This is a genomic window from Mucilaginibacter sp. P4_D1 (assembly GCF_056401935.1).
Genome location: NZ_JBFUIJ010000002.1, coordinates 57,672 through 115,342, shown reverse-complemented (window position 1 = coordinate 115,342; position 57,671 = coordinate 57,672). Strand labels below are relative to the sequence as shown.

The window sequence follows — 57,671 nt, the reverse complement described above, 5'->3', positions numbered from 1 at the left end:
GGTATCAAAATTGATGGTATGAAATGGTACCCTTAATTTTAGTGCCAGGTTATTGCAAAACTCCTGGTCGCGCAGGGCTTCATCGCCACGTAACTGGAAATTACAATGGGCTATGCCGAAATTTATGCCGGCGGCCTTTAACAGGTGGCTCATTAAAACAGAATCGGTGCCACCGCTTACAGCAGCCAAAACCTTAGTGCCGGGCGCAAACAGGGCATTTTGTTCAATAAAATTAACAAACCGGGCAACTGGTAGCATTCATCAAAATTATTAATTTAATAACCCCAACAAAAAACTAATTTTGCCCCAGTGAGAAAATACGTTTTAAGCTTTTTGTTATTGATGATGGCGGCTACCGTTATGGGCCAAAAAAAATCAATTGTAAACCTGATACAATCAGAAAGCAGCACAGGCACAAAAATAAATGGCCGCGATGTTATTAAGGTTTATAAAGGGGTTTTTAAGCAGGATTACTCTATCTTAAAATCAGATAGCGCCTATTTTTATCCGCAGGATAATGCCTTTGATGCCTTTAGTAATGTTAATATAAACCAGGGCGATACGCTCAATATTTTCTCAGACAAGTTAAATTATAATGGCAACACCAAAACGGCCATCCTAACCAACAATGTTAAAATGGTTGATAAGGACGCCACCCTTACTACCAACTATTTAACCTACAATACCGCTACGCGTATTGGCACGTATACCAACGGCGGCAAACTGATTAATAAGGATAACGTACTTACCAGTAAAAACGGGTATTACTTTGCGCTCTCGCGCGATTCGTACTTCAGGTATGATGTGGTTTTAACTACGGTTGATGCCGTTATTAAAACCGATACCATGAAATATAATACGGGCACCCGTACAGCTTTTTTTTACGGGCCAACCAATATTTACGGTAAAAAAGATAAAGATACTTTGTACACCGAAAACGGCTTGTATAATACCGTTACCGAACAGGCTTTTTTCGGTAAAAAAAATCATTATAAACAGGGTACCAAATCATTAAAGGGCGATAGTTTGTTTTATGATAAGCTAAAAGGCTATGGCCGCGCGGTTAAAAACATCACCTTTACCGATAGGGAACAAAAAATAACCATGAAGGGCGATTTGGCTACCTATTTTAAGGCCGATGAACGTACCATCGTTACCCAAAATGCCTACATGGTTTTGGTTACCGAACAAAAGGATACCACCAAAACAGATTCGGTACCGCCGCCGGCGCCTGTTGCCAAAAACAAAGGCAAGGTGATGAAGGCCCCGCCAAACACCATGAAGATAACCAACATGGAAAACCTGGCAGGCAGCATTAAACCCAATGGCCTGGTTTCAAAAAAAGATTCGGCCCGGTTAGATTCCGCCGTACGTAAAATGGCGATCCCCAATAAAACAGTTACGCCAGACCAGATAAAAAACATTGGCAACCTGGTAAACACGGCATCGCAAATAAAGCCTAACCTCACAAAAAAAGATTCGGTTAAAATAGATTCTGCGATAAAGAAGGCCTCGGCACAGGTCAAAAATATAAACCCGGGCGATGCCAAAAAACAGCTGAGCAACCTGGCGCAGGTAGCCGCTGCCATTAAACCCGGCAGTAAAGCCGTAAAGGGCTTACCGTTGCCTAAGGACACCGCAAAAGCTGGTAAGGTGAAGGTAGATTCGGTTTTCATGACTGCCGATACGCTGGAAACAAAAATATTTACCTATAAAGACCTGAAGCTATACCAGGAAAAACAACGCCTGGCTTATTCCTACATTCGGGATACATCGGCTGCTGCCCGTAAACAAATCATTGAAAATAAAAAAAATGATAAGAAACTGGTTGCCCGCCGGTTATCAATCCCGCGCGATACTACCTATCGCCATAGTGATTTTTTCGGTCATCCTAAAATAAAGGTCGATTCGGCACAGATAAAAAAAGACAAGCTATCGGCTATCCGCAAAGCAAAGCAGGACAGCGTACACAGGGAGGAATTGAAGAGAGACCCCGTATTTGCCCAGCGCGAAATTAATTTGAAGGATACCGCCCGTGTGAGGATGGTTATTGCCCACCACCACGCCAAATTGTTTAAATCGGATTTACAGGGCAAGGCCGATTCGATTTTTTACAGCAATGCAGATTCAACCATCCGTTGTTATGTACAGCCTATGTTTTGGACGCAAGGTTCGCAACTATCGGGCGATACCATTTACGTGCAGATGCGGAACAAGAAGATGGATAATATGGAACTGTTCCCTTCGGCATTTGTGGTAAACCTGGAGAAAGACGATTCGTTACATTTTAACCAGATGGGCGGCAAAAAAATGCGCGGTTTCTTCAAAAATGATAAGTTGGACAGGCTATATACCGTGGGCAATGCCGAAAGCATTTACTTTAAACGGGATAGCGCCACCAACGTGGTGGAGGGGATTGAGCGATCATTAAGCAGCCGGATGGTGATTTCATTTAAAAACAGCAAGCTTACCAATATTCGCCTGCTTATCAAACCCGAGAATAAGTACCTGCCACTGAAAAAGGTGGTTGATGATGATAAGATACTTAAAGGTTTTATCTGGAAACCGAAGGACAGGCCTATATCTAAAGAATCAATCATTCCATCTCGCCGTAAAACAGCAGCGAAAGCGGCCGGAAGCAAGGCAAATACAAAAGGCAAGCCGGCTAATGTAAAAGGAGCGGTGCCAACCAAAAGCGCACCTGCAGATAGCTTAAAAAAGCAATTGACAACCGGGAAGGATAGCTTACTAAAGACGGATACCTCCAGGGTAAAAGGTATTAAAGCAGGTAAGGATTCGGTTAAAATTCCAGCGGTAGCTAAACCTGCCGTGCCGCTGAAGACGGGTAAGGATTCGGTTAAAAGCCCTGTTAAAAAACCGGTGGCGAATTAATAATTGCATTTAATTATTAAGCAGCGCCGCCGTTAAGATATCGTAAAAAAAGATTAATATTTTAATCAAGACAGCTCGCACTCATCCCAATGAGTTTTTCGTTACAAAAGCATCAGTCTGTCTAAATTCAGTTGAAACCTGGAACTATTTGGTTCCACGTTAAGTTCGGTAAGTAGCTTAAATTTTGTGACAGTAATGCCCGTGAGAGTTTATTGGGTGACAAAAATCAAGTTGTTTTTTTACGCGCTAACGGCGAAATCTCTCAATAAACCAACCCTCACACTTTCTCCCTCTTATATAAAAAATCAAAGCTTCAAAAATAATTTGCCAGCCCTTGCTATTACCAAAGATAATATATACTATTGTGTTATATTGACACAATAGTATTTGTTGCTGTTAATAAACAAGTTATAACCAATTATTACGCACTTTCTTTTTTAACCCTTAATCATGAAAATAAGCTACAGATCTGGTGTTGCTATTGTAATTATGTGGGCGGCCGGGAGTTTAAACTCGTCGGTACAGGCTCAAACCAAAAAACAACCGCTGCAATTGCGGGCAAACAATGTAAAGCAGATAGTAGCTGCAATGACGTTGGAAGAAAAATCAAAACTGGTAGTAGGTATGGGCTTTAAAATGCCCGGAGTGCCGCCGCCAGTAAAGGGCAAAAAGCCTGAAGCCATAGATATTGGCGGGTTTAAACTGCCTCCGTCAGATCCTGACGCTTATAATATTCCCGAAAAAGTTCCGGGAGCTGCAGGCCGTACCCATGCCATTCCGCGTTTGGGAATTCCATCCATAACTGTTTCTGACGGCCCCGCCGGCTTACGTATCGAGCCTATTAGGAATGGTGATAAATCAAAAACTTATTATGCAACAGCTTTCCCGGTGGCAACCTTATTGGCCAGTACCTGGGATACCCAGCTGGTAAACAAAGTAGGCGTTGCCTTTGGTAACGAGGTGCGCGAATATGGTGTAGATATTTTATTAGCACCCGGCATGAACATTCACCGTAACCCGCTGGGTGGCCGTAATTTTGAATATTATTCTGAAGATCCGCTGGTGGCAGGCAACATGACCGCTGCAATTGTAAATGGTATCCAATCTAACGGCGTAGGTACATCTATTAAACATTACGCGGCCAACAACCAGGAAACCAACCGTAATTCTATAAACACCATTGTAAGCGAAAGGGCCATGCGCGAAATTTATCTTAAAGGTTTCGGCATTGCGGTGAAAAAATCACAACCGTGGACAGTAATGTCATCCTACAATAAATTAAATGGAACCTTCACTTCAGAACGGCGTGATCTGTTAACAACCGTTTTAAAAGACGAATGGGGGCTGAAAGGTTTTGTAATGACCGATTGGTTTGGAGGTAAAGATGCCGTAGCGCAAATGAAAGCCGGTAATGATTTGATAATGCCGGGCAGCCCTGATAAATCAGAAGCTATTGTGGCCGCAGTAAAAAACGGCTCGTTAACTATCAAACAACTAAACGCCAACGTAGAGCGGATTTTAAATGTGATTATTAAATCTCCGTCATTCACCAAATACAAATATTCAGATGCCCCTGACCTGGTGGCCCATGCTAAAGTGGCACGCGAAGCAGCTGCCCAGGGTATGGTTTTGCTTAAGAATGATGACCACGCTTTACCATTTTATCCGGCAAAAAGGATAGCTGTATTTGGCAACACCAGTTATGATATTATAGCAGGCGGCACAGGTAGCGGCGATGTTAACAAGGCCTATACCATTTCGCTGATGCAGGGTTTAACAAACGCCGGGTTTAAAGTACAGGAAAAGCTATCAGGCAGCTACGCTGCTTACCTGGCCGATATGAAGCTGAAACAGCCAAAACCTAAAAACTTCTTTGATCACCCTGCCCCAATTCCCGAAATGGATGTAAATGGCATTGTGGCCGACGAAGCTGCAGGTGCCGATGAAGCACTCATCACCATTGGCAGAAATGCAGGCGAAGGGGCCGATAGGAAACTGGAAGGCGATTACTACTTAAATGATGCCGAAAAAGGCCTGATCAGGGGAGTGGCCGATGCTTTCCATGCAAAAGGCAAAAAGGTTGTTGTTGTGTTAAATATTGGCGGCGTTATTGATGTTGCCAGCTGGCGCGATGGGGTTGATGGTGTTTTATTGGCCTGGCAGCCAGGGCTTGAGGCAGGTAATGCTATTGCCGATGTGTTGAGCGGTATGGTTAACCCATCGGGCAAATTGGCTACCACTTTCCCAATGGAATATAAGGATGTACCATCAGCCGGTAATTTCCCGGGTACACCGGCAGTTAAGCCAGAAACCGTTACCTACGAAGAAGGAATTTATGTTGGCTACCGTTATTATGATGCTGCCGGGATAAAACCAGCCTATGAATTTGGTTACGGCCTGTCATATACTAAATTTAAATTTAGCGACTTAAAGCTAAGCGCTCCTAACTTTATGCGCAGCATTACCGCTACAGTAACAGTTAAAAATACAGGAGATATTGCAGGCAAGGAAGTAGTGCAATTATACCTGGGCGCGCCTAAAAAAGATCTTGATAAACCAGAGCAGGAGTTAAAGGCATTTGCCAAAACCCGCCTGCTTGCAGCCGGCGAATCGCAAACATTAAGCTTTACTATCAAAGCAGCCGACCTGGCATCTTTTTATACCAGCCGCGAAGCCTGGATAGCCGACGCCGGTAAATATGAGGTCAGAATTGGCTCATCATCAAGGCAGATAGAAGAAAAAGCCTCGTTTAAGCTGGCCAAAGATATCACTGTTGAAAAAGTGGTTAAGGCTTTGGTGCCCGATGTTGCTATCAATGAATTGAAGCTGAAGTGAAGAGAGTCAAGAAGTTAGAGTCAAGAATCAAGATAAAGCAAACACATATATTAACTAAACTATCAAGCCTTTGCGACTACGGTTTCAAAGGCTTTTACAGGTAACGGAGGGATAGTAATAACTTAATAAAGCTTTGCTATCTTGCATTTACACACCAATTATTAACGTACACCAATTACAATCTTCATGGCAAATCAATTCAAATTTATCGCGTTGCTCTCGCTGCTGCCGGCAACCGCCGCTATGGCCCAAACTAAATGGACGGAGAAAAAATCGGGCGATATTGTTTTTGTAAGCAATACGGGCGGGCAACAGCTGGGTTATGCCACTACATCGGGCGTAAAGATATTGACGGTTGATGGCCTGGCCTTTAAAGACCTGAATAAAAACGGCAAGCTGGATAAGTATGAAGATTGGCGCCTGCCTGTTGATGTGCGGGCCAAAGACCTGGCATCGCAAATGAGTGTGGAGCAAATTGCCGGGTTAATGTTATACAGCAGGCACCAGCCTATACCGGCCGCGCCCGCAGGGCCATTTAAAGGCACTTATGGCGGTAAAGTATTTGCCGAAAGCGGTGCCAGCCCCTATGATCTATCCGATCAGCAGAAACAGTTTTTAGAAAAAGATAATGTACGCCATGTGCTTATTACATCGGTACAAACCCCCGAGATTGCAGCAAAATGGAATAATAACGCCCAGGCTTTTGTTGAGGGTTTGGGGCTTGGTATACCCAACAATAACAGTTCCGACCCTCGTCATGGTACAGTTGCCACTGCCGAGTACAACGCCGGTGCGGGTGGGGCTATTTCTATGTGGCCCGGCTCGTTGGGTTTCGCCGCAACATTTGATCCAAGGGTGGTTGAAAACTTTGGCCATATAGCAGCTCTGGAATACAGGGCCCTGGGTATTGCCACCGCGCTATCGCCACAGGTCGACATCGCTACCGAGCCACGCTGGGCCCGTGTAAGCGGTACTTTTGGCGAAGACCCGCAATTGTCTGCCGATATGGCCCGGGGTTACATCGATGGCTTCCAGACATCCACAGGCGATAAAGAAATTAACGGCGGCTGGGGCTATAGCAGCGTAAACGCCATGGTAAAACACTGGCCGGGCGGCGGCGCCGGCGAAGGAGGCCGCGACGCGCACTATGGTTATGGCAAATATGCAGTTTACCCTGGCAACAATTTTAAGCAGCATTTAATCCCTTTTACCGAAGGCGCTTTTAAGCTGAATGGCAAAACGGGGATGGCTGCTTCGGTTATGCCCTACTATACCATATCTTTTAACCAGGATACCAAAAACAAAGAAAACGTTGCCAACAACTATAACTCGTATATTATTAACGACCTGTTGCGCAAGAAATACAAATTTGACGGGGTGGTTTGTACCGATTGGCTGGTTACCGGCGACGAAACCGCTGTAGATGTTTTCCTGTCGGGAAAGTCATGGGGGGTAGAGGGCTTGTCGGTGGCACAGCGCCATTACAAAATACTGATGGCTGGTGTTGACCAGTTTGGCGGTAACAACGAGGTTGCCCCCGTGATTGCGGCTTACCAAATGGGCGTGAAAGACCATGGAGAAACTTTTATGCGCGCAAGGTTTGAGCAATCGGCCGTACGCTTGCTGCGTAATATTTTCAGAACAGGCTTGTTTGAAAACCCGTATTTGGATCCCGAAGCCACCAAAGCTGTGGTAGGCAACCCCGAATTTATGAATGCGGGTTATGCTGCTCAGCTTAAATCAATAGTAATGCTTAAAAATAAAGGGAATGTATTGCCCTTGCAATCGGGCAAAACTGTTTACGTACCTAAAAAATTCACGCCGGCCGGGCGTAATTTCCTGGGAATGGAGACTCCCGAGAAATTAGAATACCCGGTTAATATGGAAACCGTGAAAAAATATTTCAAGGTAACCGAAAACCCCGAGGAGGCCGATTATGCCCTGGTATTCATCATCAGCCCTAATAGCGGTGGTGGCTACGATAGCCAGGATGCCAAAAACGGCGGCACGGGTTATGTGCCAATCAGCCTGCAGTATGGCGGGTACAAAGCGGTTGATGCCCGCGCCACAAGTATAGCCGGCGGCGATCCGTTAGAAAAATTCACCAACCGGACCTATAAAGATAAATCAGCAACAGCCATTAACGTTACCGACCTGGCAATGGTAAATGATACCTATGCAAAAATGAAAGGTAAGCCTGTTATTGTATCGGTAAATATGGCCAACCCAATGGTGTTTTCTGAATTTGAAAAAAACGCGAATGCGATAGTGGTAGATTTCGGCGTACAGGGCCAGGCCACATTAGATATCCTCACCGGCAAAACCGAACCATCGGCATTATTGCCGCTGCAAATGCCTGTAGATATGAAAACCGTGGAGCAACAGTTTGAAGATGTTCCCCATGATATGAAATGCTATACCGACGACCAGGGCCACGTATATGACTTTGGTTATGGTTTAAACTGGAAAGGTGTTATTAGTGACGCCCGTACTGCAAAATATAAAGTGAATGTAAAGCCGTGATTGGGGGTATAATTGCGTGAAGCCATCGGGATGATCCTGAAAAACAGGGGTGACTTGTTGGCTTTAGAGCCTCACAACAACCATGTCATTGCGAGCGTAGCGCGGCCATCGCGGACTGTGCAGGTTCACCCTGTATAATTCGCGATGGCTTCGTTCCTCGCAATGACATAAAGCATTAAAAAATAATATTGACGGTCAGTGATTTGCAAATATGTCATTATAAGGGATGAAGCAACAATGATTTTTTTAATCCCGGAATATCATCCATAAATAAAATCTATATGAAAAACTACTTTGCATTGTTTTTATTGATATTGGCAAGTAGCGCCATGTGCTATGCACAAAGCAATAGCCTCAACACGGTAAAAACCAACACCGGGATGGTGTCCGGCAGTGCTAATAGCGATGGCACCGTTCACATATTCAAAGGCATCCCCTTTGCCGCCCCACCGGTTGGCAATTTGCGCTGGAAAGAACCTCAGCCCGTAACACCGTGGGCCGGTGTTAAACAATGCACCACGTTTTCGGCCAGCCCTATGCAGGCCAGGCCCGATGAGTTTGGTGTTTATACCCGCGAGTTTTTGATTCCCTACCAGCCTATCAGCGAGGATTGCCTGTACCTGAACGTATGGACTAACGCCAAATCATCTGCTGATAAAAAACCGGTGGTGGTATATATTTATGGAGGTGGTTTTGGATCGGGTGGAGCGGCTTGCCCTATTTACGATGGCGAAGCGACAGCCAGAAAAGGAGTTATTTTTGTTGTGATTAATTATAGGGTCGGGATTTTTGGTTTTTTCGCCCATCCCGAACTTAGTAAAGAATCGGGCCACAATGCCTCTGGTAATTATGGTTTGATGGATCAATTGGCTGCGCTTAAGTGGATAAAACAAAACATCAAAAATTTTGGCGGCGATCCCGGCAATGTCACCATAGCCGGTCAGTCGGCGGGAGCCATGAGTGTGAACTGTTTGGTAGCTTCTCCTTTAGCAAAGGGGCTGTTTCAAAAGGCTATCGCCGAAAGTGGGGCCATGTTTATTAGTGGCCAGTTCGGATCGCCAACATTACAGGAGGCCGAAGAAAGCGGATTAAAATTAGCGCAGCAATTAAAAGCAAACACCCTTGCCGATATGCGGAATATTCCCGCCGCCGATTTGCTTAATAAATTGCAGGCACGCCCCATTATTGATGGCTATGTATTGCCTGGAACCATTGCAGGTACTTTTGCCGCGAATAAAGAAAACCACGTGACCTTACTTACCGGCTGGAATGAAGATGATGCCTTTGTGGGCAAATTAAAAACCGCCGGAGAATATAACAAGCAGATAACGGAACAATACGGCGGCAAAGCGGCGGCTTTTTTACAGCATTACCCCGGTGCGACAGATGCTGAAGCTGCCAGGTCGCAGATAAATATCAGCCGCGATCAAATTTTTGGTGTTCAAAATTATACATGGGCAAATGTGCAAAGCGATAAAAAGCAGGCAAAAGTATATGTTTACCGTTTTGCCCGCCGCCTGCCTGCCACGCCTGATTTTGTAAAATACGGCGCGTTCCATACCGGCGAGGTGGCTTATGCTTATGACAACCTTAAATTCCTGAACCGTCCCTGGGAGCCTATCGACCAGCAATTGGCCACAACCATATCCACTTACTGGACAAATTTTGCCAAAACCGGTAATCCAAATGGGGATGGGTTACCACTATGGCCCAGCTATAACGCCACTGATGCTCAAATAATGATATTGGACGAAACGCCGGGGGCCAAGCCACTGCCTGATAAAGCAGCTTTAGATTATATGGCTGGGTTGATGGGAACAAAGTAATAAAAGGCTCACGATGTATTGCAACTTCGTGAGCCTAAATAGCTATTTGCCGATATAATAGCTCAGCCCTACATCAAACCCTTTCACCTTTAGCTCGGGTATTGCGCTAATATCAGATAAGGTAGTAGGAATAAAATAATTTACAGATAAATCCCATTTGCGGCCGATGTTTAAGCCTGCTCTTGGCACAAACTGGAACCAGAAATTTGTTGTCGACGGATATTTATCCTCCTTGTTATAACTCAATGAGGCAACATCATTTACAACAGCCGTTTTGTTGGCGCTTGCCGGATAACGCGAGTAATTAATATTGATGCCTGCTCCTCCGTAAACCTTTATATTTTCGGCATTGTAAATATTGTAAATCAGTTGCGGCTTTATAGATACCGTTTGCTGTTCGGGTTTATAAGTGCTGGTGGTAACTACCGTGGGGTCAACAGTTTTTCGTGCCATTTCGCCCCTGGTTATGGTAAAGCTAAGCTCTGTCCTAAATAACAACCTGCCCACGTTTGGGTTAAAAGGAGCATCTAAACCAATACTGAATTTGGGGAAATATGAAGTTTTGCTGCTGCCTGTGCTACCAGCGGGCGGTGCTGCTGAGTAATTTAAATTAGTGGCATTAATACCGGTGCCTACAAAAAAACGAATACCTGTTTTTGTACCCATTTCGTCATCCATTTTGCCCGGCGACTCGTTATTTAATTCTGCAATCACCCGTTTCAGTTCCTTTTCGTTATATTTTGTTTTTACAATATGGTCTTGTACATCAAAAGTTTCGGCCCTGTATTTTTTTGCCAGCGTCAAAAATTGCAAGTTGTATACATTTTTTGTTTTCACCGTGAGCGTTTGAGGGTCCATATATGCCTGGTAAAGCAGTTCAGTTGGCCCGTCCGGGCTTTTGTTATCGTTTATATAGAAGCGGGTTTTAACCTGGTCGGAATAGGAGAACAGCGAAACATTGTCGCCCTTTTTTACCAGCATCTTTGGTTACCGTGGTGGTATCAAACTCATCTTTCATGGTTTGTATATCAATTCTGGCCATGCTTACGGCAACATGGGCGCTTTTGTAGGCCTCCAGTCCGGTCAACTCAAAATAACTCAGGTCGCTTGGGCCAAAAGTTTGCGCCTTATCACTAAGTATTTTTTTGAAGCCAATATTGCCGGGATTATAGTTCCACTCCCTGTAGTTGATATAGCCATTAACGGTTTCGCCTTTAGTGGTCACAATAAAACCTGGTTTATAATTAGTTTGTGCGATAGCGTAAGAACAAGAGAAAAATGCAAATAGCAATAAGTAATAATATTTCATTTTGATACCGTGATAGGGTTTAGTTTTAATATAGCGGCGAAAATACGTTATTAATAGATTGGGAGTTAAGTATTTATTTTTTAAAGAGCTGCCCTGATTACTTTCACGGGGTTGCCGCGTTCCAAGGAGTGGTGTGCCAGCCATTGGCTTTCCAGCTGTGCTATTTGCTTTTCGGCCTGTATGGCCATAAGCTTAGCCTCCATGCGCTCGGCACAAAGCTTTTTATTTTGTAGTTGCGAACGGCTATCCATAGCCAATACTTGCAGCCCTGTGGGTATATGTGTGCCCCGTACCGCTGTTTCTACCTTGTTTACATTTTGCCCTCCGGGGCCCGATGCACGCAGGGTTTCAAACTTTACATCGTTAGGATTAAACTTTACCTGCTCGCCCACGCTAAAAATGCCCACCCCAACAAACCAGTTTTTGCGCTTGTGAAATTTGCGGTATGGGCTTTGCGCTATCCATTGTACAGTGCCGTTCCACTCGTTTATAAATTCATCAGCTTTATCGCCCTGTAGCAGAAGTGTTGATGATAATAACGTGTTGTTTAACTCCGCGCTTTTGTTTTCTATCACCGATAATTCCAGCCCGGCACCGCAGGCTTGTTTCAGCATCAAATCCTGTACTTTGGCCACCACCAGGCAACATTCCAGCGGACCTTTGCCTGCTGTTATTTGTATGATTAATTTTTTCATTTTACTATTCTTTATTCATGCGTACAATGCGCGGCCAAAATTTGCCCTGTATGGCAACCAGTTCGGTTTGCGCCTTCATTACCAATTCAATATCCTTATAGGCTGCAGGGTTCTCTTCAATACTACCATCAATCAATGTTACATCGGCCCCGGCCAGCATTTTTTTCATAGCCGATTTGGTGGTGCTGCCCCTGGCGTCATGCCTGCTCATGGCCCGGCCAGCGCCATGCGATGCCGAGTTTAAGGCATCAGCATTGCCCTTACCCATTACCAAATAAGCAGGAGTGGCCATGCTGCCAGGTACGATGCCTAACTCGCCAACATGTGCGGGCGTTGCCCCTTTACGGTGAATGATGGCTTCGGTGCCATCTGTAAGTTTGTCTTTCCAGGCAAAGTTGTGGTGGTTTTCTATCTTACAAAGCGTTTTTAACCCAAGGTTTTTTAACAGGTTGCAATGTATCCGGTCGTGACAGGCTTTGGCATAATTGCCGGCCAGGGTTATGCTTAACCAATACTCCTGCCCGGCTTCGGTATCCAGATCAAGCCAGGCCAGGGGCTGCGCTTCGCGCGGAAGCTTGCAGGTATTCATGGCCACCTGTGTATAATGGCGGGCAATATTTGCGCCCAGCCCGCGGCTGCCCGAATGGGTAAGCAGCGCCATATAGGTTTTAGCCGGTAAGCCAGTTGCGTTATTCTCGGCCAGTTCTATCACACCAAACTCCACAAAATGGTTACCACCGCCCGATGTACCTAATTGTTGCACGGCCTTGCCGCGCAGTTTTTTAAGCAGCGGTGTTTCATTAAAAAGGGGGCTATCCAATACTTCATGGTCTTGGGGTACAGGCAGGCTGCCTTCCATGCCAAAATGTGTCCATTTGCCTATCGCCTGTTTAATTTGATGATCATACCTTTTTATGAACTTTTCATCGGCATCAATAATAGTTAGGGCCATACGGCAGCCAATATCCATCCCTACTCCGTAGGGGATCACCGCGTTGCGGGTGGCCAGCACGCCCCCAATGGGCAAGCCATAACCACTGTGCGCATCGGGCATTAAGGCGCCGCGGATACTGATGGGTAATGACAGTGCCAGGGTCATTTGCTTTTTGGCTATCTCTTCAATTTCATCGGCCCCATAAATTTTAACAGGGGCGGGCTCGTTCATCAGCTTAAATGTTTTTAATGCCGGTTCTGCCTCGCCGTTAATAAATGCTTCCGCTATTTTTTGTAACCGGTCATCGCCGGTATAGGCAGCCGGCTTATCCCGCACAGCTGTTAATAATGCCATTATATCAGCTTTATTGCTGTGTTTATAGTGCCTGGCTACGGCATTGATGACGAGGCTTTTTAATGCATCGCCTGTGTAGCCTATTTTATCTAATTCTTTTGTTTTTAAATTGCCCATGTGGGTGCTGTTTAATAGCCCATGTATTCCTCTTTTAAGGTATACACGGGTTTGTTTCTTAATTCGTTCTTGTATTTTTTTTGCTCTTCGCGCTCACCTTTCCAGTATTTATACTTACCACCTTTAAGCTTCCACATCCGCGGTTGCAGGTAGTAGCTATTAATATGGCTTTGTATCTCGCCGATTTCTTGTTCAAGCACTTCGTCAATTTGCCATTTGGCATAAACTATGTGTGGTCTTATTATCAGTTCAAACCGCCACGGTTCAGCAAAAACATAGCTTGTTTTCCACTTGCGCAGTCTTGTGCTCCATTCCTCTTTCAGGTAAAAATGTTCTTTTTCGGCTTCAGATAAATTTAGCATGTAGCCGTGAAATTCATAATCTTCAAACTCACGAAGCTTTTGTTGCCTGGCGTCAAAGTATTTGTAGCCTCCTTTACGCATTCTCTTTTTTTTAAATGATCGGTCGTGGTGCCAGCAAAAAGTATTGATCTTATCCAGAAGCGCCTGGTAAAATTCGGCCTTATCGCTCCGGGCGACATCCGAGTGCAAAATAAATGACCGCATCCAGCCACGTTGATAAGGGTGTTCCAATATAACGGGCGGCAGTTTCTGTATCTGATCACTCAACGCGTGCATGCGCCTGTTTAGCTGCATCAACTTTTTATCGAAATCTTTTTTTACGAGCCGTTTCTTTCTCCGGGCCGACTTTTTAATGTACGGCCAATCATGCATGTCCATCGGACTTGTTCGTTTAGTTTTTTGCCAATCTGTTTATGATTTTCAAAAGTTCATCCGCCGTGGCGGATATACCCATTTTAAAATTGCAGCAAACCACGAAACTTAAAAATCCGGCGACATGCAAAACCTTAAGGCGTTAAAAAACGACGATTACAAAATGCTATTTCAGTAAAAAACGATTGCTGTCCACCTGTTTCAGGTAGTGCACTAATGGGATATGGATGAGATACTCTGCGTCATGATTCCTGATTATTATGGGTTAACAATTAAGGAATTGCTGCAAATGTGCAATTAATTTTTGAAAAGAAGAAGGAAATAAATCAACCGCGATGAATGAGTGGGGCAGGTGGTATGATCATTATTGCTTCGTACCGGGCATCATGTATTGGAATTTACAACACATTCGCTTGAACGCTGGCTAAGACGTAACCGACATACTAAATAGTTATCCCTTCATTAGAAACATAAACGCATTAGTAAACCAAATTTAGACAGGTTCTAAATCAAAAATCTTCGACTTATGGCTTCGGGCTCAATACTTAGTACTCAAGACTTAACACTAAATCTTCAGCCTTACATTTATCTTATCCAGCAGCCCGGTTAGCCATACCATTACAAAGGCAAAAACAATGCATTTGATAAGCCCGCCGGTGCCCTGGCTCAGGTACTCGGGGTAGCCAATGTTGCTCATTTCATACAGCGGGTAAAATATAAAAGGCACAATATAGCAGGTAAAGGTGTTGGTGCCTGCAGGTTCAATAATTTTAAACCAGTTGTACTTGTGCTTAAAATCAACCACAAAAATAAATATGGCATAGGCTATCAGGCTGATGCCGGTGCAAATTAAAACCCATGAAGGGGTATCCCTTGTTTTATTAATGCCCCCGCTAAAGTAGCGCACAATAAAGCCCAGGTTAAACAATATAATGGCTATGAGTATAAGTGCTGCCCATAGCATTTTAAGTTCGTTGTTGGCCTTAAGGCGCATGTACAGTACCGATACAAACACCCCTGCCATGGTAAAGGCCTGCATGGCGCCATTGCCTGCTATCCAAACGTATTTTTGTACCGGTTCTAAAAAATTCAGGAAACCAAAGTGCACATCCAGGTTAAACATCATGAAAAATATCCAGGCCGTGGCCTGTATCCATAAATGCCCGCCCGAGTAATAGTAAATAAGCGCGCATACCAGGTAGCTCCAGCCTATTAAGCCCAAAATACCCCACCACGTAAAATGCAACCAGGTATGCCCGGGATCGGATGTACGGTACAGGGCCGACATGGCTATCAGCAACGCTATACCAAAACCCTGGCACAGGTAGCGTTTCAGGTTGCTGGTTTCTTTGCCGTAATCTAAAAATATAAAAAAGAAGCTGAAGGTAACCAGGCTTTCCCATACCGGCTTGGGCAGTGCGGTGGCAGCCTCATTATAGGTTTCCATATTGGCGTGGTAAAAACCAATAAACACCAGCGCCAACGACCGGCTGGCTATGCGCCCCAGCAATTTATAGTTACCCGTTTTTAACCTGTTTTGAAATGCGAAGGGAATAGATAAGCCAACGATAAATAAAAACGCCGGAAAAATGGTATCGGCAAGGCCCAGCCCATCGGCGTTTTCGGCAACGTGCTTAAGCCATTGAGGCGTACCCGGAATACCATCAAGATCATTAACAAAAATCATGAGCAGCATCGTAAAGGCACGAAAAGCATCAATGGAACGTATCCGGTCCGGGAAAGTATTCATTAAGGGAGTAAATGCATTAGTAAAGCAAATGTTTTAACTAAACGGCAATTAATTTGAAACATTATGGTTACTCAATGGTTTTTTTTAGTCTCTGTCGCGGCTCAGTTTGCTAAAGGCCAGTGGGTTTTCGTTCAGCTCCAGCGTTTCGCGGCGATGCTTAACTATATGAATAGCAGTAAATAAGGCCTCGCGGAACGATACCTCCGATGCCAGGTTTTTACCGGCAATATCATAAGCTGTACCATGATCTGGCGATGTGCGCACAAATTTTAATCCCGCGGTAAAATTCACCCCCGATTCAAAAGCAATTTGTTTAAAAGGGATAAGACCCTGGTCGTGGTACATAGCCAGCACGGCATCAAACTGCAGGTAAGTGCCATTGGCAAAAAAGCCATCGGCAGGGTAGGGGCCAAAGGCAAGCACATCATTGTCGCGGGCAAGTTCAATCGCCGGTATAATGGTATCCTTCTCTTCGTGGCCAATTAAACCGTTATCGCTGGCATGCGGATTTAGCCCAAGCACGGCAATTTTGGGTTTACGTATCCAGAAGTCGTTTTGCAAACTGTGGTTCATCAACTTAAGCTTGGCCACAATTTTATCAACAGTAATACTTTCAGATATTTTTGATACCGGGATATGGCCGGTAACCACACCAACACGCAACGTATCGCTCACCAAAAACATAAGCGATTCGGYGGCACCATCGCGCTCCTGTAAATACTCGGTATGGCCCGGGAAGTTAAATTTATCGCTCTGTATGTTATCCTTATTAATAGGGGCTGTAACCAGGGCATCAATATAACCCTCTTTCAAATCGTACGTAGCACGCTCCAGCGAAATAAATGCGTATTTACCACCGGCCTCGGTAACCATACCTGGCTCAATTTTTACATCTTCTTCCCAGCAATTAATCATGTTGGGTTTTTTATGCTGCACCTGCGATGGGTCGTTAATTACCTGGAAATTCAACTCGGCAACGCTGGTAGCCCTGCGGTGAAACGATGCCACCTTGGTATGGCCATAAACAATAGGTGTACAATAATCATAAATTTTACTATCGGCCAGGGTTTTAATAATTATCTCTAAACCTATCCCGTTAACGTCGCCTATGCTAATGCCTACTTTTATTTTATCGCTCATGATTTTTTATGATTTCACCGATTATTATATGATTTCACCGATTATTTGGAGGTGATTTCACTGATTAATCCGTGATTGAATTTATATTGGTTGTCCCGAAACTATCTCCAGGATTATTTTTGTTCTTATTTTTAATCTACCGCTCCCGTCTTGATTCCTGACTCTAACCTCTTGATTCTCTTCCCCGGCGTTCCCTGCGGGCCGGGCTTTACGTTCATACTGCACAGGCCTTAGCCACGGGCCGGTATCCACTTCAATCCCTAACGCAACCTGTCTGAACCGGGATTCATCGGATTAAGCGATTTTCAGGATTACAGCTTGTTATCCGGTTCCAATTCCTGCTTCTCACCCTTTGCCTTTCGCCTTTTACCACTTTTCGACTTGAGCCTTTTGCCTTTTACCTTTCGCCTTTCACCTCTTTCCTCCCGCAAATAAAACATTTGTTCCCAATCAATGCGCAAATATCACGTAATTTGCTCAAATATTTGACAGATAATGACATTGGTAAGGGCAAAAAAACATTTAGGGCAACACTTTTTAACCGATAAAAATATTGCAGCCAAAATTGTAGACAGCCTGAAGCCCGAAGGCAGGTTTACCAATGTGCTGGAAGTTGGCCCCGGCATGGGCGTACTGACAGACTTTTTATTGCTCAAAACGGAGTACGAAACCTCGGTGATTGATATCGACGATGAATCGGTACAATACCTTAAAAAAAAATACCCCCAGCTGGGTACCCGCCTCATGAATGCCGACTTTTTGGAAATGGATTTTAAAACCGTTACCGATAAGCCCTTTGCCATCATCGGTAATTTTCCTTATAATATTTCGTCGCAAATACTTTTCAAGGTGTTGGATAACCGCAGCCAGGTTATCGAAGTAGTCGGCATGTTCCAGAAAGAAGTGRCCGAACGCTGCGCCGCCAAACCGGGCAGCAAGGAGTACGGCATCCTGAGCGTGTTTTTGCAGGCCTATTATAAGGTAGAATATTTGTTTACCGTAAAGGCAGGCGTATTTAACCCGCCGCCCAAGGTGCTTTCGGCTGTTATCCGCCTTACCCGCAACCAGGCCGCCAACCTCAACTGCGACGAAAAATTATTCTGGCAAATTGTAAAAGCCGGTTTCAACCAGCGCCGCAAAACCCTGCGCAATGCCATATCATCCCTCATCAACAAAGAAAAGATGACAGAAAACCCAACGCTCGATCTACGCGCCGAGCGCCTGAGCGTGGATGATTTTGTAAAGCTGACGAATGAGGTGATGGCGGCGAGGTAGATGAAAACGAGCAATGCCATATGGTTAATTTTGCTTGGTATAAACATGCTGGTTCCGCGTGTTTACGCGCAGCAAAGGCCCCCGGCCATCATATCAACAAAAACAGTGGTGCTTAAGTACCAATCCCAAACCGATACTTTACGGCTCCCGGTTGTAAACAATAAATATCCTGCTTTAAAAAAAGCAATGAGCTATCGAAACCTGTTTGATGGCGATGACCTGGATACTGTGGTAGCCAGCTATAAAAATTGCGGCTGCGGAATAACCGGGTCGGAATTTGAGGTGACCTACCAGGGTGCCGATATAATATCCATCACGCTTTTTTTCGAGACCATGGGCGCATATCCCGATAGTTATTGGCGGTGGCACACGCTTGATATACACACCGGCAAAGCATATCCAATTGAAAAGGAATTGAACCCTACAGGCGTCGCCTGGTTGTATAAAAAGTACAAGCATATTGTTAAACAGCGTATAGCAGCCGATAAATTGGCCACGCCCGACGAGGATGAACATACTTTTAATAGCTTAAAAACATCGGTTGATACCCTTCGGAGCCGAACGTTATTTAGTATGTATGTTTTTACAGCCAAGGGCATCATCTTTTCAACCCCGCCAATATTACCACACGCCATACGTTCGCAGGAGCCAAATCGTGATTGGTTTGTACCCTATAGTAAGCTGAAAAAGTTTAAAACCGTTAAGGCTAAAGTTGTTAGATTTGGATTGTAAATATTGTTTTAACCGGCATTATTTAAAGTAAATAATTTAACCAACTTAAACCGATACGATGAGCAACCAATTCGAACAGGTAATGTCAAAAAGGACGGATGCAGAACTACTGCAAATCATCAATAGCGAACCCGGACATTATCAACCATTAGCCCTTGAAGCAGCGGATATTGAATTTAAAAAGAGAAATCTTTCGAATAAGCAGTTGTTAATAGCTGAGGAAGTGATCAATCAAAAACAGGAAATTGACATAGCCAAATCAAATGCTCCGCTCGGGCCGGCTGCAAAGTTTTTTGCGTTATTATTTCCCGGATTATTAATGGTCCTGTTTTCTGCGAATTTTTATGCAGATGGATATTACAGAAAATCTAAAGAACTGCGTAGATGGACACTCTATGGTTTGTGTGCCTATGGCGGATTAATTTTATTATCGTTGTTGTCATCTTATTTTTCGTAACAACCTGATTCCCCTCACTCCTCAATATTATAAACCGATATCCTGTTATCCGCCTCCAAAAAAGCGCAATGATGCCGTTTAGGAATGGCTATGATACGCTCTATTCTGTTTTCGGTAGCCAGCGTAGCTATCAGGCGGGGGGTATCGTCGCTAATGTCGTAAACCATGGCTTGGTTGCCGCCGGCTAATACCAGCTTGTTGTCGGTTAATAATTTAATATCGGTAGCTTCAGTATTTTGTGCAAAAATTGAAGAGCTGATCTTTAACTCTTTAATTGTTGGCTTAACTATTACACAACCGTCTTCGGTTAGTAGTGCTATTTTTTGGGCGGCATGATAGCTGGTTACATCAAATTTAATGATGTTGCTTTCTACATTTAACAACTCTGTTTCTCCCGCTATGTGTATCCGAAACAGTAAAGACTCATAACAATAGTAAACAAAGTCGCCTTTACTAAAAAACATCGCCGGGGGATTGATGCCGGGCATGTCCATCTTTATTGGCCTGCCTTTAAATTTACAGGTAAATGTATTTTTGCTCTCACCATCCATAGAAAAATTACTGATCGACACCCCCTCATCATAACAATACAGCATAGTTATACCGTTACCGTTAAAACAGCAGCCCAGCGTCCGCTCATCCAGCCAGTTTAAACTTTGCAGGTTTAATGATCGCTCAAAATAAGTGTATTCAGGTAGTTCCTTATTGATATGTACAGGCACGTTCCTGCCAACAATCATAACCATATTAGAAAGAACAGCATCGGCCATTAACCGATATTCTTTAGGCCCGCGTAGTGTTTTAAACAAAAGCTCATAATTTACCTTCCCCTCCCAATTGGCGCGGATGAGGTGTAAACCATCCTCTTGTTTTTCGCCGATGGCTATTATCTGATCATGGTATACTACCAGGTCGATGTTTTTGAAATTGCCAAGGATATTAAGATAGGTGGCCTTGTTGTTAACTTTGGGCAATTGTACCTGGCTGCCAATAAAGCGATTAGCATCGGCAGCAAGCAGCCTGTCGCCGGGCACAAATTTGTTCATCAATTTTAGCCCGCCCATTTCGCCCAGGGTTATTTGTACGCTTATAATTTCATAGGCTATGTTCAGGGTTGTAGCTTCCAATTCCCGGTTGTTATATTTTTTACTGGTATCAGCCAGCACATTCAAAAACGGCGATTTTTTTAAGCGCGGAACATGATTGGCATATACGCGCCTTACTTCCTGCGGCAGGGTATTGCTTTCGGGGTCATGCACCAGGGTAAAATACTCCTCAAGGCAGGCTTCGGGGTTATTGGTATCCTGCCAGCCGGTCATCAGTAAATTAAGCGCGGCATCCTTTTGCTCTATTTTATCCAGCGTTATTTTGGCGGCCTGCCGATAATCCTTAACGGCGGTAAGGCGGCTAACCTTCTCGTCATAATATTTTAAGGCTTTATCACGTTGGCCAAGCCGGTTGTACAAATCGCCCACTTTTTCGGGGTTATCCAGTTCAATATAAAGCGGGATGGCTTCGGTTAGCAGGCCTCCTTTTTCAAGGCATTCGGCGGCCATTGCTTTATTATTTAAATGGTCTTTATAAATGGCTGCAGCCTCGCGGTAAAGCTTGCCTTGCTGCAGTACATTGGCGGCCAGGTGAAAGTTGCCCAACAAGTGCGCATAAATGTAGGCTGCTTTTTTGAAGTTGCCTGCTGCTATGGCCTCATTGGCCGATTGCTCGTACTTTTTATACAACAACTGCCGGTACTCGCCTAAATCCCAGCCATCAACCCTGCTGCCACCGCCCAGGCCCCCCAGGTTAAAATCAAGCGTCCGGCGGCTAAGTTTGCCCAATTGCGGTGTAGTACCACGGTTAAGGTAAGGGCTGCTGAGCGGGATAGCATATTTTAGGGCTTCGTCGGCATCCTTATCAAACAAATTCATGAGGCGGTTCAGCTCGCTGTCGCGCTGTTTTTGCAAATCGGTAATTTTGCGGTTTACCCAGTCTTCCAGTTCCCGTAAAAGGCCTTTTTGCGGCCTGCGGTTGGGGCTGGCCGAAAGAGGAAAAATAGCGGAAAGCACCGTGAAAATGATTTTACCAATAAACGCCAGTGCCAGCAAAAAAAACAGGCCAATCATAGCAATGGCATTGGTTACCTTTTTGATGTTTTTTGATGCCGGCGATTCACCTTCTTCCGTTACATCAAGGATCTGGCTAAGCGGTACGCTGCCTACATCCTCTTTCAGGGTATCCAGCATGTCAGCGTTTTCATCAGGCTCCAGGCCAATCATCTGCAAGCCGGGCAAGGGGTTTAAGCCGGGATGGGCAAAGTGCCAGTTTTGGTGTTTGGGCTGGGGCAGGTCTATAAAATCTGCCAGTTCAATTTTGTCCCTTGCTTCAAAACCCACCAGGCCTATATGCGGATGAAAAACCTGTACATCCCAAAGCAACAGTTTTTTTAATTCGTCGGTTCCGGTAACCGGGTACAAAATGGCGTTTGTTGGTATAAACAGTTTGTCGGCCAGTTTGCTGTACGGATACCTGATCAATTGGGCTGCAGGCGCGGCCCCGTTAAATACCACAAATAAACCGCTGGCCTGGTTGTTGGCCACGCTGTGCGGCAGCAGGTAACAGCTTAGCGTTTGCAGGTCGGTTTGCCAGGTATCCATTTGGGCAAACCAATCAGTCGCCTGTTCCCCCGGCACAAATGCCGCGCTAACAGGGAGGTTGGTATGTTGGCTATATTTGAGTTGCAGCTGCATGCTTAGGCCAGTTTATCAATAAATGGTTGAATATAGTTATCATAAAAAGCCCCCGCCGCTATATAGGTATTTGGTTGGGCATCGGTAAAATAAGACGAACCGGTAACCATACCATCAGATGCCCAGCAGGCGGTAGTTTTATCTACAATTAAAATAATAGTTACCTCAGGCAGGGAGGCATCGGCGCTTTTTAAATGCAGCAGCCCCCTGGAATCAACCACGGCCTCGCTGCCGTTTGCCCATATAAATTTACTGAATTTTATTTTAGGCAAATGCTCAATCAGTACCGCTTCCTGCTTGTACGGCTTTCTCCATTCGGCCTGGTTGGCGTTATCCTTTAAGCTTAGATGGTTTCCGGTAGGATCGAGCCTTAAATCGCGATGATCAACAAACAGCCTGCCATTAGTGTTTACATAAACGTTGGTTGCCGAGTTGATTGCGCTGTAACCATTATTAATGAACCTTTTAACCTGGTTAAGCAAGGTAATGTGCGGCGTAACCTGAGGCTGGTTAAACGCCATAACACCCGGACTGGTTTTATCGGTGAAAATAATTTCGCCTGATTCCGTTTTCGTAATGTCTTTTTTCAAAGAAAAAGACCGTTGCCCGGTTTCTGGTTTGATAGAAAATATTTCGTCGCCCGATTTAATGTGGAATAAATGATCGTGAAACCGCACATCATCAGCCTTTAAGGGAACAGATTGTATTACGCTGTGGGTATAATGAATAATATCCAGCTGATAGATAAGCACAAAATCGTTTGCCGTGTTTTTAACCAGCAGGAACAGGTTTTCGGCGCCGCCATCGCCCCAAAAATATTCGCCGGTTTCTATATGGTCAACCAGCTCAATGGCGCCGCGGTCTTTGGCCTGCCAAAGCAGTACGCGTTTATCCTGGGTAATTACCACCGCCCGCTGCTGGTTAAACCTAACCAGGTCGGGCTTCAGTTTTATTTTGGATGCCGGGAAATACAACGGGAAATCGCGGTGCTGCAACATGGCCGGCCAAGCCGATTTGTTGGTGTTGTTATAGAATCGTTTGGGCCGGGCAAACAGCAGGCTATCCAAATCGATAGTGGCCTGGTTAAGCAGCTTATGCCTGCCGCCCTGGGTTTCAAATAGCTCGATATGCCCATCGCGACTTACCACAACCAGGTAATCCAGTTGATCTTTAAGCGGTAAAAAATGGGCCAGGAAAGCAGTGTCCTCTTTATAATGCGCGGCGGTGATCATGATATACTTGCCTTTTTGCCCTTTTTGATCGTTCAACAGTTTGCCAAGCTGCGCGCCGCAGTTCAGGGCAGGGTCAAGCTGTTCCAATGTTTGAATGATCCCTTCCTTGCTATGCAGATCTATCGAAGTAGCTTGTTTACCGCCCATGGCCCAGGCATTCATCGGCTCCTTTTTTTTGCGGCCCTCGCTAAAAGCCAGGCCGGCCGCCAAACCGAAAATGCGGGGCAGGCCCCACATCTTTAAAGTGGTATCCAGCAGGATGTGCCATTCCTGGCTATTGTTTACGGGCAGTTCTTCGCGTTGCAGAAACAAAGCCTCGTTATTGGCCATGCGGGCGGTGAGCAGTAAATCGTCCTGGGCGAGTTCGCTCAGGAGCAGTTTATCATAATGCCCGCGATTGCTGATATCAGAAACCCCGCCTACAGACTGATCGCTGCTGCCGCTTAAATGCATCGGGATGCTGAGCGCGCCAATAATATGCCGGGCCAGCATGCTAATGCCCGCGGTTTGGGCATCAGCCTCCAAAATATCAAATAAGTTACCTGGTACCGGCGCAGGCAGTTCCATGTCGGCTTTAACGGGCAATGTGGTTAGCCCGGTGCGTAGTTTGAGTTCTAAGGCTTCTTTAGTTGGGAATTGTTTAAGCGCTTCGGCCAAAGGGCGGAGGATGTTTTTAAAACTAAGATGCGGGCCGTCACGTTTTATAAAAATGTATTCATCAAAGGTGCCGGTATTAAACTGACTAACTAATTCTTTTAAATTGTGCGTTTTGCTATCTTCTGTAAAATAATCTTCAAAAATAGCCTGATACAGCGGAATTCTTTTTAATCCCATTCTATAGCTATAAGATAACGAATTAACCAGCCTCAAAAAGACCATCGAGTCGTTTAAAAGTTGCTGAAGCTGAACTCGTTCGTTATTCGCTGCCGGCCCCTTATCACATATATGCTGTAAACCAGCTTCAAAGTTATACGTAGCTTCAAAATTATTTTTGCAGGCACAAAATAAGAGTATAAAAGTGCTGAAAGGCAAAGCCCGCGGTAAATTGAGCGATTGCAAAATAAACAACAGGTCTTCCCGATAGCAAACGGTAGCACCATTGCTAAACTCAATTACTTTGCCGCCATCGGCCCAGTACCAGAAGTAATCTTTCTGCGGCCCAAAATATTTAACTACATGCAAACCTAACATCACCCCACCCTCGTTAAACGTACCGCACTGCGTTTGGCGGGTACAAAATCTGTTAAAGGTACCTGCTGATAACTGCCATCGTGGTTAAATAAAACCAGTGACTGCTTATCGCCAGTCAACCTGGCAGCTACGAGCGACGCAATTGCCGGCGGGTTAAAATCATAACCGGCCGGCAGCAGCATTTGCCCGGTACGCCAGTACGTTTGCCCCTGTATGGCCGGCAAAGGCTGGCCGGTAATTAATGTTTTGCCCGACGATGATACCGCGAAACTCAGCTGATTCAACCGGGTAAACGGGGCTGTATCTGCATATGTTTTCCAATCCTCCAGGTCGGTTAGTAAGGCGAAAGCTTCCCGGGATACGCCCGAGCGCTCCAGGCGCAGCTCCATTTTATTGTCCACCTGGCCGGGCAAGGCAGATACGGGCATAATTACCGGTATAAATATTTTGATAGGCTGCCAGTCAAGCGTTTTCAGGATGCCCGTAGGGGTTAAACCGCCGGCCGGGAACAGCCTGTTTTCGGCATCCAGTTCATAGGTCTGCAATACGGGCAGCGAGTTAAGTTGTACATCTGGCTTGTTACCCGGCATAATCCCCCTTAGCCAGATGTTATCGCCATCCATAGCCGCTTTAAGCCCCGGGATGCCCCGGATTGTGCCCAAGGCATGCCGGTACCGGCTTTCTAATACCAGTATCAACTCTTTCATGCGGTATGCATTATCTGTTTCCACAACTCATCAATGGGCTGCTGCACGTATTTGCGCTGCTCTTCGTTACCTATCCACTCGCAGCGGCTGTTAATATGCGATAACCGGTCTTTTATAAGCGACCTATCGGCCATCGAAATCTCGGGCTCCTGCCATTGCAGCGTTAGTTTTTGTACCTCGCTAAAAAGCTCATCGGCATTGGGTAGTGCATTAAGTGAGGCGCGGGGGTGCTGTGCATGTGTATCCCCGTTCATGTTTACCACCTCGTTCACTATATTGCTGATGATTTCGCGCTGTTCCTCGGTGTCCCAGATATGCCTTAACACCCAAAGGTCAGATGGTATGGCCTTTTGCCTTTTGCAGATGATAGCGCTGGCTGCTATCAGGCGCTGCAGCTTTACGGCCCGCCTGTCTGATACCTGCAGCCCGGCGTTGCGCAGCTTCTGGATCAGTTCGATGTATTGTGGCCTTATTTCAACCAGGTCAACCAGGGCGGTAAAATCCTGCAGCTGCCTTACTTCCTCGGCAGTGATGGCGGGCTTTTCGGTCACCTTTTTTTGTTCCAGTGTCCAGCCGGCATTCAGCAGGGCGTTTAAATGCTGCGGATCAACGTTATCGCAGCGCACGCGGATCAAAAAACGGTCGAAAAGGGCTTGCAGGGCTTCATCCTCGGGCAGGTGGTTACTGGCGCCAATCACCATCAGCGCGGGTAGCTGCCGGGTTTCGCGGCCACGGCGAAAGATCTTTTCGTTCAATACCATCAGCAAACTATTCAGGATAGCGCTGTTGGCGTTCAGTAATTCGTCCAAAAATATCAGCGAGGCTTCGGGCAGCATGCCTTCGGTATTGGTAACCAGTTCGCCATCGCGCAGCTTACGAATATCAAACGGGCCAAAAAGCTCGTTCGGCTCGGTAAAACGGGTAAGCAGGTATTCAAAGGTTTTGCCATCCAGCAGTTTGGATAGCTCGCGCACAGTGGCACTTTTGGCTGTACCCGGCGGGCCTAATAAAAACAGGTTTTCGCGGCCAACCAGGCAAATACCCATCAGGTCGATGATCTCGTCCTTATCAACAAAAGTTTGCTTCAGGTGGTTTAAAACCGCCAATAGTTTATCTACAACCGGGAATTGGTTAGTTGTTATAGCTGTGTTCATAAAATAATATCATGGGGCAGGGCAAGCAATTCAAAACCCGGCCAAAGCCTGGCCTGGTGCATGCCCATAATTTCTTTCAATGTGTTTTGTTCGGCAATACCTTTTAAACGCGCAACATCGCGATGCGCAATGATCCTGTCCAGGTAGGTATATTTAAGCGATGGATGATCAACTATCAGCCCGGTATCAACCGTTGGTTCGATGCTTAATCCAACGGACGAGAATGGCCAGGCCTCCGCGGTTTGTTTTAAGTAAACAACCAGCGGATCATCGGGCGCTATGCCGCTGCTCAGTTTAAACAAACTACCCAGGTGACGCAGTACCAGGTCGGCCGAGTAAATGGCACCGGCAGCTTGTTCGCCGGTAAAGGGTTGCAGGTATTGGGCCATCACGGTCTCGTCCAAATCGCGCAGCAGCACCAATTGGGCAGCGTAAAAAAGGAATCTAGCGGCCCACAAAGCGGCACCCGGCTCAAAAGCAGGCGCGGCGTAAGGCATTTCCAGTTTATCGGTATCGTACAGTTGATTTAATAATACAAGCGCGGCGAGTTCATCATCTTCCTGAAAAACAGTTATCTGTCGCGGCATCAACACCACGCCATCACTCATTAACCGGGTTAAAAATTCGTTCAGGTTCAAGTTTTTAAGTTAGGCATTTTATTGAATTAAGCAAAACGGGAATCAAGCTTTTAATAAATATGCCCAAATCTTGTTTAACTCGCGCTTGCTTGTCTTAACGGCTTCTCAATAAATAATCAAGGATAGTTTCATTCGAGCCATCTGAAATCTCGGTTTTCCAGATTAGTTTATATACAGGAGCATGACATTCGTCGATTTCCTTTTTTATCGAAAGGCTAAGTGACGAAGTTAGTCCTTCAAATTGGAGTCGGTGTGGGATATCAGCGCTCATTTTTTTCACCTGGTCCCATTGATTTTTAAAATTTTCGTCACTGGAATAACTTTTTCCGAATAAATAATGAAACCAGAAATATGGATAAACCTTAAGTGCTTTTTTGTAAAAGTTATTGAACCATTGCTCAGGATGTTTTGGAATTATTTTTTTTAAAAGCCGCCATCCCGATTTTTCGAACAGCACAAGTTTAGGGTTATGCTTCCAATAAGCGTTAACTTCATTCTTTAAATATTGGGGTATATAAGCGTTTTTTGTGGCCGCAAGAAACCAGCTGGATATCATCCGATCTGGGCCGGGGCGGTCAAAGGCAAAAAAGCCGGCTTTTATATGATCATAAATCCAATTATCCAAAGGCGTGGTACAATAACAAGTGGCATCAACCCATATGCCCCCGTGTTCTGCTAATAAATTAATCCGTATGATATCAGATAATGCCTGTGGAGTGGTTTCAGCATTGGGTAAACTTATATATTCTACAATATTGTTTTTATCCAGCAGTACGATTTTCCAATTTTTATTGTTTGTAACCCAGGATTCGAAACATTTTTGAACGATAGCTGGAGCGGAAGGAAGCCCTTGCAGCCATAGAAACCAAATAATTTTAGGAAAACTCTCTTCGTCTTGTTCATTCTTCATAAAAGTACAATCACATCATGTGGCTATTCTGGTAATTTCAACCACCTTGCCACAATGCTATTTCATTTGCATTACCGCAGCCATAGTTGCTATACCTTGCCAAAGGTAGCTCACCCTTACATTTTCATTTTCGGCGTGTTGGTTATTATCGTAATTAACTAATGGCACAGTAATAACCTTTGCGCCTAATTCCAGTTCAAAAACAAACAGGGGCAGGCTGCCGCCAGAACTTGGCGAAAGCAGCACCGGGTAATCAACCGTACCCTGAACGGCTTTTACAACAGCTTGTGCTATGGGCAAATCAAGCGGTGTACGTTGGGCGTTGTAACCGGCATCGTGGGTTATTTTAATGATCTTTGGGTAGGTAATCCTTTCCTGGTCTGTAGGTTCTTTGTCTATAACATAATAGCCCTGGGCGCGTATATGGTCGGTTACTTTTTGAATTTGCCTGTCCATATCATTGCCGGGTACCAGGCGCAGGTCAAGCACGGCTTCGGCTTTCACCGGGATTACGTTTGATGCCTGTTTGCCAACATTACCACTTGCCATGCCATTAATATTAAGTGTTGGCAGCATAAATGCATTCACCAGGGGGCGTGTGCCGCCTTCGGGGCGGGCAATACCAAGCTCTTTTTTTAAGCCGGGCTCAACCGGCGGTACTTTGGCCAGTGCTTCTTTTTCGCCCTGGCTCAGCGGGGTTACATCGTCGTAAAAACCTTTAATGGTTACCCGGTCGTCATCATCTTTCATCCCTGCCAGTAATTTGGCCATGGCCAGGCCGGGGTTGGGTGCCCAGTTGCCAAAGTTGCCGCTGTGCAAGGGGCGTTTGGGGCCATAAATAGTAAGCCACATGTTAACATCGCCCCTTACACCAAACACTACTATATTTTTGCCCGATGGATGCCTGGCCCCATCGCAAATAATCCAAAGGTTGGATGTTAGTTTAGCTTTATACTTTTTAAAGATTGCCGCAAGTTGTGGCGAGCCTTTTTCTTCTTCGCCCTCAAAAAAGAATTTGATGTTGCATCCCGGCTTTATTTTGCTTTTTATCAGTGCATCATAGGCGTTGATAATGCACATAACACCGGCCTTATCATCGGCACTGCCACGGCCGCTCAGCCGCCAGCTGGTATCAATGGCATCGCCGCGTTTATAGTTAACAATATGGCCGCCCTGCTCAATTGGCGCGGTAATAAAAACGGGCTCAAATGGTTTTAGGCCGGGCGCCCACTGTTTGGGGTTTACCGGCTGGCCGTCGTAATGGGCATAAAAGGCAATAGTTTTGGTGGCCCCCGGCACTTTTACCTCGCCAAAAACAGCCGGATTGCCATTGGCGGTGGTAAGCAGTTCGGCTTTAACGCCGCGCTTCTCCAGCATGTTTTTAACAAATGCCGCGTTAAGGCGGATGTTAGCCGAATCAACTGTTTCATTGGGGATAGCTACAAAGTTGAGGTATTCGTCAAAAATTGCCTGCTGATTGGTTTTTATAGCCGCATTTATTTTTTGCTGGTTTGTTTGGGCTGATAGTAGCTGGGCACCCAAAAACATCAGGGCGATAAAACAGGTATTTGTTTTCATAAGGATGGTAAATGACCAATATAAGCAAATTATATGTTCAATCATTTGGATATATTTGACATGCTATAACGTTGTTAATACCAGTTACCAACCGCCAAGTTAAACCGTGCTCATTTAAACGTTAACCATGAAAAAAGCATTGCTACCTATCCTCCTGGGGATTATATTATTAGCACCAGCCATTAATGCCCTTGCGGCAGAAAGTACCATATCAACCGGAAGCCAGCCACAGGTTAGCGCCGATAATAAAGGCATCATCAGGATAGTATTTGGCGATAAGGACAATATTTTTTGTGCTACATCTGCTAACCAGGGCGTTTCGTTTTCAAAACCAGCGCTGGTGGGGCATATAACAAACATGCATTTGGGCATGTCGAGAGGGCCGCAGCTGGCCAGTTCGGCCAATTATTCGGTAATTACGGCAATGGATAAATCGGGCAATATCCACTGGTTCCGGTTAAAAAATTCCTCTTCAAAATGGGAAAAGATGGGTGTTATAAATGATATTGACCAATCGGCGCCCGAAGGGCTGATGGGCATAGCTGCAGATAAAAAAGACAACTTTTATGCCGTTTGGCTGGATACCCGGACGGGGCACAGGAACCAGGTTTATTTTTCGGGGTTGGCGGCGAAAAGCACCAGCTGGTCAAAAAATATATTAGCCTACCAATCGCCGGATGGGCATGTTTGCGAGTGCTGCAAGCCCAACATTGCGGTACATGGGCAGGAAGTGGCCATTATGTTCAGAAACTGGTTGAGCGGCTCAAGAGATTTGTATGTAACCAAATCTGTAGATGGCGGCAAGGTTTTTCAACCGGCGCAAAAAATGGGCACCAATACCTGGGCGCTTAATGGCTGCCCTATGGATGGCGGCGGCATTGTTGTTGACGAAGCAAATAGCATCCATACCGCGTGGCAACGTAAAGGCGAGATTTTTTATGCGCAGCCGGGCGGTTCAGAAAAGTTGATAGGCAAAGGCCGAAATTGCGCCATTACCGCGGCAGGTACTAAAACTATAATTTCATACCAGGAGAATGATACGCTAAAGGTTGTATCGGCCCCCAATAAAAATGCCGTTATGGTAGGCAAAGGCGGCTTCTTAAAATCTATCCCGCTGGGCAGCAAGCAAATGCTTTGCGTGTGGGAGCAGGATAACGTGATTAAATTTAAAAAGATTTAGCGCATCAGTGTAAATCCGGCAAATCGGCTTTAATTATTGGTTATCCCTGGTGTAATTAACGGAGCCAGGGTATACGATGATTTACGGGGCGAACGCATAAACCGGCGCAAATTGGTTTTTATGCTGGTGATAAACTCGTAATCGGTGGCGGTTTTTACCAGGAAGTAGCCGGGGCGGTAACGTTGCATAAAATCGGTAAGCTGCTGGTCTTTAAGGCGGGTTACGCTGGCCACAAACGCGCGGTTAAAACGGAAATCAATCTCGCGCTGGTGGTAATCTTCTTCTATCGTTGTACGTAATTTAGCGGCATTGCGGCCGCTGCGGCTAAAGGCATTGTACAAAGCATCAATACCTATGCCCGCCCCCATGCCGGGTGCCACAGACAACAGGCTTTGGCTATATTCCGATCCGTAAATTTTGGTGAAATCGCGCTTGGTAGCCGCAAATTGCTTCTCGGGTGTAAGCAGCGTATCGCGAATGTATACCTCCCTGAGCATGATAGCCGACCGCTTCATATAAACTGCCATGGCATTACTGCCTGGTACTTTCAGGGTATCGCTGTAATGATCGGCCTTAATAAATATCAGCATATCGCCGGGCTGGGCATCTATGGAAAACTCGCCTTTAAGGTTATTGTAAAAAGATTTGCCTGTAGTGGCGTTCACAATATTTACCTTGGCAATACGGTCTTTGCTGTCTTTATCAAATACAATACCCTCCAGCTGTTTTTGCTGTGCAAAAAGCCGAACAGATAACGTGCAGAAAAACAGGAACAACCATACTTTCATTGTGGCGCCAAAAATAAAACTTAGGCTTTAATTAGCCGTGTTTTTAACAACAATTAACTTTTGGGGAGGGGAAAGAATCAAGAGTTAAGAATCAAGAGTTAAGACTTTTGTCCGTAGCCTACTCATTTGGTGTGCTTAAAGTATACAAATTAGCCATTGGCGCCTGATTGCATCGTACGTCGAAAACAATGCTCCCTGCAAAATTTTTCTCCTGTCTTGATTCTTGACTCTTAACTCTTGATTCTCTCCTCCCCCCTCACTTCACTACTACCAGTTTTTGCCCAATGTGGATATTATTATCTGGTATACTGTTTAACGCTTTTAGCTCGTCAACAGTTATACCAAAACGTTTAGATATGTTGTATAGTGTATCGCCCTGTTTTACGGTGTATATCTTATCGTCGGGTTTGGTTTTGGTAAGGGTATCTGTGTTGGCTTTGCCAATGTTGTCATTAATTTGCGATAGCACACGGTCTTCGCGCTTAATTTTGGCTGCTTCACCTTCGGCGCGGTCGTACTGGTCCAGGTTGTATTTTACAATAAGGTTTATAAGCAGTTCGGGGTATTTGGGGTTGGTAGCATAGCCTGCTGCCTTCAAACCGCGGGCCCAGCCTTCATAATCATTTTTATCCAGCTCAAATAGTTTGGCGTAGTTTTTCCGTTTTAAAAAGGTAGAGTGATCACGGAATGAGTCTTCGGGGTTATCATACACCCTGAAACAATCGTTAACCTGGTCGTCATCTTTATAATAGCTTTTTCCTTTCCAGTCGGCAGTGCATTTTATGCCAAAGTGGTTGTTGGCAAAGCGGGCCAGATCACTGTTGCCGGCGCCCGATTCAAACAGGCCCTGGGCAAGTGTAATACTGGCGGGAATGCCATACTGGTTCATTTCCTGTATGGCAATGGCCTTAAAACGATCAATATAATCTAAACTCGACAGGGATTTATAACCCGCCATAGAAGCGCTGTTGGCTTTTTGGATATTGCTGTTGTTGCGACGTACATCGCGGTTGGAGATAGAGTTCCTGGAGTTTTTTGAAGATGATACTGTTTTACGTGCCGAGCATGAGGTAAAACAAATAACACCAATTAAAAAAAAGTAACGCGTTTTATTCATACAGCTAAACCGGGTATTTGGCATTTTTATTAAAATGCCAAAATAGGTTTATTGTTTGGCTTCTGCTAATTCTTTAGGCTGTGTTGCAGGGTTTTCGTCCAAATCGTTCAGGTCGTATTTTTTGATGATACCTAAAACCTGTGCTGCCCATTTGCGGCTGCTGGCATAACCACTACGCTGAATGCCTTTTGCCCAGCCGGTGTAATCATAGTGGCTAAGTGCATCGGCCAGGTGGCTGAATTGTTTGCGCTCGGTCATGATGCGGGCAAAATCCTGGAATGAATCTAAAACCGAATCATATTTTTTATAGGATGAGCGTACTTTTTTGTTGTGTTTAATAAAAACTACACTGCCGCCGCCTTTTACTCCAAACTGATTGTTAAGGCTTTGGGCTATGGTACTGTTGCCACAGCCGGATTCATGCATGGCTACACCTAAAACGATGCTTGCCGGTATGCCGGTTTCGTGCATAATACGAATGGCATCATCTTTGAACTTCTCGATATAAGATTGTGAAGTGTTTTTTTGTGCTGAAGCAGCAATTGTTGAAATCAACAGGGCGGTAATCAGTAAGATTTTCTTCATAATTTATTTTTTTCTGATAACCAGTAAGCCGTCGCGTACAGGCAGGATCAGTTTTTCTACCCTGCTATCAACAGCTATGTGGTCATTTAGTTTGCGAATTCCTTGCGTATCGGCATCATTTTCGGGGCCGTACACCTTTCCTTTCCACAAAACGTTATCAATTATTATTAATCCTCCGGATCTGACTTTGTCAAAAACCAATTGAAAGTAAGTAAAATTATTTTTTTTATCAGCATCAATAAATGCCAAATCGAAAATATCAGCCTGTAAATCAGCAATAATGGCCTCTGCCTGCCCAAAATGCAGCTTTATTTTATTTTCAACATTTGTTAGTTTAAAGTGTGAATTGATGATATCCTCCATTTCGCGGTTCACCTCGATGGTATGGAGGATGCCTCCCTCTGCCAATCCTTCGGCCAGGCAAATGGCCGAGTAGCCGGTAAAGGTGCCAATCTCCAGGATACATTTAGGGGCCACCAGTTTGCTCAAAAAACTCAGCAGCCGCCCCTGGTAATGACCCGACAACATATGCGGGCGCAGCACCTTTAAATGCGTTTCGCGGTTCAGTTGCTGCAAAGCTTCCGGCTCCGGATCGCAATGGTCATCTAAGTACGCCTGGAGGGCTATAGGGAGAATATCCATGCCGCAAAGGTAAGGAATTTGTTTTTAATGCAGCAATACGGTAATTTGTATGTTGATATACAGTTAGTTGTGGTTTGTTGTTAAATAAAAATGACTGTTAAGATGCAAAATGTGTTCCAGTTGGTAACGCTGTTTTGCACCTCACTTAAAAGGCCGGTTTTTGGGTATTAATGCATAAAATCAAACCAAAGCGTTCCGGTTATTTTATCGCCGCTGGCGTGGTTGGTTTGGCTTTGCGGCCCCATTACTTTTGCCGGTTGAAATTTGGTACCGATAGGTGCAATGGCATTTAAAAATCCGATACTTCCTTCCGGAAAAGCTGGCTCCACATTGTTATTGCTCAACGCATCTTTTTCCCTTGCCGGGTGCAGCATTTGCAGATAAGTGTTTTTATCGGCAGCGTAAACAGTAAACGGCGACTCCTTATTTTCGATAGTTACCCAGTTAACTTCGGCATGGTAACCTTTAAATTCCGGGTATCCCCAGGTTTCGCCGGTAATGGTATTGTTATAGGCTTTGTGCCAAATGCCAAACTGCTGGCCTTTCAGCCGGTTTTTCCAAACGCGGTAGGGGCCGCGGCCAAGCCATTTTATGCCGGTAATTTTTTCTTCGGGGTAATTGAAGGTGATACCCATAAAATCGGCATCGCCCTGTTGTACGTATTGGTACTCCAGTTTAATAGGGTGCCCGGGAGCGAAAGTCCAGGTTACGTGTAATGAGCCCGCGCCCTGGTAGTCGGCTTCTACAACATATTTTCCGGCGTCGGCTTTGTGTGTAAACTGTTTTAGTTGGGTATTAACACCTGCCAATACCGGCCCGCCCGATAATGAAATTGCATTTGCCGGTTTGCGCACTTTTTGAATGTAACCGGTAACCTTATCAAAATCATAGCTAATGCCATCGCATTTGATGCTTAATAATTTATCTGTCTCTGTTGTTTTTATAGCCGATTTAGCCGGCGACGCAGCGATTTTGGAGGCAATAGCGGCCGGTGTGCTAATGGCCCAGCTCCAGGTAAATATTTCTTTCTTATCGGGTCCGTAAGCTGTTAGGTATAGCGCATCATTTTTTTTCCATGATGCAGGCAGCGCTAAATTCAAGGTGCCTTTCTCGCCCGGTTTAAGCGCAATGGTTTTTAGTAAACCGGTGGCCGTTACTATAGCGGTGGTAGTTTTACTTTGTGCCGATGGGAATTTAACCAGTTTCCACTTAAAACTACATTGATTAAGGTTAGTGAACGAATATCGATTTTCGACAGCTATTTTACCATCAAAACCGGCATCAACAGGCTGCGGATTGATATAAACCGGCGACCAGATTTCTTTTATGGCATAAAAGCTACCCTCTATTTCGCGGTGTGGCCCAACAATGCCGTCAGGGGCATGGTTACCGTCAGAATCATAGGTGTTGTTTTTATCGGTACGGATTACGGCCTCATCTAAAAACGCCCAGATAAAACCACCGGCTCCATGCGGATGTTTTACCATCTGCCCCCAAAAATCATCAAGCCCGGCTGCGGCGCCGCCATCATATAGGCCGTGCATAAACTCTGTGGGGAAGAAAACTTCCTGTCCGTTGGCCGCTGCATTAACCATATAATTATAATCGGGGTAATGTTTGGTATCGGTGCCATTGAATTTTTCCCAGGGGTGAATCACGGTGCGTTTTTGTGGATCATATAAAGCATAGTCACTATCAAGCCCCCGGTTAAAGCCCCCCTCGTTACCGTTATCCCAAAACAGGATGGAGGGGTGGTTTACATCGCGTACTACCAACTCTTTAACCAGTTTACGGCCTACCACAGTATCGTATTTAGCCTGCCAGCCGGTAAGCTCATCCAGCACATATATGCCTAACGAATCGCAAACATCCAAAAAATCACGATCGGGCGGGTAGTGCGACATGCGGACTGCATTCATATTCATTTCCTTCATCAGCTTCACATCCATCAAGTGAACACCATGGCTCAGGGTACGCCCGGTTTCGGGCCAAAAGCTATGCCTGTCGCTACCCTTCATCATTATTTTTGCACCGTTTACATACAAACCATCGCTGGTGCGCAGCTCGACAGTACGAAAGCCAAATTTTTGTTTAACCCGGTGAACAGTGCCCGTTTTGTTTTTTACAGTAACTACAACCTGGTATAAATTGGGGAATTCCGCGCTCCATAGTAACGGTTTAGCAAAATTGGCTTGTAATTCAACATGGTCGGCCGCCGGGTTTGCTTTTACATTAAATGGCTTACCTACATTTTGCCCATTAAGGGTTTGTACCTGGCCTTCAATCAATTCATCGCTCTTTAAGTTTTGAGCATATACATCTAAGCGGAAAGAGCCATCGGCCTTCGCGTTTACCGCCATCCTTTCAATAAAAGTTTCCGGAACAATTTCCAGGTAAACAGGCCGGTAAATTCCCCCAAAAACCCAAAAGTCGCTATTGCGGCGCTCGGCATCATTTACCGATGAGTTTGCCGATGTTTTATCAACCGTTACTTCGAGCAGGTTTTGCGCGTTAGGTTTTACCAAATCGGTTATATCATATTTAAACTGATAAAAACTACCCTGGTGTGCCGGGCCGGCCAGTTTGCCGTTAATTGTAACTTTGGTATCGGTCATCGATCCTTCAAAAACGATATAAACCTTTTTGCCGGTTAGGTTATCAGCAAAAAACTCATGTTTATATAAGCCCTGCTCGTTGCCTTTAACTTTGTCGTGCCCATAGTTATAGGTGCCAAAGCCTTGCAACTCCCAGTTTGATGGTACAGCAATCTTTGTCCATACGCCGCTTTTTCTTCCCCCGGTGCAATAAAAATCCCAAGGTATGGTATGGTCTTTATCCGTTCCCGACAAGTATTTAACAATGGTTTCCTGCGAAAACACATCGAAGCAAAGGAGCATGAACAATAAGGGCAGAAATATCTTTTTCATAGTTTTGATTGTATGGAAATTGATGGCACAGGTTCAATCAGTAAACAAGGTTAATTACTCCTGAGCGATTAAAAAAAAATATCCCCAAATAAAACTGTGCAATCGTTCCCGGAAATAATTTAAACTACAAGGGCAAAATCAAAAGCACTGAAAAATTTGGTTCGATGACGGGTTGTATGGGCCACCATTTTTAATTGTGTTATTGGCATGGTTTAATTTATCCATCGGCCCGGGAGTAGGGCGGTGGCAAAGTTGGCAGTTTTAAAACCTAAGATGCCCGATTTTTCAGGCTGCTTTTTCTGAACTTTTGCGCAAAAAATCTTCATTTTATTTTTGTGTTAATAAATGCACCATTTGTATCAATAAATACCGCATTAGTTACTGAAAAGTGTGAATTAATACCTTATTTTTAACTATTTATGCATGAATATAGGGCGGTTTTAAAATATAAAAGGAAGCATGTAAATTTGTACTATTTACCAGCACAGAAAAACAGTTTCTATATTGTTTTGCCCAGGATTGGATTTGTGAAATCCGCTCTGATTTTGTGAATTATTGTCTGTTAATTTTAACACCCACACTACAAGTCATTGATCCAAAAATTTTCTGTCAAAGCGGAATGATCACACTGTCAATCAGTTGTTAAAATCTGTTAAATCCCTCAATTTTCATTCTAACTACAGATTGTTCAGTTAATATTGAGGTAAAAGTTATCTTACCCGGTTAATCGACACAATAATGGCATTCATCCGCACCTGGTTATTAATGCGGGTTTATAGTTGCAAGTTCGTGGTTAACAACGGTATTTAAACTTTAAGTGTTATTATTCTTTTCCCCTAATTTATGCGTTAAATGAAAATATTAACAATAGTATTTTTCTTTCTTATCTCATCGCCTGCAAGCTGGCTTGGCGATTTTAACAAAGCCCAGGCCGAGGCACAACAATCGCACAAATTAATATTGATAAACTTTTCAGGATCAGACTGGTGCGGGCCATGTATCAGGCTGCGAAAAGAGATCCTTGAATCGTCGGTATTTGAAAACTATGCAGCAGATCATCTTTTACTGGTGCGTGCAGATTTTCCGCGCCAAAAGAAAAACCAGCTAAGTAAAGATCAGGTAAAGTTAAATGAGGCACTGGCCGATAAATATAACGCCGAAGGTAAATTTCCGTTCACCCTTTTGGTTGATGAACATGGCAAAGTTTTAAAACAATGGGATGGTTACCCTGATGAAACGCCTGAAAAATTTATTGAACAGATAAATCAGTTTGCCAATGGTAGCAACTAAAGTTGAAGCAGGCGCTCCAACGCTGCACAAACGCAGTTTGCGACTGATGGGCAACCGCTTTGAGTTAAGTGTAGTTGCAGATAACCAGCAATGGGCCAATGAGTGTATTGATGCCGGGGTTGGGGAGATAAAACGTATTGAAGCTTTACTTACTACATTTAACAATGATAGCGAAACCAACCAGGTGAATAACAATGCAGGCATTAAGCCCGTGCAAGTAAGCCGCGAAACATTTGAATTGGTAAAACGCTCCATCATGATATCAAATGTAACCCAGGGGGCATTTGATATTACCTATGGTTCAGTTGATAAACGGTTGTGGAATTTCGATCAGCAAATGACCTCGCTGCCCGACCCTGTTACCGCAAAAAGTATGGTCCGCCTGATCAACTACCGCAACATTGTACTTGACGAACAAAACTGCACTATTTTTTTACGCGAGCGGGGAATGCGGATAGGCTTTGGCGGGATTGGAAAAGGCTACGCGGCCGAAAGGGCCAAACAAATAATGCAGGATAAAGGCGTAGTAAGCGGGGTTGTAAATGCCTCTGGCGACCTTACAGCCTGGGGCTATCAGCCCGATGGAAAAAAATGGACCGTAGGTGTTGCCAATCCCGATGCTTCCAACCAGATTTTTTCATACCTAAGTATTTCGGGACTGGCGGTTGCTACCTCTGGTAATTACGAAAAGTTTGTGATTATTGATGGCAAAAGGTATTCTCATACCATTAACCCACGCACAGGTATGCCTGTGGCGGGTATTAAAAGCGTAACCATTATTACTACCAACGCCGAAATAGCCGATGCAATGGCTACCCCCGTTACCATCATGGGCGTTTATGCCGGCCTCGACCTGATAAACCAGATGAATGACATTGAAGCCATAATAATTGACGACGACGATAATTTATATACCTCAAATAATATTAATTTAACTTAATACCCCTATTAAATGACTCATAAACTGGTTAAAATAGCCGGCTGCCTTTTGCTGGCAACATCGCTTACATCGTGTGTACACCTTAAGGAGTATCAAAAAAGCAGGATCAATGATTCGGAGATGGCATTGAGCAACCGAAAAGTGGAGCGGAACGAATTAAATTTTCAATCCTATCGTGAAGCGGCATCAGGTGCCAACGCAGGTAAAACCGGCGGTGGCTGCGGTTGCAATTAATATTAAACCCTGATTCTGTAATTCCATGAAGAAAATATATTTATCCGTGTTGGGGTTTTCCCTGATATGCAGGATGAGTGCGTATGCACAAACATCAAAAGATAGCATTATTCGCCTTAACCCGGGTTTCAGCCTGGCATCATCAACCGGTCAGGATACCAACGCATACCGGCCGCGGAGGTTAAGGGTTGATGAAGTTAACCTGGTATCAAGCTATTACAAACAAAATGGTAACCACTCGGCGGTTACCGGGGGCATTGGTACCGAAAACGTAACGGATATTGCAAATGGCATCGACCTGAAACTGGTATGGTTGGGCAATATATTAAATAAAAACACGCTATCCGTAGGCCTTGGGTTTGATCATCACACCTCGGCGTCAGCTGCATATGTTTCGCAAACGGGGGCGTCAAATACCGGTGGCAGCCGGGTATATCCATCGCTGGATTGGACAGTTGAAAACACCAAAAAAGGGACAAGCTTCGGCGTAGGAAGCTATTATTCCGGCGAGTATAATTACCAATCGCTTGGCGCCGATTTACATTTCTCGGCCAAAACAGCAAACCGGATGGGCGAGTTTGGCGTAAAGCTACAGGGCTATTTTGACCATGTTAAGCTGATCTATCCATCGGAGTTTATTCCGACATCAACTACAACGGTTACCACGGTTACAACAGCAAGCGGCAATTCATCAAGTTCTGAAAGTGGTGGCAAAGCCAATATTCCATCAAGCCCAAGAAACACTTATACGGCGTCATTCTCCTACTCACAAATAGTAACCTCAAGGTTGCAGATCATGTTCCTGGCCGATGTGGTTACCCAGCATGGCTTTTTAAGCCTGCCATTTCACCGGGTATATTTTTCGAATGGAAAAGATACGATAGAAAGGCTGCCATCATCGCGGTTTAAGCTGCCTTTAGGCTTCAGGGCCAATTACTTCCTGGGCGATAATGTTATCCTGCGGTCGTACTACCGGTATTATACCGATAATTGGGGCAGCAAATCAAATACTGCCAATCTTGAAATAGCATACAAGGTTACGCCATTCTTTTCCATATCTCCGTTTTACAGGTACTATACGCAAACAGCGGCCAAATACTTTGCGCCTTATGAGCAAAACAGCCCAACGCAGGCATATTTTACCAGTAATTACGAATATGCAAAGTTCAACAGCCAGTTTTTTGGCGCCGGTTTTAGGATAGCGCCCCCTAAAGGTGTGTTAGGCTGGGAAAACTTACACGATCTGGAATTAAGGTACGGGCATTACAAGCAAAATGTGGGTTTGGTATCTGATGTGGTATCGGTAAGCCTTGGGTTTAAATAAGATAACAACCATCAAAATTAAAAGCCCGGTAAAGTTTTAAATTTTACCGGGCTTTACCTATTTTGTTCGTCACTATGGAAAACACCGACGACCTTTTTGACAAACCGCTGAGCGACGACCCGGAAGAAAACCTGCGGATGGAAAACGAACTGCTGCGTTTAAAATTGCAAGCCGAATTGGGTGCCGATCCGCACATGATTAACCCTGTTGACCCGGAAATTGAAAATATTTTTTTAAAGAACATTTTTGATTTTGAGCATAATTACGCCAATTCAAAACGGATTAAGGTTTATGATTTGCTTGGGCAGCCCGAATTTATACCAGCAGATAAATTAAACGATGTACAGATAACCGAGGCCTTGCAGCAGATAACCGACCTGCTCTTCAGCAAAAATATTGTTGTCGATTTTTCTGACGATTTGGACGATCGCACCAAATATGTTTTTATTACTGAAGAGTTGTTTGATCACGAAACTGACGATTTCTCGATTCCGGGCATGACAAGCCATTTTGATTATGAAGAGTTTCATCCTAACCATACAGCTAATATTGAAAATAAGGCCCTGGAGTTTTTATCGGAATGGTTTAAACAGAATTTTGGCGAGCGAAGCTGGGTACTGGGCGATTCGTTTGTTGCTCCCGACCGGAAAACCTATAGCAGGGTTGAAATAGTGCACCAGCTTAACAATATTTTTAACGCTTACACAGCCTTTAATAACGAAGAATATTTTATTTACGACATCGGTTTTCAACTGCAACCCGGCTCAAATTCGGGCCTTGGTCATGCCGAGGGATCGGTAAAATATGATGCCGTGCTGGAAAACAACGAAACCATTCATTTTGAAGGGCCATTTAAATTATACTTTTCCCTGGAAGACAATTGGTGGAGCATTTTTCATCTTGTATTCCCAGGGTTTAAATATCCCTGAATTTAGGCTTTAAGTCGGAAGTTTTAAGTTCTAAGTCAAAAGAGAATAAATAACTTTCGACTTAGAACTTAAGACTCTTGACTTAGTACTCCAGACCTAGCCCTACTCGCTTTCCAGCGTTGTAAAGCACCTGGCGCTTAGCTTAAATACGGCCTGCTTGTCATTAACTCCAATATTGCCTTTTTGACTAACGTTATGGTCTTTGTCGGTAACGTAAACCTTAAGCCGGGTAACAGATGCCGGTAAGCCCTTTAAATAAACTTTACGCGCGGCACTGTTATTTACCATGTGGATAACGTATTTGCGCTGGCCAACATCGCCTAAAGCCGCGCATGATATAGCAGGTTTATCAACTGTTACCGCCAGGGCTTTCAAGCCAGCCGGGGTTGAAGCCAGCTGCTTTAGCTGCCAAAAACGCTGGGTTGGTTTCAAGGGCTCGTTATTGCCAAAAATACCGCCGCCGCTCAAAGGCGAATAATCTGCCGTGAGCTGCCATTGTAAAATTGATAAGGGCTGGCATATGGCCAGCAATCGGGTGTACAGGTTAATCTCTTCAAGCGCGTATGATTGCTCTTCAAAGTAGGCCGGATATTCCCACGCGGCGGCATCAATACTACCTTCGCCAACCAAAAGGGGCAGGTTTAGTTTGGCGGCGGCGTTGGCCCATTTTTGAAGGGTTGGGGTATCCCAGCCGCGCCAGGAGTGAAAGGATACCGCGCCAATGTATGGCCTGGCTTCCGGGTCATTCATGGCCGGGTAAATGAATTTGTAGGTGGTGGCATCTGAGTTATCGCCCAGCAGCAATTTGGTTTTTAAGCCTTTATCTGCAAAATATTTACCTAGGCCTTTTATCAGCGCCAGGTGCTCCTGACCTGTTTGGCGGATGTTGATACCCAGGTCCGATTCATTGAACGAAAAGTAAGTAACCTCAACGCTGTAATGGTTTTTGAGGTAGATAATATAATCGGTAATTGATTTGTAAATCTGCTGGGTGTTATCATTATTAAGCGGGTTACCCCAAATGCCATCCGGTGTGGGGCGGTATTTTAGCTTGCCAACAACCGCCCATTGCGGCGGCGCCCATGCCGTTAATACCACCGGCATGTTCATTTGGCCCAGCCGTTGCGCCATCTCCATCGACTGTTTGACGTGATTATTCAGCTTACCACTATCGGCCATAGCTATAGGATCGGTGTTCATATCCGGTTGCCAATCGCGCCAGGGCATCTCTACCCGGCCCCAGGCTACCCGCAGATTTTTTAAACAGTAATCTATCACCTGCGGGTCGGTTTTAGCGTTTTGTAAACGGAAGTTTCCACCCAACCCTGCAAATTCGCGGCCCTGTACGGCGGTATTCAGCTGGATAGTTGCATCGGTGTTATCAATATCGCCGGCTACTTTAATCTCGAAGGTTTTCTCAAATAAATCACCCTTTTTTAGCGTGCCTTCGCAAATTGGGAAGTACAGCTGGATGTATTTTAAATCGTCGCTTTGCGGCCTTATAATAAGCGCTGCCTCATTGGTACTGATGCTGAATTGTTGCACAGGCGATTTAAAGGTAATGCCCTTAGCCGTTACTGTAGGCATATCATCTTTAAGTACTTCAGTGGCCATGGCCTGGTCTTTTAGCGTAACCTGGCTGGCTGCATATGCCGCTTTGGGCAACCGCAGGCCCAGGTAAACGCCTATAATGCTGGTATCCCTGCGCACATTGCAGGTAATATTTATTTTGATTTTGCCCTTGCCTATGTCGGTAACAGTCTCGGTAAATACCAGGCTATCAATGGCGGTATTTACAGTTTCAACATCGCCATCTCTTTTAAATTTCGGCCGCTGGCGCTCCTTTGCTGTCGCGTTTATTTTGTGCCAACTGTTGCCAACCACATCAATACTGCTGTTAAAATCCATAAGCTGGCCTTGTACGCGAATGCCGTTCAGGTTGCCGTAGGGCATCAGTTCGGCCTGGGCCTGGCTTTTTTGAACAACAAGCGTGCATATAGCAGCCAGGAAAAAGATGGTTTTGGTTATATATCCCGAAGATTGATGATTCATGATGCTGTTAAACTATTTGAATATTGGTGTGATCGGCGATTTTGGATTCGGCAAATTTCGCTAACCTGTTTAAAATAGAATTGTCCAATATAGTTCAATAAACACGGCATCATGTCTATCGGTTTATTTTGTATCAGCTTTTATCAAATGAATACCAGTTGGCCCGCCATCCTACCATTCAAACGACAAGACTTCCTCACTATCTATAAGCCATTGATTAAATAAAGCAAGGTTATTTTCCCTGCCCCATATTTCAAACTCCAGGATGGTTTGCACATCTTTACGTGAAGTTTTCATTTTAACTATTTTCAGCTTCAGCGGGCTTACCTGGTTGTACAGGGTGCTTAGCTGGCAGGTGTTTTTAAAAACCAGCCGGTAATGGCGGTGTTCAAATTTATTATCTATCCAAATCTGGATAAAATCAAGGGCGTACAATACAAACAGGGTGGCCACCAGCGCAAGCCCGGCAAGGGCAAATTCGCCAATACCTAAAAGCATCCCTAAGGCCGCCGAAATCCATATAGATGCTGCTGTGGTAATTCCCGACACAGCGGAGTTGGTACGAAATATTACCCCTGCACCAATAAAGCCAACACCGGTAATAATATTGGCCGCAATCCGGTCGCGGTTGGTTTCAACCCCCAGCATATAGGAGCATATGGTAAAAACAGTAGCCCCAAGGCAAATCAGCGCCAACGTTCTGAACCCCGCCGATTTGCCCCTTATCTCCCGTTCCAGCCCAAGAATACAGCCGGTTACAATGGCCAAAAACAGTTTTAGTATTTCGTGGCCATATATGTTATGGTTAGGGTTCAGTAAAACGGTGCTATCAAAATTCATGGGTAATTAATATTGGCAATTCGGTTTAATAGTTGTAAACTATAGTTAAAAGTAAAAGTTTAAAACAATAACTACCTATTATATTTTTATTGTGGTTACGATAGCCAGATTTTATGAACTAATACCTCAAATCACAATGTATTCCGTCCGATAAGACTATTTTTAAATCTTTTATGGCTATTTTAAGTTCATGGATGTGCCGACATTTGATATACAATATCAAAGCAAAAAAAACATGAACACTATATTAGCTCCATACARCACAAAAACACTTAAGTTAAAAAATCACCTGGTAATGGCTCCAATGACGCGTAGCAGGGCCATTGGCAATATCCCTAACGATTTAATGGCCGAATACTACCACCAGCGCAGCGGCGCAGGCCTTATTGTTACCGAAGGTACATCGCCATCGTCCAATGGTTTGGGTTACGCCCGTATCCCCGGCATCTTTAGCGGCGAGCAGGTTGAGGGCTGGAAAAAAGTTACCGGAGCGGTACATGCCGGTAACAGTAAAATATTTGTACAACTAATGCATACAGGTCGCATAGCCCACCAGGCCAATTTGCCCGCGGGGGCTACAGTTGTAGGCGTATCTGCCATAAAAGCGGCAGGCCAGATGCATACCGATAGCATGGGAATGCAGGATTACCCTATTCCTGTAGCCCTTACTACCGAAGCTGTTAAAGCAACCATTGCAGAATATGTGCAGGCGGCAAAAAATGCAGTAGAAGCAGGCTTTGACGGTGTTGAAGTACATGGCGCCAACGGCTACCTGGTTGAACAGTTTTTAAACCCCAACATAAATAACCGTACCGACCAATACGGCGGCGACTATAAAGCCCGCGCATCCTTCGCGCTGGAAGTGGTACAGCAAATTGCCGATGCAATTGGTAAAGAAAAAGTAGGTATCCGTTTTTCGCCCTTCTCAACCCTCGGCGATTTGCAGGAGTATGATGCGGATGAAGTACACAATACTTATGCCTACCTGGCGCAGGAATTAAATAAAATAGGTATCACGTATATTCATATTGGCTTTTCACCAAAAATCCCGCAGAAAACATTTGATGCCATCCGTAGTGCCTTTGAGGAAACCATTATACTTTGTAACGGTAATACACCCGCTACAGCAGCAGATACCTTAGCCAAAGGCTTTGCCGATGTACTTGCATTTGGTCGCCCGTTTTTGGCTAACCCCGATTTTGTGGCCCGTATGGAGCAAAACGCGCCCTTGAATGAGGTTGATTTTACAACTTTATATACCCCGGATGCTCATGGCTATACCGATTACCCGGTAATGGCTGTGGCTTGATAATGGCAGACAATACTTATATTACATTTATCTATTTTTAATTGACAATGGAAAACACACAAAAAACAGTAACATTTGTTGGCCCGGAAGACGGGCAGGGGATTGCCATGGCAGGCAACTCGTACCGGGTAGTGATATCGGGCACGCAAACCGATGGTAAATACGCGTTGATAGATATGCTGGTACCGCCCGGTGGCGGCCCGGTGCCGCACGCCCACCCCGATGTGCAGGAAAGTTTTTACGTTGTTGATGGCGAAGTTGAGGTAAAATCTGAAGCGGGTAGTTACATTGCAGGCAAAGGCTCATTTGTAAATATCCCTTACGGGGGTATTGTTCATTGCTTCCGCAATAAATCCAACCAAATGGCTCATTTGCTTTGTACGGTAATGCCTGCCGGCATGGAAAATTTTTTTACGGAAGCTGGCGAAGCCGCACCTTTCGGCACATTTTTACCGCCGCCGCCAATGACCAACGAGTTAAAAAGCAAAATGGGCGCTTTGGCCGAAAAGTATGGGCAAAAGATATTTCCGCCAGATTACCTGGATAAGTAGGCTTCTTTTGTGATGCTGAGGGTGTAAAATTTTGAAGTGAGAATGCAATGTCGGCGATTCTGAAGGGAGGAATGACATCGTGAAATGGGCTGTCATGAGTGGTAAAATTTCGCGAAATTCTGAAGGAGGAGACATCGTAAAAAATGGCTGTCATGGTGAGTTTGTCGAACTATAACGGGCAAAGGCCTCTCCGCGCGACCCTTCGACAGGCTCAGGGTGACAGGCCTGCGCACCTCGAAAATGAAACATGTAATGGGTAGGAACGAAGTATCTATTCGCGACCTTTTCTATCGGTCACGCATAGTTGATAGATCCTTCGTTCCTCAGGATTGACGGGAAAATCGGATAACAGGCTTTTCAATAACAACCGTTTAAATATATTTTATGCCGATAGAATTTGAATTTGAAGTAGGCAAAGGTTTTCATTTTGGCCAGGCTTTTGCCGGGCGTTTTGACGCCCAAATAGCCCATGACCGGGTAACGCTGCCCGAATCGATAGGCGAAGGGTTTATACAGGAAGTATTCCTGAATAACGGATTATCCCTGTGCATTCATCGGTATTGGCTTAAGGATGATCTTGTTTTGCGCCGACTGGCAGCTTCATCATCAACCATGCTCACCTTAAAGTTTGATTGCAGGCGCATCCCGGTGGAGGAGGCGGAATTACCGCACCGGCCTTTATTTACAGGCAGTAATGGCTGCGAGGTTGAACTGGGCACCGGCAACTTTTTTTCAGAAATGGTTGTTCCGGCCAATCAGCATGTTAATTTCCTGGTTGTTGGCGCATCCCGTCAAACGCTCATCAATACGTTAGATTTGCAGGAGGCCGGCTGCACCATAGCATCGCTGTTGCAGGAAAGCCCATCGTTTGTGCTGCACGAGGTGATGACTTTAGAAATGGAACGCGCGCTAAAACAATTAAGCCGCATTGATGAAACTACCACGCTGGCCACGCTGCTTTACAAAAACAAGGCCGAGGAACTCATATACCTGCTGTTCAGCAAGCTGATGCACCGCGCCGAAACCGCGTCTATCACGGTAGACCAGGCCGATGCCGAAAAGATATACAAACTGCGGGCCGCCATTTTAGCCGATCTGAGCTTAACTCCGCAGCTTCCCGAGTTATCGGGCAAAATAGGTATCGGCCTAACCAAAATGAAACAGCTTTTCCGGCAGATTTTTGGCGATAGTATTTATAACTATTACCAATCGGCCCGGATGAACGAGGCCGCCCGTTTACTGGCCATGCAATCTGTATCCGAAACCGGCTACCAGCTTGGCTTTACCAATTTGAGCCATTTTGGGCGCTTGTTTGAAAGGCACTTCCAGGTAAAACCCAAGCGATATAAAGATGGATTGGCGTTGAGGTAAAGTTATCGCGGGTATAGCCGGCCATATGATCTGCAGAAACCGTATCAACTAAACCAATTTAGCTGTTATATTAGCGGTCTCAAAAACATCAATTTCATTATGAAAACGGGTATTTACCATAAAACCTTTTTAACTGCGGTGATAGTAGCCGCTATGGCGGTGCCGGCCCGGCATGCTTTGGCCCAGGATAAAAAAACATCGGGCAACCCGGTTGTTGAGGGCTGGTATGCCGATCCGGAAGCTAAAATTTTTAATAAACAATATTGGCTATATCCAACTTACTCGGCTAAATACAACGAGCAGGTTTTCATGGATGCCTTCTCATCGCCCGACCTGGTACATTGGACCAAGCACCCCCACATTGTTGATACCGTCGGGGTAAAATGGGTTCGCCGGGCGCTTTGGGCGCCTGCAGTTACCGAAAAAGGTGGTAAATATTATATCTTCTTCGGTGCTAACGATATTCAGAACAATAACGAAAAAGGTGGTATCGGCGTAGCCGTAGCCGATAACCCGGCAGGCCCGTTTAAAGATTACCTGGGCAAGCCACTGATAGATCAGATTATTAACAAAGCACAGCCTATTGATCAGTTTGTTTTTAAGGATGATAACGGCCAGTACTATATGATATACGGCGGCTGGGGCCAATGTAATATTGTAAAGCTAAAAGACGACTTTACCGGCGTTGTTCCTTTTGAGGATGGTGTTACCTACAGAAAGATAACTCCCGAGGGCTATGTAGAGGGACCGGTAATGTTTAAACGCAAAGGCAAATACTACTTTATGTGGAGCGAAGGCGGTTGGACAGGCCCCGATTACCGGGTAGCTTACGCCGTAGGCGATACCCCGTTCGGTCCGTTTAAGCGGATAGCTACTATTTTAAAGCAGGATGCCAGCATTGCCACCGGCGCGGGCCACCATTCGGTTATTAACGTGCCTGGCACGGATGAATGGTACATTGTATACCACCGCCGACCATTGACCGAGACCGACGGCAACCACCGCGTAATGTGCATTGATAAAATGTACTTTGATAAAGACGGCATGATACAGCCGGTGAAGATAACCAACGAAGGCGTTGCGGCAAGGGTGCTGCGGTAGAGATGTACAGATTGCAGATTTCAGATGTGCAAATGAAATCATCTGAACCGGAATTCATCGAATTAAAGAATTTTTAGAATTCTGTTAATTCAATAAATTCCGGTTCAGAAAAAATTATCTACTTCAACTTACTCAAAGCCGCTTTTACTCTTGGTATCAGTTGCTCAATATCCTCCAGTGTGCTTGCACCTACAGATGCACGGAACCAGTTAACCGAATCATCTGTACCGAAGGCCGAGAACGGCACCAGGGCAACTTTGGCTTCTTTAATAAGGTAAAAGTTAATATCAGCCGAATCCTTTAATACATGCCCATCGGGTGTGGTTTTGCCGGTGTAATCAATTTTAAGGGTAAGATATATAGCGCCCATCGGGGTTATCGAATCTACCTGGAAACCTTCGGCTTTCAATGCCTGGAAACCTTCATGCAGGGTTGTTAAGCTGGCGCGGATTTTTCCCTTCAAATCATCAAGGTAAATGTCTACAGCAGTGGTATCTGTAATAAAATGAGCCATGGCAACCTGCTCGGCCTTTGGCGACCATGCACCCATGTGGCCAACAATAGCTTTCATATTATCAATAATATTTGCCGGGCCAAAACCCCAGCCTACGCGTACACCTGTAGATGCAAAACATTTAGATGCACCATCAACAAATACGGTATATGGCCTTAACTCGGGGCGCAAAGTAACCGGATCGTAATGTTTAAAATCGCCGAAGGTTAGTTGCGAATAAATTTGATCGTACAAAAGGTACAAAGGCTTTTCGCCGGCTGCACGGCTTTTGTTTTCGGCAATTACCAGGTCGCAAATTTCTTCCAGGTCTTTTTTATTAAACATGGTGCCTGTTGGGTTCAGGGGCGAGCAAAGCGCCAATAAAGTTGCGCCTTTTAAATGCGGTGCAATTTCATCTGCCGTAGGCATAAAATTATTTTCGGGCTTGGTTTCAACAATAATGGCTTCGGCACTGGTAAGGTCGCTGTAGTGGTTATTGTTCCATGATGGCGCCGGAAAAACAACCTTATCGCCCGGATCAACCAGGGCCAGAAAGGTTGAGTAGATCAATGGACGCGAGCCGCCCGAAATCAATATCTCGTTAGCTTTATAGTTTAAACCCATGCGGCTGCTTAAAAATGCCGATACACTTTCGCGCAGGTTAAGCATACCATCAGCCGGCGGATAGTTAGTTTGGTTGTGGTTATAAGCATCAACAATACCGTCTTTTAGGTCGGCAGGGATGGGATAAATATTGGAGTCGAAATCGCCAATAGTTAGGTTGGCAATATTTTGCCCCTGGCGTTTTAATTCATTTATCTCGCCCGCAATCTTAATGATCTCCGAGCCGCGTAAATTTTGAGCTAATTTAGAAACACTCATGTTGTGGATTTTATGAGCGGCAAATATAGGGGGAAAAGCTGAAAGCAGAAGGCCTAAAGCAGAAAGCGATGGAAAAGCTAAAAGCTGAAGGCTCAAAGCAGAAAGCCTTCTAAAACAAAAAGCGAAAAGCAACATTTTTACATGACAGCTTTTCGCTTAAAATATTTTTGCTTTGGGCTTTAGGCCTTATGCTTTCAGCTTACAAAATATGCTTTCAGCTTACAAATACGCTTTCCTCAGCCTGATGATATGCAGCCAGTGCATTACTTTCATTACGGGGTAAACCGGGTCAATTTCAAACCATTTGGCGCCGAAGTTGGCACGGTTAGGGCGTTTGTGGTGGTTGTTCTGGAACAATTCGCCAAGCATTAAAAAATCAAACGGAGTGGTGTTTTTTGATTTGTCGCCGTTATCAAAATTGGCATAACCATATTTATGACCGCACCAGTTAACAATAGCGCCATGTATAGGGCCCATTAAAAAATGAACCGGAATTAACAGATAAAACCAAGGTGAAGTAGCGAACACCACGTAAAAAGCAATATATAAAACGCCGAATGCCAGGCGCGAAACCATTGACGAACCAATGTAATCAACCGTACGCCATTCCGGAATGTTTCCTTTAAAGCGTTCTTCAGGATCTTTTAATCTTTTTTCGTGCATGCGGTAACTTTTGGCCGTATACACCATCATCTGGAAAACATCCCTGAAAAAATGTGGCGAATGCGGATCCTTCTCGGTATCGCTGTATGCATGGTGCTCGCGGTGCATAATAGCATAAGCACGCGGGTTTAAAAACGATGAACCCTGACAAATGAACGTCAGCAGATAAAATGTTCCCTCAAAAAATTTGTTGGTAGTGAACATTTTATGAGATGCATACCTGTGTAAAAAGAACGTTTGGAAGAAGAGCGACAGGAACCAGTGCCCGATGAAGAAAATTATTATTACCACTGAATTAGAATGATTAGAATGAACTGTTATTTATAATCTTTCCAAAGATACGATTAAAACGCATAAAAAGTTTTACCCTATTTGTTTTTGAAATTATTTTATATCCAATAAAGGTTGCTCACGTATATATAAACGCCCTTTTTGCCTGAAATATTTTTTTTGCTTTGTTGCTGTAATTCAAATTGTTGAGTCGGCAATTGGCGTATTTATTACCTGTCGTCAAAATCTTCGCAAATGGTAACGGTCATAATTGGGGGGCGTTACTGTAGTTTAATTTGTATGCCCTCGCAGTTGCTTTGCTTATGTGTAAATAATTGTAACAAATTTATTACTTACTATTGGATGAACTTTGCTGCTTTAAAATGCAATCGTTCAACGATCTTTGAGATCATTCTGAGCCATGCCGGATGCTGCCCGGGAGTGCGGTATTGTAATTTCGCGCTATGAATCAATTATTTACCTCGTCAATGAAGCCCTGTTTATCAAATAATCGTCATTATTGCCGGGATATTATGGAGGCATGAAATATTTTGTAAAAATACCGTTTTCCGGGGATAACCTTTTAATTTAACGTTGCGTATAAAGCGTATCGATTTAAGCGAATTATGACAATTAACACTAAATCCGTGAGCGTATTATTGGTTGATGATGATGAGATCAATAATTTTATCTCTATCAAATTAATAAAGAAAGCTTTATTAAATACCGAGATTATGGCCTGTTTAAATGGTAAATTTGCTATTGATCAGTTGTCTGAAATTCAGCGTAAAGATCCGGCCAAGCTGCCCGATTATATCTTGCTGGATATTAACATGCCTATCATGAACGGCTGGGAGTTTTTAGACGAGTACAAACGTTTAAACCTCGATCCGCTGGGCAAAAGCAAAATCTTTATTATTTCATCATCAGTTTTCAGCAACGATATCAACAAAGCACGCTCATACCCACTGGTAAAAGATTTTATCAGCAAACCATTAAACGTAGAAAAAATTAAGGAGCTTTTTGAAGTTCAGCCACAAGATTAAGCAGGCGTTACCTTAAAGTGTTCGCCGCCATCTTCACTGCTTACATTGCCAATAGCAAATGTTTTGGCGTGATAAAACAGGCAGGTCCATCCTTCTTCGGATGCTAATTTTCCATATTCCTGGCGCAGTTCCATCGCTTTGCGCCCATCCATATCATATTTAGCTATAAACTTTCGTATCAGTTGCTCTGGTTCAGGTAGTTCGTCGCCGCCAAACAGCGCTTTCGTGCCTTCCATATCTATCCAGAATACCTGGTGATTGGGGCAATGCCCTCCTGATAGCTCATAACGGATACCGGGAATCAATTCGCCGCTGCCTTCAACAAACGTTATATCTACGGTGCCATCAAGGGCTTCAAAAATCTCTTTATGGTATGATGATGATTTGCCCGTAATGCCAAATTCCCATTCTCCTTTTTGTATTACGTGCCTGGCCTGCGGAAAGCTGGGTTCAAGTTTGCCGTTGCGCTCAACCACCAGGCCACCCGAATGGTCATAATGCAGGTGCGACATCAACACCAGTGTTACATCATCCGGATCGAACCCCGCGTTGCGGATATTCTGGTGCAGCAGCAATTCATCGCGGGTATCTTTAAAACCAAGGCCGGTATCCAGCACAATAAGGTGATGCGTGGTTTTTATCAGGAATGGGTTTACATGGATGAACAATGAACCCGGGCGGTCCCTGAAATTGTCGGTTTCGGGGTTAAAGGGGATGAATTTTTTAGTCGAATCAACTGAATATGAGCCTTCTCCTAACGCGAAAATTTCCATAGCTGCGATGTGTCAGATTTTGAACGTAACTTTGGCCGTTTAAAATGCCAAAAATTATATTTACTGTTATAAAAGCTGCAAAGATATGAATAAACGTTGGGCGATAAGGGATAATGCCGATGAGGATTTGGTAAGCAAATTATCTGCCGAACTGAATATTGATACCGTTTTAAGCAGCCTGCTGGTATACAGGGGGATAAGTGATTTTGAAGGTGCCCGGTACTTTTTCAGGCCCGATCAGCGGCATCTGCATGATCCTTTTTTGATGAAGGATATGGAGGAAGCGGTTATACGTATTGAAACCGCCATTGCCGCCGGCGAAAAGATACTGGTTTATGGTGATTACGATGTAGATGGTACTACCGCCGTTGCCACTGTTTACAGCTTTTTTAGCAAGCAGTATAAAAACATGGAATATTATATTCCGGATAGGTATAAAGAGGGTTATGGCATATCAACCCAGGGGATTGATTATGCGGCCCAGAATGGTTTTAGCCTTATTATAGCACTTGATTGCGGCATTAAATCGGTTGATAAAATTGACTACGCCAACACCCTGGGGATAGATTTTATTATTTGCGACCACCACTTGCCCGGTGCTCAGTTACCCGCTGCCGTAGCGGTGCTTGACCCCAAACGTGCCGATTGCGAATATCCTTATAAAGAATTATCGGGCTGCGGTATTGGCTTTAAGCTGATACAGGCTTATGCCGAAAAAAACGGCATCCGGTTTGAAGCCGTGCTTGAATACATCGACCTGGCCTGCATCAGCATATCATGCGATATTGTACATATTACCGGTGAAAACCGGGTGCTGGCGCACTTTGGCCTGCAAAAAATAAATACCAACCCATGCATTGGTGTTAAAACGCTGATTGAGGTTGCCGGTAAAACTCCGGGGAACCTAACCATATCTGATGTGGTGTTCCTAATAGGTCCCCGCATTAATGCTGCCGGCCGTATTGATGATGCCAAACACGCGGTTGAATTGCTGATAGCCTGCGATGAAAAAGCCGCCAAAGAAAAAGGCATGATGATAAACTCCCGTAACCAGGAGCGAAAGGGCCACGATTTAAATATTACCGATGAAGCCCTGGAGATAATAGACAGTGACGAGGTGCTGATAGGCAAAAAATCAACCGTAGTATTTAATAAGGATTGGCACAAAGGCGTTATTGGTATTGTGGCATCGCGCCTTACCGAAAAATATTACCGCCCTACTATTGTACTTACCCAATCAAACGGGCATGTGGCAGGTTCGGCGCGCTCGGTGCTGGGTTACGATCTTTACGAGGCGCTTTGCGAATGTAAAGATCTGCTCATCCAGTTTGGCGGGCACAAGTACGCGGCCGGTTTAACCATGCTGCCCGAAAACGTAGAAGCTTTTAAAGAGAGGTTTGAAGAGGTGGTGAGCGCAACCATTTTGCCCGAACAATTAATACAACAGATACAAATTGACGCCGAATTACGTTTAAGCCAAATAGAACCGAAATTTTTCAGGATATTGAACCAGTTTGCGCCCTTCGGGCCCGAAAATATGGCGCCGGTTTTCATAAGTAAAAATGTGTATGTTAGCGGTAATGCAGGCCTGGTGGGGCAGGCACATATTAAAATGACTGTAATGCAGGAAGGTACGGCAGCCTTTGATTGTATTGCCTTTAACCACGGCGAATACCTGCCGCAATTAAAACCAGGCGTGCCCTTTGATATTTGCTACAGTATTGAAGAAAATATTTGGCGCGAACGAAGAAACATACAGTTGAATATAAAGGGGATAAGGTTTTAAAAGTCAAAATTAAAAAGTCAAAAGTCAAAAATTTTGGCCGGGGATTGGCGAAGAAATGGCGGATAACGCATGGCGGCGACGACTCACCCGGTCGAGGCTACGCCCGATCACCCTGTCTTCACCTGCGGTGGAAAGAGGGTTAGGAAAGAAAATTGGGTTTACCCTCTTTGCGGCGTAAGCCGGAGAGAGGGTCGGCCAGCGCAGCGTAGCCGGGTTGAGTTGTGACCAGCGTTCAAGCCGGAGTAAAACGCGTTAGGGATTGAAGTGGATACCGGCCCGTGACTAAGGCCTGCAGGCGTATGAACGCAAAGCCCGGCCGGAGGAACGCCATGGGGAAAGTCAAAATTAAAAATTCAAAAGTCAAAAATTTTGGCCGGAGGATTAGAGATACATGTTGAAGGTAAAGCGACAGGTTTTTACTTTTGAATTTAGAACGTATAAGTTGAAGGCAAAGGTAAAGCGACAGGTTTTTACTTTTGAATTTTGACTTTTGAATTTGCAAAATGATACTACGAGCAGAAAATTTAGTAAAAAAGTACAAACAGCGCACCGTTGTTAACGATGTATCGTTTGATGTGGCGCAGGGCGAAATTGTGGGTTTGCTGGGGCCGAATGGCGCCGGAAAAACTACGTCGTTTTATATGATTGTTGGTTTGATAAAACCTAACGAAGGCACTATTTTTCTGGATGATAAAGATATAACCCAGGACCCTATGTACCGCCGGGCGCAAAAGGGTATAGGGTACCTTGCACAGGAGGCTTCGGTGTTTCGCAAACTATCTGTTGAGGATAATATTAAAGCTGTGCTGGAGATGGGCGGCATGCCTAAAGACAGGCAAAAAGACAAGCTGGAAGAATTAATTGACGAATTTAGCCTGCACAAAGTGCGCAAAAACCGGGGCGACCTGCTATCCGGCGGTGAGCGTCGTCGTACCGAAATTGCCCGCGCCCTGGCAGCCGAGCCTAACTTTATTTTGCTGGATGAGCCTTTTGCCGGGGTTGACCCTATTGCGGTAGAAGAGATACAGGCGATGGTAGCCAAGCTAAGGCACCGCAACATAGGCATCCTGATTACCGACCACAACGTGCAGGAAACACTGTCAATAACCGACCGCGCTTACCTGCTTTTTGAAGGTAAAATATTAGAATCAGGCGTGCCCGAGGTATTGGCCGAAAATGAGATGGTGCGGAAAGTATATTTAGGTGCTAACTTTGTTCTGAAGAGAAAAGTATTCCCCCAATAATAAACCAGCTGTATGACAATATTTAACTCCGTATTTACATGGTTCATGAAAAAGCGCATTCACCAGATTGAGCTTTTTATGAAATATCCCAACGAAGTACAGGAGGAATGGTTTGAACAGCTGATATCTATGGCCGAGAGTACCGAGTGGGGCCGCAGGTATCAATATAAAAGCATCGAAAACCTTACCCAGTTTAAGGAGCGGGTACCTATCCAAAATTACGATACGCTGAAGCCCTATATTGAGCGCATGCTCAAAGGCGAAAAAAATGTGTTGTGGCCGTCAGAGATCCGCTGGTTTGCCAAATCATCGGGGACAACTAACGACAGGAGCAAGTTTATCCCTGTGAGCGAGGAAGCCCTGGAGGAGTGCCACTTTAAGGGCGGAAAGGATGTGCTTACCATTTATTTTAACAACCAGCCCAATGCCCGCATGTTTACCGGCAAGGTACTTACGCTGGGCGGCAGCCACCAGGTGAGCACCATAAACCCGGATGCTTCATTTGGCGACCTATCGGCGGTGATCATGAAGAACCTACCCCTTTGGGCCGAGCTTCACCGCACACCGCAACTGGAAATTGCCCTGCTGGATAACTTTGAAGAAAAATTAGAAAAAATAGCCCAGGCCACCAAGGATGTAAACGTAACCAGCATTGGCGGCGTACCTACCTGGAATTTGGTGCTGTTTAAACGCATATTGGAAATAACCGGCAAAAAAAACATGCTGGAAGTTTGGCCCAACCTGGAAATGTATTTTCACGGTGCGGTTAATTTTGGCCCTTATCGCGACCAGTTTAAAGCGTTAATTCCCAGCGATGACATGTATTACCTGGAGAATTACAATGCATCCGAAGGCTTCTTCGGCATCCAGGATACCCGCGAACCGGGCGACATGCTGCTGATGCTGGACTATGGCATTTTTTACGAGTTTTTACCGTTGGAAAACCTGCACGATGAAAACCCGCACACCCTTACGCTGGATGAGGTGGAGCTTGATAAAAACTACGCGCTTATCATTAGTACCAATGCCGGGCTTTGGCGGTATATGATAGGCGATACCATTAAGTTTACCTCTTTAACGCCTTTCCGCATCCGGGTAACCGGCCGTACCAAACATTTTATTAATGCCTTTGGCGAGGAAGTGATTATTGACAATGCCGAGCAGGCCCTGGAAGAGGCCTGCCAGCAAACCGGCGCCGTCATTTGCGAGTATACTGCCGCGCCTGTTTATTTTAATGGTAAAGATTGTGGCGCCCACGAGTGGATAATTGAGTTTGAAAAGAAACCTAACGAGTTTGAACGTTTTGTGGATATCCTTGATGAAACCCTCCGCCGCATTAACTCCGATTACGATGCCAAGCGTTTTAAAGACCTGGCCCTGCGCCGCCCCATAGTACGCCGCGCCCCCGAAGGCACTTTTTTTAACTGGATGAAAGAAAAAGGTAAGTTAGGCGGCCAGCACAAAGTACCCCGCTTGGCTAACGACCGCGAGTACGTGGATGCCATTTTAAAGGTGATGGAACTGGTGGTGGAATAGAGCCAAGAAGTTAGAATCAAGAGGCAAGACAAAAAATAAATAGTTGAATCTCCCGCGAAGTTAGCGTAGCG

Annotated in this window: 46 protein-coding genes (1 of these 46 only partly in view); 21 read left to right on the top strand and 25 right to left on the bottom strand. The window is 44.9% G+C overall.

Annotated elements, in window-relative coordinates; translation table 11 throughout:
- Positions 1–258 carry the 5' portion of a tRNA lysidine(34) synthetase TilS gene (gene tilS, locus AC1DV1_RS02325; protein ID WP_477354660.1) on the bottom strand. It extends 1,080 nt beyond the left edge of the window, so only the first 258 of its 1,338 coding nucleotides appear in the window; it begins with the start codon at positions 256–258; its stop codon lies off the left edge, out of view.
- 51 nt (positions 259–309) lie between these two features.
- On the opposite strand from tilS, the gene AC1DV1_RS02320 reads away from it, so the two are divergent.
- The 4 genes from AC1DV1_RS02320 to AC1DV1_RS02305 all read left to right on the top strand — a co-directional run bounded on the left by AC1DV1_RS02320 (position 310) and on the right by AC1DV1_RS02305 (position 10,076).
- The gene (locus tag AC1DV1_RS02320; RefSeq protein WP_477354657.1) at positions 310–2,892 is read left to right on the top strand and encodes an OstA-like protein; all 2,583 of its coding nucleotides are present in this window, start codon (positions 310–312) and stop codon (positions 2,890–2,892) included.
- 450 nt (positions 2,893–3,342) lie between these two features.
- A complete protein-coding gene (locus AC1DV1_RS02315) occupies positions 3,343–5,727 on the top strand; it encodes a beta-glucosidase (RefSeq protein WP_477354654.1) in 2,385 nt (794 codons plus the stop codon).
- Between the two features lie 186 nt (positions 5,728–5,913).
- Positions 5,914–8,250 carry a glycoside hydrolase family 3 protein gene (locus AC1DV1_RS02310; RefSeq protein ID WP_477354651.1) on the top strand — a complete coding sequence of 779 codons (2,337 nt, stop codon included), beginning with the start codon at positions 5,914–5,916 and terminating at the stop codon, positions 8,248–8,250.
- Between the two features lie 281 nt (positions 8,251–8,531).
- Positions 8,532–10,076: a carboxylesterase/lipase family protein gene (locus AC1DV1_RS02305; RefSeq protein WP_477354648.1), complete on the top strand. Its 1,545-nt coding sequence runs from the start codon at positions 8,532–8,534 to the stop codon at positions 10,074–10,076.
- Positions 10,077–10,118: 42 nt separating this feature from the next.
- Here the strand turns inward: AC1DV1_RS02305 and AC1DV1_RS02300 are convergent, their stop codons facing one another.
- The 7 genes from AC1DV1_RS02300 to pdxA all read right to left on the bottom strand — a co-directional run bounded on the left by AC1DV1_RS02300 (position 10,119) and on the right by pdxA (position 17,109).
- Complete coding sequence (locus AC1DV1_RS02300; RefSeq protein WP_477354645.1) at positions 10,119–11,057, bottom strand: outer membrane beta-barrel protein; 939 nt, start codon at positions 11,055–11,057, stop codon at positions 10,119–10,121.
- Positions 11,002–11,385: a hypothetical protein gene (locus AC1DV1_RS02295; protein ID WP_477354642.1), complete on the bottom strand. Its 384-nt coding sequence runs from the start codon at positions 11,383–11,385 to the stop codon at positions 11,002–11,004. The genes AC1DV1_RS02300 and AC1DV1_RS02295 overlap by 56 nt, the downstream gene beginning before the upstream one ends.
- A gap of 80 nt (positions 11,386–11,465) precedes the next feature.
- Complete coding sequence (prfH, locus tag AC1DV1_RS02290; RefSeq protein ID WP_477354639.1) at positions 11,466–12,080, bottom strand: peptide chain release factor H; 615 nt, start codon at positions 12,078–12,080, stop codon at positions 11,466–11,468.
- A 4-nt stretch (positions 12,081–12,084) separates the two neighbouring features.
- Positions 12,085–13,485, bottom strand: a complete 1,401-nt coding sequence (locus tag AC1DV1_RS02285) for an RtcB family protein (protein WP_477354636.1) — start codon at positions 13,483–13,485, stop codon at positions 12,085–12,087.
- A gap of 11 nt (positions 13,486–13,496) precedes the next feature.
- The gene (locus AC1DV1_RS02280; RefSeq protein ID WP_477354632.1) at positions 13,497–14,225 is read right to left on the bottom strand and encodes a hypothetical protein; all 729 of its coding nucleotides are present in this window, start codon (positions 14,223–14,225) and stop codon (positions 13,497–13,499) included.
- Positions 14,226–14,784: 559 nt separating this feature from the next.
- Positions 14,785–15,969, bottom strand: a complete 1,185-nt coding sequence (locus tag AC1DV1_RS02275; protein ID WP_477354629.1) for a DUF5009 domain-containing protein — start codon at positions 15,967–15,969, stop codon at positions 14,785–14,787.
- Positions 15,970–16,053: 84 nt separating this feature from the next.
- Positions 16,054–17,109, bottom strand: coding sequence for a 4-hydroxythreonine-4-phosphate dehydrogenase PdxA (gene pdxA / locus AC1DV1_RS02270; RefSeq protein WP_477354626.1), 1,056 nt, complete (start codon positions 17,107–17,109; stop codon positions 16,054–16,056).
- Positions 17,110–17,604: 495 nt separating this feature from the next.
- Here pdxA and rsmA point away from each other — a divergent pair, with 495 nt between their 5' ends.
- The 3 genes from rsmA to AC1DV1_RS02255 are packed head-to-tail and all read left to right on the top strand — an operon-like array spanning position 17,605 to position 19,573.
- Complete coding sequence (gene rsmA / locus AC1DV1_RS02265; protein ID WP_477354623.1) at positions 17,605–18,384, top strand: 16S rRNA (adenine(1518)-N(6)/adenine(1519)-N(6))-dimethyltransferase RsmA; 780 nt, start codon at positions 17,605–17,607, stop codon at positions 18,382–18,384.
- Positions 18,385–19,116, top strand: coding sequence for a hypothetical protein (locus AC1DV1_RS02260; RefSeq protein ID WP_477354620.1), 732 nt, complete (start codon positions 18,385–18,387; stop codon positions 19,114–19,116). It begins immediately after the preceding gene.
- Positions 19,117–19,174: 58 nt separating this feature from the next.
- Positions 19,175–19,573, top strand: a complete 399-nt coding sequence (locus AC1DV1_RS02255) for a hypothetical protein (protein ID WP_477354617.1) — start codon at positions 19,175–19,177, stop codon at positions 19,571–19,573.
- 14 nt (positions 19,574–19,587) lie between these two features.
- Here the strand turns inward: AC1DV1_RS02255 and AC1DV1_RS02250 are convergent, their stop codons facing one another.
- The 7 genes from AC1DV1_RS02250 to AC1DV1_RS02220 form a co-directional block, all read right to left on the bottom strand.
- Positions 19,588–22,317: a hypothetical protein gene (locus tag AC1DV1_RS02250; protein ID WP_477354614.1), complete on the bottom strand. Its 2,730-nt coding sequence runs from the start codon at positions 22,315–22,317 to the stop codon at positions 19,588–19,590.
- Positions 22,318–22,319: 2 nt separating this feature from the next.
- The gene (locus AC1DV1_RS02245; protein ID WP_477354611.1) at positions 22,320–24,740 is read right to left on the bottom strand and encodes a hypothetical protein; all 2,421 of its coding nucleotides are present in this window, start codon (positions 24,738–24,740) and stop codon (positions 22,320–22,322) included.
- Positions 24,740–25,447 carry a hypothetical protein gene (locus AC1DV1_RS02240; RefSeq protein WP_477354609.1) on the bottom strand — a complete coding sequence of 236 codons (708 nt, stop codon included), beginning with the start codon at positions 25,445–25,447 and terminating at the stop codon, positions 24,740–24,742. The genes AC1DV1_RS02245 and AC1DV1_RS02240 overlap by 1 nt, the downstream gene beginning before the upstream one ends.
- Positions 25,444–26,601: an AAA family ATPase gene (locus tag AC1DV1_RS02235; protein ID WP_477354606.1), complete on the bottom strand. Its 1,158-nt coding sequence runs from the start codon at positions 26,599–26,601 to the stop codon at positions 25,444–25,446. The genes AC1DV1_RS02240 and AC1DV1_RS02235 overlap by 4 nt, the downstream gene beginning before the upstream one ends.
- Positions 26,598–27,239, bottom strand: coding sequence for a hypothetical protein (locus AC1DV1_RS02230; RefSeq protein ID WP_477354603.1), 642 nt, complete (start codon positions 27,237–27,239; stop codon positions 26,598–26,600). Before AC1DV1_RS02230 ends, AC1DV1_RS02235 begins: the two co-directional genes overlap by 4 nt.
- Positions 27,240–27,333: 94 nt before the next feature.
- Positions 27,334–28,149: a capsular polysaccharide synthesis protein gene (locus tag AC1DV1_RS02225; RefSeq protein WP_477354600.1), complete on the bottom strand. Its 816-nt coding sequence runs from the start codon at positions 28,147–28,149 to the stop codon at positions 27,334–27,336.
- A 57-nt stretch (positions 28,150–28,206) separates the two neighbouring features.
- Positions 28,207–29,727, bottom strand: a complete 1,521-nt coding sequence (locus tag AC1DV1_RS02220) for a M20/M25/M40 family metallo-hydrolase (protein WP_477354598.1) — start codon at positions 29,725–29,727, stop codon at positions 28,207–28,209.
- Between the two features lie 127 nt (positions 29,728–29,854).
- Here AC1DV1_RS02220 and AC1DV1_RS02215 point away from each other — a divergent pair, with 127 nt between their 5' ends.
- Complete coding sequence (locus AC1DV1_RS02215; protein WP_477354595.1) at positions 29,855–30,907, top strand: hypothetical protein; 1,053 nt, start codon at positions 29,855–29,857, stop codon at positions 30,905–30,907.
- A 29-nt stretch (positions 30,908–30,936) separates the two neighbouring features.
- Here the strand turns inward: AC1DV1_RS02215 and AC1DV1_RS02210 are convergent, their stop codons facing one another.
- The 5 genes from AC1DV1_RS02210 to AC1DV1_RS02190 all read right to left on the bottom strand — a co-directional run bounded on the left by AC1DV1_RS02210 (position 30,937) and on the right by AC1DV1_RS02190 (position 36,966).
- Positions 30,937–31,695, bottom strand: a complete 759-nt coding sequence (locus AC1DV1_RS02210) for a hypothetical protein (RefSeq protein ID WP_477354592.1) — start codon at positions 31,693–31,695, stop codon at positions 30,937–30,939.
- Between the two features lie 256 nt (positions 31,696–31,951).
- Positions 31,952–32,812, bottom strand: coding sequence for a glucosaminidase domain-containing protein (locus tag AC1DV1_RS02205; RefSeq protein WP_477354589.1), 861 nt, complete (start codon positions 32,810–32,812; stop codon positions 31,952–31,954).
- A gap of 48 nt (positions 32,813–32,860) precedes the next feature.
- A complete protein-coding gene (locus tag AC1DV1_RS02200; RefSeq protein WP_477354586.1) occupies positions 32,861–33,397 on the bottom strand; it encodes a glycoside hydrolase family 73 protein in 537 nt (178 codons plus the stop codon).
- 3 nt (positions 33,398–33,400) lie between these two features.
- Entirely contained in the window at positions 33,401–34,039 is a 639-nt protein-coding gene (locus AC1DV1_RS02195; protein ID WP_477354583.1) for an O-methyltransferase, read from the bottom strand.
- A 167-nt stretch (positions 34,040–34,206) separates the two neighbouring features.
- A complete protein-coding gene (locus AC1DV1_RS02190) occupies positions 34,207–36,966 on the bottom strand; it encodes a glycoside hydrolase family 2 TIM barrel-domain containing protein (protein WP_477354580.1) in 2,760 nt (919 codons plus the stop codon).
- Between the two features lie 852 nt (positions 36,967–37,818).
- On the opposite strand from AC1DV1_RS02190, the gene AC1DV1_RS02185 reads away from it, so the two are divergent.
- From AC1DV1_RS02185 to AC1DV1_RS02165, 5 genes are all read left to right on the top strand, one after another.
- A complete protein-coding gene (locus tag AC1DV1_RS02185; RefSeq protein ID WP_477354577.1) occupies positions 37,819–38,256 on the top strand; it encodes a thioredoxin family protein in 438 nt (145 codons plus the stop codon).
- Complete coding sequence (locus AC1DV1_RS02180; protein WP_477354574.1) at positions 38,243–39,196, top strand: FAD:protein FMN transferase; 954 nt, start codon at positions 38,243–38,245, stop codon at positions 39,194–39,196. The genes AC1DV1_RS02185 and AC1DV1_RS02180 overlap by 14 nt, the downstream gene beginning before the upstream one ends.
- Before the next feature lie 12 nt (positions 39,197–39,208).
- A complete protein-coding gene (locus AC1DV1_RS02175; protein ID WP_477354571.1) occupies positions 39,209–39,430 on the top strand; it encodes a DUF4266 domain-containing protein in 222 nt (73 codons plus the stop codon).
- 25 nt (positions 39,431–39,455) lie between these two features.
- Positions 39,456–40,754 (top strand): DUF3570 domain-containing protein, encoded by a 1,299-nt coding sequence (locus AC1DV1_RS02170; RefSeq protein ID WP_477354568.1) that lies wholly within the window; start codon positions 39,456–39,458, stop codon positions 40,752–40,754.
- A gap of 74 nt (positions 40,755–40,828) precedes the next feature.
- Positions 40,829–41,683 (top strand): hypothetical protein, encoded by an 855-nt coding sequence (locus AC1DV1_RS02165; protein WP_477354565.1) that lies wholly within the window; start codon positions 40,829–40,831, stop codon positions 41,681–41,683.
- Positions 41,684–41,785: 102 nt separating this feature from the next.
- On the opposite strand, the gene AC1DV1_RS02160 is transcribed toward AC1DV1_RS02165, so the two are convergent.
- Complete coding sequence (locus tag AC1DV1_RS02160) at positions 41,786–43,735, bottom strand: glycoside hydrolase (protein WP_477354562.1); 1,950 nt, start codon at positions 43,733–43,735, stop codon at positions 41,786–41,788.
- Between the two features lie 171 nt (positions 43,736–43,906).
- Positions 43,907–44,575: an MgtC/SapB family protein gene (locus AC1DV1_RS02155; RefSeq protein ID WP_477354559.1), complete on the bottom strand. Its 669-nt coding sequence runs from the start codon at positions 44,573–44,575 to the stop codon at positions 43,907–43,909.
- 235 nt (positions 44,576–44,810) lie between these two features.
- On the opposite strand from AC1DV1_RS02155, the gene AC1DV1_RS02150 reads away from it, so the two are divergent.
- From AC1DV1_RS02150 to AC1DV1_RS02135, 4 genes are all read left to right on the top strand, one after another.
- Positions 44,811–45,884, top strand: coding sequence for an alkene reductase (locus AC1DV1_RS02150; RefSeq protein WP_477354556.1), 1,074 nt, complete (start codon positions 44,811–44,813; stop codon positions 45,882–45,884).
- A 47-nt stretch (positions 45,885–45,931) separates the two neighbouring features.
- The gene (locus AC1DV1_RS02145; RefSeq protein WP_477354553.1) at positions 45,932–46,435 is read left to right on the top strand and encodes a cupin domain-containing protein; all 504 of its coding nucleotides are present in this window, start codon (positions 45,932–45,934) and stop codon (positions 46,433–46,435) included.
- Between the two features lie 384 nt (positions 46,436–46,819).
- Entirely contained in the window at positions 46,820–47,806 is a 987-nt protein-coding gene (locus AC1DV1_RS02140) for a helix-turn-helix transcriptional regulator (RefSeq protein ID WP_477354550.1), read from the top strand.
- Between the two features lie 99 nt (positions 47,807–47,905).
- Positions 47,906–48,907 (top strand): glycoside hydrolase family 43 protein, encoded by a 1,002-nt coding sequence (locus AC1DV1_RS02135; protein WP_477354546.1) that lies wholly within the window; start codon positions 47,906–47,908, stop codon positions 48,905–48,907.
- A 118-nt stretch (positions 48,908–49,025) separates the two neighbouring features.
- On the opposite strand, the gene AC1DV1_RS02130 is transcribed toward AC1DV1_RS02135, so the two are convergent.
- Both AC1DV1_RS02130 and AC1DV1_RS02125 read right to left on the bottom strand, forming a co-directional pair.
- On the bottom strand, positions 49,026–50,282 hold the full coding sequence (locus AC1DV1_RS02130) for a pyridoxal phosphate-dependent aminotransferase (protein WP_477354543.1): 1,257 nt from the start codon (positions 50,280–50,282) through the stop codon (positions 49,026–49,028).
- 219 nt (positions 50,283–50,501) lie between these two features.
- Entirely contained in the window at positions 50,502–51,236 is a 735-nt protein-coding gene (locus AC1DV1_RS02125; protein ID WP_477354540.1) for an acyl-CoA desaturase, read from the bottom strand.
- A 605-nt stretch (positions 51,237–51,841) separates the two neighbouring features.
- Here AC1DV1_RS02125 and AC1DV1_RS02120 point away from each other — a divergent pair.
- Positions 51,842–52,261: a response regulator gene (locus AC1DV1_RS02120; protein ID WP_147053777.1), complete on the top strand. Its 420-nt coding sequence runs from the start codon at positions 51,842–51,844 to the stop codon at positions 52,259–52,261.
- Here AC1DV1_RS02120 and AC1DV1_RS02115 read toward each other — a convergent pair.
- The gene (locus tag AC1DV1_RS02115) at positions 52,258–53,034 is read right to left on the bottom strand and encodes an MBL fold metallo-hydrolase (protein ID WP_477354537.1); all 777 of its coding nucleotides are present in this window, start codon (positions 53,032–53,034) and stop codon (positions 52,258–52,260) included. The two genes, AC1DV1_RS02120 and AC1DV1_RS02115, sit on opposite strands and share 4 nt — an antisense overlap.
- A gap of 85 nt (positions 53,035–53,119) precedes the next feature.
- On the opposite strand from AC1DV1_RS02115, the gene recJ reads away from it, so the two are divergent.
- The 3 genes from recJ (at position 53,120) to AC1DV1_RS02100 (ending at position 57,600) form a co-directional block, all read left to right on the top strand.
- Entirely contained in the window at positions 53,120–54,820 is a 1,701-nt protein-coding gene (recJ, locus tag AC1DV1_RS02110) for a single-stranded-DNA-specific exonuclease RecJ (RefSeq protein WP_477354534.1), read from the top strand.
- A gap of 503 nt (positions 54,821–55,323) precedes the next feature.
- Positions 55,324–56,064 carry an LPS export ABC transporter ATP-binding protein gene (lptB, locus tag AC1DV1_RS02105; protein ID WP_147053774.1) on the top strand — a complete coding sequence of 247 codons (741 nt, stop codon included), beginning with the start codon at positions 55,324–55,326 and terminating at the stop codon, positions 56,062–56,064.
- A gap of 12 nt (positions 56,065–56,076) precedes the next feature.
- A complete protein-coding gene (locus AC1DV1_RS02100) occupies positions 56,077–57,600 on the top strand; it encodes a GH3 auxin-responsive promoter family protein (RefSeq protein ID WP_477354531.1) in 1,524 nt (507 codons plus the stop codon).
- Positions 57,601–57,671: the final 71 nt, after the last annotated feature.

Coding starts and splice junctions, on each gene's coding strand:
- AC1DV1_RS02315 (WP_477354654.1), top strand. CDS start 3,343: ATGAAAATAAGCTACAGATCTGGTGTTGCTATTGTAATTATGTGGGCG.
- AC1DV1_RS02310 (WP_477354651.1), top strand. CDS start 5,914: ATGGCAAATCAATTCAAATTTATCGCGTTGCTCTCGCTGCTGCCGGCA.
- AC1DV1_RS02305 (WP_477354648.1), top strand. CDS start 8,532: ATGAAAAACTACTTTGCATTGTTTTTATTGATATTGGCAAGTAGCGCC.
- AC1DV1_RS02300 (WP_477354645.1), bottom strand. CDS start 11,057: ATGCTGGTAAAAAAGGGCGACAATGTTTCGCTGTTCTCCTATTCCGAC.
- AC1DV1_RS02295 (WP_477354642.1), bottom strand. CDS start 11,385: ATGAAATATTATTACTTATTGCTATTTGCATTTTTCTCTTGTTCTTAC.
- prfH (WP_477354639.1), bottom strand. CDS start 12,080: ATGAAAAAATTAATCATACAAATAACAGCAGGCAAAGGTCCGCTGGAA.
- AC1DV1_RS02285 (WP_477354636.1), bottom strand. CDS start 13,485: ATGGGCAATTTAAAAACAAAAGAATTAGATAAAATAGGCTACACAGGC.
- AC1DV1_RS02280 (WP_477354632.1), bottom strand. CDS start 14,225: ATGGACATGCATGATTGGCCGTACATTAAAAAGTCGGCCCGGAGAAAG.
- AC1DV1_RS02275 (WP_477354629.1), bottom strand. CDS start 15,969: ATGAATACTTTCCCGGACCGGATACGTTCCATTGATGCTTTTCGTGCC.
- AC1DV1_RS02260 (WP_477354620.1), top strand. CDS start 18,385: ATGAAAACGAGCAATGCCATATGGTTAATTTTGCTTGGTATAAACATG.
- AC1DV1_RS02255 (WP_477354617.1), top strand. CDS start 19,175: ATGAGCAACCAATTCGAACAGGTAATGTCAAAAAGGACGGATGCAGAA.
- AC1DV1_RS02250 (WP_477354614.1), bottom strand. CDS start 22,317: ATGCAGCTGCAACTCAAATATAGCCAACATACCAACCTCCCTGTTAGC.
- AC1DV1_RS02245 (WP_477354611.1), bottom strand. CDS start 24,740: ATGTTAGGTTTGCATGTAGTTAAATATTTTGGGCCGCAGAAAGATTAC.
- AC1DV1_RS02240 (WP_477354609.1), bottom strand. CDS start 25,447: ATGAAAGAGTTGATACTGGTATTAGAAAGCCGGTACCGGCATGCCTTG.
- AC1DV1_RS02235 (WP_477354606.1), bottom strand. CDS start 26,601: ATGAACACAGCTATAACAACTAACCAATTCCCGGTTGTAGATAAACTA.
- AC1DV1_RS02225 (WP_477354600.1), bottom strand. CDS start 28,149: ATGAAGAATGAACAAGACGAAGAGAGTTTTCCTAAAATTATTTGGTTT.
- AC1DV1_RS02220 (WP_477354598.1), bottom strand. CDS start 29,727: ATGAAAACAAATACCTGTTTTATCGCCCTGATGTTTTTGGGTGCCCAG.
- AC1DV1_RS02215 (WP_477354595.1), top strand. CDS start 29,855: ATGAAAAAAGCATTGCTACCTATCCTCCTGGGGATTATATTATTAGCA.
- AC1DV1_RS02210 (WP_477354592.1), bottom strand. CDS start 31,695: ATGAAAGTATGGTTGTTCCTGTTTTTCTGCACGTTATCTGTTCGGCTT.
- AC1DV1_RS02205 (WP_477354589.1), bottom strand. CDS start 32,812: ATGAATAAAACGCGTTACTTTTTTTTAATTGGTGTTATTTGTTTTACC.
- AC1DV1_RS02200 (WP_477354586.1), bottom strand. CDS start 33,397: ATGAAGAAAATCTTACTGATTACCGCCCTGTTGATTTCAACAATTGCT.
- AC1DV1_RS02195 (WP_477354583.1), bottom strand. CDS start 34,039: ATGGATATTCTCCCTATAGCCCTCCAGGCGTACTTAGATGACCATTGC.
- AC1DV1_RS02190 (WP_477354580.1), bottom strand. CDS start 36,966: ATGAAAAAGATATTTCTGCCCTTATTGTTCATGCTCCTTTGCTTCGAT.
- AC1DV1_RS02185 (WP_477354577.1), top strand. CDS start 37,819: ATGAAAATATTAACAATAGTATTTTTCTTTCTTATCTCATCGCCTGCA.
- AC1DV1_RS02180 (WP_477354574.1), top strand. CDS start 38,243: ATGGTAGCAACTAAAGTTGAAGCAGGCGCTCCAACGCTGCACAAACGC.
- AC1DV1_RS02175 (WP_477354571.1), top strand. CDS start 39,209: ATGACTCATAAACTGGTTAAAATAGCCGGCTGCCTTTTGCTGGCAACA.
- AC1DV1_RS02170 (WP_477354568.1), top strand. CDS start 39,456: ATGAAGAAAATATATTTATCCGTGTTGGGGTTTTCCCTGATATGCAGG.
- AC1DV1_RS02165 (WP_477354565.1), top strand. CDS start 40,829: ATGGAAAACACCGACGACCTTTTTGACAAACCGCTGAGCGACGACCCG.
- AC1DV1_RS02160 (WP_477354562.1), bottom strand. CDS start 43,735: ATGAATCATCAATCTTCGGGATATATAACCAAAACCATCTTTTTCCTG.
- AC1DV1_RS02155 (WP_477354559.1), bottom strand. CDS start 44,575: ATGAATTTTGATAGCACCGTTTTACTGAACCCTAACCATAACATATAT.
- AC1DV1_RS02145 (WP_477354553.1), top strand. CDS start 45,932: ATGGAAAACACACAAAAAACAGTAACATTTGTTGGCCCGGAAGACGGG.
- AC1DV1_RS02140 (WP_477354550.1), top strand. CDS start 46,820: ATGCCGATAGAATTTGAATTTGAAGTAGGCAAAGGTTTTCATTTTGGC.
- AC1DV1_RS02135 (WP_477354546.1), top strand. CDS start 47,906: ATGAAAACGGGTATTTACCATAAAACCTTTTTAACTGCGGTGATAGTA.
- AC1DV1_RS02130 (WP_477354543.1), bottom strand. CDS start 50,282: ATGAGTGTTTCTAAATTAGCTCAAAATTTACGCGGCTCGGAGATCATT.
- AC1DV1_RS02120 (WP_147053777.1), top strand. CDS start 51,842: ATGACAATTAACACTAAATCCGTGAGCGTATTATTGGTTGATGATGAT.
- AC1DV1_RS02115 (WP_477354537.1), bottom strand. CDS start 53,034: ATGGAAATTTTCGCGTTAGGAGAAGGCTCATATTCAGTTGATTCGACT.
- recJ (WP_477354534.1), top strand. CDS start 53,120: ATGAATAAACGTTGGGCGATAAGGGATAATGCCGATGAGGATTTGGTA.
- lptB (WP_147053774.1), top strand. CDS start 55,324: ATGATACTACGAGCAGAAAATTTAGTAAAAAAGTACAAACAGCGCACC.
- AC1DV1_RS02100 (WP_477354531.1), top strand. CDS start 56,077: ATGACAATATTTAACTCCGTATTTACATGGTTCATGAAAAAGCGCATT.